Raw genomic sequence first — 57,671 nt, forward strand, 5'->3', positions numbered from 1 at the left:
ATTTCAGATGCTCTGGTAACTTAGTTACCGAGTAGTTCACACGCAGCGGATTTATAACCGGCTGAATGGTATGATTTTTAGCGCCCTTTCTAAAATCGGAAAAGCAAGTGGTGCACTGGAAAAGCCACCGAAGCATAAACTATCAGTAAGTAAGCTTCAGGGTGGCTTTTTCTTTGCATACATTTCCAAAGCCTTTGACACCTGGAGAGGAACGGTCCTGTCTGGAACGCATGAAAGAGGGAGACCATGAGGCACGCAATACTCTGATAGAGCGAAATTTACGGCTGGTGGCGCATGTGACCAGAAAATATCAGGGTACAGATTATGAAATGGAAGATCTCCTGTCGATCGGCACCATCGGGCTCATTAAAGCGGTCAATACGTTTCATCCGGAGCGTGGATCGCGGTTGGCGACATATGCGGCGAAATGTATCGAGAATGAGATTCTGATGACCTTCCGTGCTGGTAAAAAATATGCAAAGGATATCTCGTTATATGACCCGATCGGGGTAGATAAAGACGGAGAAACCGTCAGCCGGATGGATGTGCTGGAGGCAGAAGGAAAAGAAGTTCTGGAAACCATTATTTTAAAGCAGGAAATTGAACAGCTTTACCGCGCCTATGAAGCGTGTTTAAAAGAAACAGAGAAAATCGTCTTACGCAGCCGGTACGGGCTGTTTGGCGGAAAGGAACAGACGCAGCGGGAGATTGCCGCCAGACTTGGGATTTCGCGTTCTTATGTAAGCCGGATCGAGAAGCGGGCGCTGGAAAAAATGCGGCGGGGATTTGCGGAACACAAATAAAGAACAGAAAAAGCGGCTGGCAGATGTTAGGATGGACATCTGTCAGCCGCTTTTGTCATGTAATAGGAAATTTCCTGGAATTCCCTATCACACAAAAAGGCACTAACGTGCCAATGATGCGCACTCGCGCGAAGCAGAAACATGTCGCAAGCGACCGCGCACGGCGCGAGAATGTGCCAAGCACATTCTTTTTCATCTCTTAGTCCTCAGAGTCCCGATATCCGTTCGGGTTCATCGACTGCCATTTCCAGGAGTCAGCGCACATCTCCTCAATGCCGTACTGAGCTTCCCAGCCGAGTTCATTTTTCGCTTTGGTAGCATCGGAGTAGCAGGTTGCGATATCGCCGGCGCGGCGTGGCTTGATTTCATAAGGAATTGTTTTGCCGCAGGCTTTTTCGTAAGCCTTGACAACATCGAGTACGCTGTAGCCTTTGCCGGTGCCGAGGTTGTAGATATATACGTCTGGCTTATCGTTAAATTTTTGGAGTGCTTTTACATGACCGACTGCAAGGTCAACTACGTGGATGTAATCGCGCACACCGGTTCCGTCCGGAGTCGGGTAATCATTGCCGAAGACACCGAGGCATTTCAGCTTGCCGACAGCAACCTGTGCGATATAAGGAACCAGGTTGTTCGGGATTCCCTTCGGATCCTCGCCGATCAGACCGCTCTTGTGTGCACCGATTGGGTTGAAGTAGCGGAGCAGAACGACATTCCATTCCGGATCTGCCACGTGCAGGTCAGTTAAAATCTGCTCAAGCATTCCCTTTGTCTGACCGTAAGGGTTTGTGATTTTGCCTTTCGGGCATTCTTCGGTGATCGGGACGAATGCCGGATCTCCGTATACGGTAGCGGAGGAACTGAAAATGATTTTCTTGACGCCATGATTGCGCATTACGTCGCAGAGAATCAGGGTTCCGGTGATATTGTTGTGGTAATATTCCAGTGGCTTCGCAACAGATTCTCCGACTGCCTTTAAGCCTGCAAAATGAATGACCGAATCGATGGATTCTTTCTCAAAAATCTCATTGACTGCCTCGCGATCCAGCATATCTGCCTTGTAAAAGGTTACATGCTTGCCGGTGATTTTCTCCACGCGGCGCAGCGCTTCCTCACTGGCATTGTAAAGGTTGTCCATGACAACGACCTCATATCCGGCGTTTAAAAGTTCGATGCAGGTATGACTGCCGATGTAACCGGCGCCTCCAGTAACTAAAATAGCCATTGTAAACTCCTCCTTCATCCTACCTATAAGAATAATTTATTCTAAACCTTCAATCTTTCTTTATTATAAACGTGGCTTGCGAGGAAAACAATCGGAAATACTGTCATGTGTTATCGAAATTATATTTTAAGAGGAAGTTTAACAACGCTTTGCGTAGATTGGAAAGACTCGGATACAGTGTGCGTGATGATAGAATGTGCGTTCGAAAAACAGCTTGCATTTAAAAAGAGGGTGTGATATGATAAATACAGAACTGATGTTCGAGAAACGGGAGGAGGCAGAATCTCATGCTGATACAGGAAAATCTTTCAATCGAAGAAAAGTTAAGAATTTTATCGGATGCGGCGAAGTATGACGCCGCCTGCACATCCAGCGGCGTGGGTAGAAAGGGAAAGGAAGGCTTTCTTGGAAATAGCCGGGTGGACGGCATCTGCCACAGTTTTGCCTCGGATGGGCGCTGTATCTCCCTGCTGAAAATTTTATTTACGAACCAGTGCATCTATGACTGTCATTACTGTGTCAACCGTCGGAGCAATGACACGGTCCGTACCTCCTTTACGCCGGAGGAGGTCTGCCGTCTGACGATGGAATTTTACCGGCGCAACTATATAGAAGGATTGTTTTTAAGTTCCGGTGTGCTGGAGACACCGGATCACACGATGGAACTGCTGTATCAGACCTTGTACCGCCTTCGGCGCGTCCATCGATTTAACGGTTACATCCATGTGAAAGCAATTCCGGGGGCAGATCCGGAGCTGATTGAGAGAGTGGGCTTTCTGGCGGACCGGATGAGTGTGAATCTGGAGCTTCCGACGGCTGATGGTCTGGCGCGCCTGGCACCGGGAAAGACGCGGGACAAGATACTGCGCCCGATGCGCCAGATCCAGACTGGGATCGCGAGACAGCTGGAGCAGGAAGGGCGTCTGGAGAGCAGAGGGGCATGGCTTCCGCAGAAAGAGCGCGGAGAAATTCAGATTCCGGGAGACGGGAGAAATGGAATTGGTGGTAAAGCGATAGGAAAAGGGGAAAGGGAATGTCTGCAGGCTGACAAGGGAATTCTGAGTCCGAATCAGACAGAGACAAAGATGGATTGGGGGCGGAATGGAGACAAGGTAAAAGGATTTATGAGGTCGAAAGAGCCGGGGAAAATGGATGAAAGGGTTGGAAGGACACATACACCGGAGATCCCCCGTGTCATCCCAGGACGATCGATCTATGGCAGTTTCGGACTGGGAAATATCTCAAACCGCAAGAATTATTTCGTCCCCGGCGGTCAGAGCACACAGCTCATTGTCGGGGCGACTCCGGAGAGTGATTATCAGATGGTTGCGGTCGCGGAAGCGCTGTATCGGAATTTTGGATTAAAGAGGGTCTTTTATTCGGCGTTTATCAAGGTGAATGAGGACAGCCTGCTTCCGGATCTTCCGGACGGACCGCCGCTTCTGCGGGAACACCGTCTGTACCAGGCGGACTGGCTGATGCGCTACTACGGCTTCCGGGCATCGGAACTTCTGAGTGAAAAGCACCCTAATTTTAATGTGTTTCTGGATCCGAAGTGCGACTGGGCGCTGCAGAATCTGGGTGAGTTTCCGGTGGAGATAAACCGGGCACCGTATGAGACACTTCTGCGTGTTCCGGGCATCGGGGTAAAGTCTGCGATGCGGATTGTCGCAGCGAGAAAACAGGTGGCGCTTCGGTTTGAAGATTTGAAGAAGATGGGAGTTGTGCTGAAGCGGGCAGTATACTTCATTACCTGTTCAGGGCGGATGATGTACCCGGTGCAGATCCATGAGGATGCGATCGCGGCACAGCTAATCAGTGAAGAGAAGCGGAAGCAGTGGCAGTTGTCACAGAGCGGGCTGTACCGCCAGATGTCGCTGTTTGATGATTTTCATATGGCGCAGGCATGAAGCAGACGGAGGAGAGAAAAATGGTTGTATTTGTATGCGAAGACAGTCCAGAAGGTATATTCACAGGAGTATATGATGCCTGGAACAGCCGCTTAGGGCATGAGAACGTGCGGCTGGAAGTACAGGGCGAATATAATTACAGCCTGTTTTCGGAGTACCGAGAGGTGGCGGTGGATCGGCTCAAGGCACAGAAAGTCGTGCGCTCGGTGCGTCGATCCCTGTCAGAACTGGCGTACAGCTGGATTTACCGCACGGCGCTGAGTGAGCGGGAGGATCGGGCAGAGGCGGTCTACCGCTTTCTGGTCTGTGGGTTTAGCGCAGGGGCAGCAGGGAGACGTATCACGGAAAATTTACAGATACCGGCGGTGCAGACAGTCTTTCAGATCAACCGTGCGGTTGCCAATGAAGCGCATTTGCAGACAGAATTTCTGCGGTTTGCAGAATATTCCGATCATGTACTATTTTCTGAGATTGGTCCGAAAAACCGGGTGACGGCATTGCTGATGCCGTATTTTACAGATCGCCTGCCCTCGGAACCATTTATTATCTATGATAAAAATCACCAGGAAGCGGGAGTCTGGACAGGAAAGGGGCGGTGGTATATGATGCGTGGGGCTGAGACAGAACCCCTGCAGGCGCTTTCCGGGAGAACCGATCAGAGCGAATATGCGGCGCTCTGGAGTGCATTTTTTCATCAGATAGGAATTAAGGAGCGGGAAAATCCAGCCTGTCAGCGGATGCATCTGCCGCTTCGCTACCGGAAATATATGACGGAATTTCAGTTCGGTTCCAACCGTTCAAATTTGGCTAAATTGTGAACAAATCGTAAACACAAAATCGAGAACCTTGTTCATAAAGAAACGAAAAAAGAATAAAAATAAGCCGGAAATCGAGAAAAAACAGCATTGAAACGAGAAAACTGCTGCATATATATTAAGATTTAAAGACCTTAAAAAATAATGTAAAGTCAACAGAAACAAGGACTTTTCTTACGAAAACTTTCGATTTTTGTAAGAAATACGGGATTTATTTAGTGAATGTTAATTATCTGTTCATATTTTGGACATAATTTGTTTTTATTATAGGTCACGTACCGATGAGGTACAAGAAAACATAAATCGTATGTTTTAAAGAGGAGAGAATAATTATGAGAAAGAATCTTACAAAAACAGCAGCAATCTTAGTTATGAGTGCAATGGTAGCAGCATCTGCTCTGACCGCTTGCGGCAGCAAAGCAGAGGAGACAACTGCAGCAGCAGAGGAGACTGTAGAGGCAGAAGAGACTGAGGCAGCTGAGGAGACCGAGGCTGAAACAGAAGAGACTGAGGAAGTTTCCGAGGAAGAGACCGAAGAGGCATCTGAGGAAGAGACTGAGGCAGCTGAGGAGACTGAGGCTGAAGCAGAAGAGACTGAGGCAGCTGAGGAGACACAGGCTCAGTAATCAATCTTTGATTGCAGAAGTTTGTTTCTATTCGGATATAACCGAAAAGGTTGTTAAGAAAATCGTAAGAGGGCAGTCGGTTGACAATCGGCTGCCCTTTTTGTATACTATAACTGTATTAAATGAACTAATACACTTATGATTTTTGATACAGGGCAGAATGGAGGAAAGGAGAATGTGAGCGTGATTCTGATTGATTATAAAGATCGACGACCTCTCTATGAGCAGATTGTTGAGAAGCTGTCGGATCTGATGGTCCGGGGGATTTTGGAGCAGGACAGTCAGCTTCCATCCGTGCGGAGTCTGGCAACGGAGCTGTCGATGAATCCGAATACGATCCAGCGGGCGTATGCAGAGCTGGAACGCCAGGGATATATTTATTCGGTTAAGGGCAGGGGCAGTTTTGTGGCGGATAACCGGCAGATTCGGGAGAGGAAGCGGCAGGAGATCTGGGATCAGCTGGAACTTCTGATCCGGGATGCAAAAGGAACCGGCATCACGATGCTGGAGTTCCAGGAGCAGGTCATCCAGAGCTATGGAAGTGAGGAAGGAGGAAACAGGAATGATAAAGGCTGAGAATCTGACGAAGCGTTTTTATGATACAGTGGCAGTCGATCATATCCATGCGGAGATTCACAATGGAAGTGTCTTTGGTCTGATCGGAACTAACGGCGCCGGAAAAAGTACCTTTTTGCGGATGGCAGCCGGTATTTTAAAGCCGGACGAAGGGAGCATTACGGTTGATGATGAGACAGTATTTGAGAATACAAAGGTAAAGGCACGATGCTTTTATATCCCGGATGAGCCGTATTTCTTAAGCAATGGAACGGCGGAAGACATGAAAGTATTTTATCAGGGGATTTATCCGAAGTTTGATGCAGCCCGGTTTGATAAACTGCTAAAGAATTTTGAACTGGAAAGCCGGCGGAAGGTGCAGACCTTTTCGAAGGGTATGAAAAAACAGCTCGCTGTGCTGCTGGGCATCTGCGCGGGAACCGATTATCTGTTCTGCGACGAGACGTTTGACGGGCTGGATCCGGTCATGCGGCAGACGGTCAAGAGTCTTTTTGCCAATGATATCGAGGAGCGGAACCTCACGCCGGTCATCGCCTCCCATAATCTGCGGGAGCTGGAAGATATCTGCGACCATGTAGGTCTGCTTCACAAGGGAGGAATGCTTCTCTCAAAGGATCTGGACGATATGAAGTTAAATATTCACAAGATTCAGTGTGTGCTTCCGGCGGGAGTGGGGAGCAGCGATTTGCAGGGAATCGATATTATAAAGACGGAACAGAGGGGAAGTCTCCTGACGCTTACTGTGCGCGGAAAACGGGAAGAGATTCAGACAATTTTACAGGCGTATCATCCGGTGTTTTTTGAAATGATACCGCTTTCCCTGGAAGAGATCTTTATCAGTGAAACGGAGGTGGCTGGTTATGACATCAAAAGGCTTGTTTTTTAAATATATGAGAGAAAATACGAAGCAGCGTCTCTGGAGCGTGGCGCTTACCGCACTTTTGTGCTTCTTTCTGTTTCCAGTCCTGACAGCGCTGGAAACCAGCATAATGCTGCGTCCGGATAACTTGTCTAAAGATCTGAGCGTCGAAGCGGCGTTAGCAGAAGCAAAATTAAAGCTGACCAATGAGATGCTGCATATGTATTCGATCCAGAATGCAATGCTGGTATTTATCCTGATTGTGGCGGCAGTGGTGTTGGCAGCGTCCGGTTTTTCGTATCTCCATTCGAAAAAGAAAACGGATTTTTTTCACAGCCTTCCGATCAGCCGTGAAATGCTTTATACTGTGACCTGCCTGGACGGTATCCTGTATCTGGCAGTCCCGTATTTGGTATTTCTGCTGGCGGCAGGAGTGATGTTGCAGGTAAAGGGCGCACCATTTTCATGGGGAACCCTACTGATTGGGTATGTACAGCATATGTGCTTTTTTACACTGGTGTACATGACGGTTGTGCTGGCAGTGATTCTGACAGGCAATCTGATCGTGGGTTTACTTGGAACCGGCGTGCTTTTTAGCTGGGGACCGGGTGTGGCTGCAGTGGTATCGACGTATTTTTCCGAATACTTCATGACGTTTTATGACAATGGCAATTTCCTGCTGCGCTGGTGCGAGCGGACCTCACCGGTTTTCTGGTACGGCACGGCAACTGGTTCGGATCATCCCACCCGGATGGCAGTCATTGCATTGGCAGTGGCAGCCCTGCTCTTTGGTCTGGGAATGTTCCTGTACCGGAAACGCCCGTCTGAGGCGGCTGGAAGAGCGATGGCATTTAAGGTAAGTGAGCCGGTGATCCGTTTCCTTCTGGTTGTGCCGATCACGCTGTTTTCCGGAATGATTTTCCGGTCAATCCTGAATGATGATATCTGGACCGTGTTTGGCTTGATCTGCGGATTGCTCATCACCAGCTGCCTGATCGAAATTATCTATCATTTCGATTTTAAGAGCTTGTTTGCGCATAAGAGACAGCTTGCCATCAGTGCGGTGGCAGTGGCAGCCATTTTCTTAGGGTTCCGCCTGGATGTGGCAGGATATGACAGCTATCTGCCGGATGCTGACAAGGTTGCATACGCGGGTATTTACTGTGATGCGCTGGACAACAATGCGGCAGGGGCTTACCATGTGACTCCGAGAATGTATAGGGATGGCTACAGTGTTGGAATGGAATGGGCGTCCCAGGGAGATGTGGCAGATAAAATGCAGATCTCGGATGAGGATGGAATCCGTGTCCTGCGGGAAATTGGCGCGCAGGGCATCGAGACAGCTTCCAGACAGCGGAAGCATTTGAACGGCGGACAGGATTGGATGAGTGAGACGGATCTGGATTCACGCTATGATTCGATCGTGCTGTCCTGGCATCTGAACAATGGAAAAACCGTTTACCGTAATTACCGCACGATCAATGTAACGGAGCTGCGGGAACAGCTAGATTCCATTTATGAAAATCAGAGCTATAAACTGGGAATGTACCCGGTGCTGTCCCTACAGGCAGACGATGCCGCAGGCATCAATTACAAAGAGGAAGATGACTGCAGCCATGTGAAGCTTCCGGATGAGCAGACGAAGGCGGCGCTTCTTGCTGCATACCAGAAAGAGCTGATGGCTCTGACGCCGGATATGCGCCGGGAGGAGATGCCGATCGCGGAGATTCAGTTTAAGACAAATGAGATGCAGGCGATGATTGATGTGATTCGTAAAAATGGCGGCTATTATGACACATTTAACCAGTTTGATTATTACCCGATTTATCCGTCCTTCCAGGAGACGATCGCGATTCTGAAACAGTGTGGTACCGAGGTCGGCAGCAAGGTGACGCCGGAAAATACAGAAAAAATCGTGCTTCAGTATCAAGGCGGCAAGATTCCGGAGGATCAGCTGGCACCGGCAGATACAGAGCTTGGAAAACGCCAGCGGGAGTATCTTCAGAATAACAGCAGACGCGAGGTGACGATTACAGATCCGGAACAGATTGCAGAAATTCTTGCAAACTCCGCTTCGGATGATATGGTGCAGATCAATCAAATGGCGGAGGCATATCAGGGGATCAATATTGCAGTATATGTGTCCGGTACAGAGGACACAGGGGCAGTTTCAGAGGATGATTTGAGGGATTCGGTAAATTCAATGGAGGAAAATGAGATAGGCCAGACATATACGGTGGATGCCGGTCAGAATGCCCTGTATGATGGGGAATATGTGGCGGACTATGAAATGGATGAATCGGGTCAGTATGGCATCTACCAGCGCTCGTTCCGCTATGGCAAGGTTCCGGAGTTTGTGAAATCGACCTTCGGCCTGACACCGGAATTGATGCGGCTGAACCGGGTGTTTGCGTATTAAAAAAGCTGCCTGGAGTTGATTCAGGGATGCAAAAGATTGACTTTCTCCCCCGTAGGGGCTAAAATAAGGAGAAACGTAGCGGTTCAGCCGGTTTATGTATTTGATGCAAAAACCGGCTGAATCGTTATGAGAAAATATCAGATGCCTTGGTTTTGCATGAACCTGCCTTTGGATTTAGAACAGCGATGCGCTGTCCCATCAGGCAGAACAAAATTTGAGGCGTACATATCCCGCAGAGGAGGAAGAAATATGGCATTTTTCGATGAGCTTGGAAAGGTGATCAGCGATAAGAGCAAGGAAGCTGCGAACCGGGTAAAGGACATTACAGGCGTATTACAGCTGAAATCGAAGTTGTCCGCCGAGAAAGATAAGATTAATAAGGCATATATCACACTGGGAAAAGCATACTATGACAGACATGAGGGCGAGCTGGAAGGGAAATTTGCAGATGAGTTCCACACTATCCAGGCAGGGCTTGTGAAGATTGCGTCCCTGGAGGATGAGATTGCCGAGTTAGAGGGCACAAGAGTCTGCGCGGAGTGCGGCGCAAAGGTGGAGAAAAATGCGGCATTCTGCAGCCGGTGCGGTGCGCCGATGGATTCGACTACATCTGCAGATGTGCATGAGCCGGAAGAACCGGAGGAGATGCAGGAGACTATCTTTGAAGAGAAGGATGAAACTGCAGCAGGTAAGGCGGTTGACAACGCAGAAACAGAAGGCACGGCTGGCCCAGACGCGGATTCCGCGGATGCTTCGGACTCTGTTTCGGAGAACACCACCGATACTGCGGCACAGAATGAAAATAACAGCGGGGAGCAGGCATAATTTATGGATTCACTGGTACAATGGTTTACAGCTAATTTATCCGGAGTCATATCGAAGGAGGCAATTATCTTCATTATCTCGATGATTCCGATTCTGGAACTTCGAGGAGGGCTTCTGGCTGCGTCACCGGCACTCTTAAACGTGCCGATCCTGCGGGCGATCCCGATCTGTATCGTGGGAAATATCCTGCCGATCCCGTTTATCCTGCTTCTGATCCGCCATGTGCTGGAGTGGATGAAGAAGGTTCCGTGTTTCCGTGGTATTGCGCTGTGGCTGGAACGCAAAGCGATGAGCAAAAAAGGGCAGATCGAGAAATATGAGTTCTGGGGGCTGATGCTCTTTGTCGGCATCCCGCTTCCGGGAACCGGCGCATGGACAGGCGCGCTGGTGGCATCCCTGCTCCACATGAAATTTGGCAAGGCATTTGGCGCGATTTTAGTCGGTATCGCGCTGGCGACGGTGATTATGTCGATTCTGTCCTACGGCGTGCTGGGCGTGCTGTTTGGATGATGCGCAGATAAAAATGGAATAATGTCTATGCCCGCAAAAGGGCGGCATGGATGCGAATGTATAAAAGACTCTGTAAGGGGAAATTCTCCGGACAGAGTCTTTTTGCGTCCATTATTATTTTGTTGAGAAAAAGAGATCATAAATGAAATTGGGGTTGACATATACCCTATGGGGGTATATTATAAAGGCAGTTAAGAGATAGGAGGAGACCATGAAGCAATATACAGTAACCGGCATGAGCTGCGCGGCATGCAGCAGCCGGGTTGAAAAGGCAGTATCGAAAGTGCCGGGTGTCACGGCATGCTCGGTCAGTCTGCTGACAAATTCGATGGGCGTCGAGGGCGATGTGCCCCCGGAGACCGTGATTCATGCGGTGGAAGATGCCGGATATGGCGCATCCCTGAAAGGACAGGGCACTGCAGCGCAGGCGCAGAGCGCGTCGGAGGCAGAGGACGCCTTAAAAGATCGGGAGACGCCGGTCTTAAAACACCGTCTGATCGCATCGCTGGGATTCTTAGCAGTCCTTATGTATATGTCGATGGGACATATGATGTGGGGCTGGCCGCTGCCGCACTTTATGGATGGCAACCATGTGGCGATGGGACTTTTGCAGCTCCTTTTGGCCGGAATTATCATGGTGATTAACCAGAAATTCTTTATCAGCGGTTTCAAGGGACTTTTACACCGCGCCCCGAACATGGACACGTTGGTAGCACTTGGTTCCGGCGCGTCGTTTATCTACAGCACATATGCGTTGTTTGCGATGACGGACGCCCAGTTAAAGGGCAACGACACGGCAGTCATGTCCTACATGCATGAATTTTACTTTGAGTCGGCGGCAATGATTCTGGCGCTGATCACAGTCGGAAAAATGCTGGAGGCGCGTTCCAAGGGAAAAACGACGGATGCCTTAAAGGGACTGATGAAACTGGCACCGAAGACAGCTGTTATCATCCGGGATGGAGTGGAAACAAAGGTTCCGATTGACGAGGTAAAGAAGGGTAATGTATTTGTTGTACGCTCAGGTGAAAATATCCCGGTGGACGGTGTGGTCCTGGAAGGAACAAGCGCGGTCAACGAGGCAGCACTGACCGGCGAGAGTATTCCGGTGGATAAGGCACAGGGTGACCCGGTTTCGGCGGCAACGGTCAACCAGTCTGGTTATCTGCGCTGTGAGGCGACCAGAGTCGGTGAAGATACCTCCCTGTCGCAGATCATCCGCATGGTCAGCGACGCGGCGGCGACGAAAGCGCCGATCGCCAAGATTGCAGATCGGGTTTCCGGCGTGTTTGTCCCGGCGGTTATCACGATCGCAGTGGTGACAACGATTATCTGGCTGTTGGCAGGACAGACGTTTGGATTCGCACTGGCGCGAGGTATTTCCGTACTGGTTATCAGCTGCCCGTGTGCACTGGGACTGGCTACGCCGGTTGCGATTATGGTCGGCAACGGCATGGGCGCGAAAAACGGAATCTTGTTCAAGACAGCTGTTTCGCTGGAAGAAACCGGAAAAATGGACATTGTAGCGCTTGATAAGACGGGTACGATCACCAGCGGCGAGCCGCGTGTGACCGACGTCATCCCGTCTGGAGGTGTGACTGAGAAGGAGCTGGTAAGTCTGGCGCTTTCCCTGGAAAAGAAGAGTGAGCACCCATTGGCGAAAGCTGTTCTTCTCTATGCAAAAGAACAGCAGATTGATGCGCCGGAGGCGGCTGATTTCCAGGCGCTGCCGGGTAATGGACTTTCCGGTACGTTAGACGGCGCTTCACTGGCAGGCGGAAGTTTTTCCTATATCAGCGGACATACGACGGTGTCCGCACAGGAACAGGCATCCTTTGAGCGTCTGGCATCGGAAGGCAAGACGCCGCTGTGCTTTATGAAAAATGGTCGTCTGGCTGGTATGATTGCCGTGGCAGATGTCATCAAGGAAGACAGCCCGCAGGCGGTCAAGGAACTGCAGAACATGGGAATCCGTGTGGTTATGCTGACCGGAGATAATGAGCGGACCGCCCGTGCGATTGGGGCACAGGCTGGTGTGGATGAAGTCATTGCCGGAGTACTTCCGGATGGGAAAGAGAGTGTCATCCGCAGCCTGAAAGAACAGGGTAAGGTGGCAATGGTCGGTGATGGTATCAATGATGCCCCGGCGCTCACGCGTGCCGATATAGGTATCGCGATCGGAGCTGGTACAGATATCGCGATTGATGCCGCGGATGTGGTGTTGATGAAGAGCCGTTTGAGTGATGTTCCGGCGGCAATCCGTCTAAGCCGTGCGACGCTTCGAAATATTCACGAAAACCTGTTCTGGGCATTCTTTTACAATGTTGTGGGTATTCCACTTGCAGCCGGTTTGTGGTATCCTATCTTTGGATGGAAATTAAATCCGATGTTCGGCGCTGCAGCGATGAGCTTATCCAGCTTCTGCGTAGTGACGAACGCGCTGCGGCTGAATCTGTTTAAGATGCACGATGCATCGAAGGATCATCCGATGCGGAAGAGGGCTGAGAAGGCTGCTAATAAAGGCGGAGAAAAGGCAGAAAACGCAGGTGCAGTTAGGATGGGGGCAGAAGACACCCGGTCAATTGGGCAAACAGCAAATGGAAATGAAACTGTTTCAAAAGAAATGCAAAAAAGTGAGAATCAAAAAAATCATATAAATATGGAGGGAATAACGATGACAAAGACAATGAATATCGAAGGAATGATGTGTGGACACTGTGAGGCACGCGTAAAGAAGGCGTTGGAGGCACTGGCAGGCGTGGAGAGCGCAGAGGTCAGCCATGAGAAAGGAACCGCGGTCGTAAGCATGAGTGCGGATGTGGCGGACGATACGTTGAAAGAGGCGGTTGAGGCACAGGATTATAAGGTGGACTCGATTCAGTAGGATGAAAAAAGCTGCGAAATGGTGGAATTAATATGCCATTTCGCAGCATTTTGATAAAAGATAGGAGAAAAGCATGGGCTGTTGTAAATGTGAATCACAAGCGCAGGTCTGTCAGGGAGGAGAGACGGAACGCCACAAACACAGAAACCTGACCGAAGAAAAAGATCTGCTGAAACGTTTAAACCGGATCGAGGGACAGGTGCGCGGTGTGAAGGCGATGGTGGAAGACGAGCGATACTGCGTCGATATATTAAACCAGGTATCAGCGGTTCAGGCGGCGCTGAACAGTTTTTCCAAAGTCCTGCTGTCCAACCATATCAAAACCTGTGTGGTCGATGATATAGAGGCGGGAAATGGGGAAGAAGCGGTTGAGGAGCTGTGCAAGACGATTCAGAAGCTGATGAAGTAAATATAAATTTATTGAATTGAGCAAACACAAGCAACTATAGCGAAATATTAAACATAATAAATATTTTTAAAAATTCTTCAAAAAAAGTGTTGACATTCTCCTGGATTTATATTATACTACGTCATGTAATCGAGGCGTGGCTCAGTTTGGTAGAGCGCTGCGTTCGGGACGCAGAGGTCGCGTGTTCGAATCACGTCGCCTCGATTCTATTATAAAACATACGGCCTGTTGGTCAAGCGGTCAAGACGACGCCCTCTCACGGCGTAAACCCGGGTTCGATTCCCGGACAGGTCATCGAAAGTTGCTTTGGGTTTTCCAGAGCATTTTTCAAATTAAAATGCTTCCTTGGCTCAGTTGGTAGAGCGACGCATTCGTAATGCGTAGGTCGCCGGTTCAAGTCCGGCAGGGAGCTGATGAGTGGAACCCCTCTTGATTATCAAGAGGGGTTTCTTGCATAATAGGAAATACCTTGGAATTCTCCATTGCCTGTGAACAGTTACTATTACACAAGAAGGTACAGTCTTTATTCCATATAACCACTTGCACGATCTCCGCAAATGATATAAAATAATAACATACAAAAGACAAGGCGGCAGACGGCAGAGTTCGTACTGCCGCTTCCGTTTGCCAGGAAAGGATATTTCATGCCATGAAACAAGAAGAATGGACGGTAGAAGCGGCAGATGCATATCTGAATGAGATACCGAAATTTACCAGTGAAAAACATACGGCGGAGGGGCTTCGCAGGATGCTTTCATACCTGAATGCATTGCCGCAGGAGGAAAGAATCGTACATGTGGCCGGAACGAATGGGAAAGGGTCGGTCTGCTCGTTTCTCGATGCGGTTTTGCAGAAAGCCGGGAAGCGGACGGCGCGGTTTACGTCTCCTCATCTGGTGCGCGTGACGGAGCGTTTTTCTTTTGATGGACAGGAAGCAGACGATGCACTGTTCCTGGAGGCATTTGAGGCGGTTAAGGCATCATATGTTCATTTTGAGCAGGAAGGACTGGGGCGTCCGACGTATTTTGAATATCTGTTTTTGATGTTCATGTGGATGGTGCGCCGGAAAAAGCCGGAGTATGTGATTCTGGAAACGGGGCTCGGCGGACGGCTGGATGCAACGAACTGCATCGAGCATCCAGCGCTTACGGTCATCACTTCAATCAGCCTTGACCATATGGAATACCTGGGCGGCACGGTGACACAGATCGCGGGCGAAAAGGCGGGAATCCTGAAAAAAAATATGCCGGTGGTGTACGATGATACGGATGCGGCGGCTTCGGCAGTTATCAGAAATCGGGCGGCGGAACTTTCCTGTCCGGCATATCCGATCAGCCCGGCAGTGTATACGGATCTTCGGCGGGGACATGGCGGGATGAGCCTGATGATAAAAGAGAAAAGCCAGCGTCTGTTTATTCCCTTCGAAGCGGAATATCAGGCGGTCAACGCCTGCATCGCTTACCAGGCGGCACGGCTTCTTGCAGTGGACGGGGAGACAGCGGCAGCGGGCATCCGGAATGCGGTATGGCACGGACGCATGGAGGAGATCCAGGACGGAGTTTATCTGGATGGCGCTCACAATGAGGGCGGAATCCGTGCGTTTGTGGGCGCGGCGGCAGAGGTGGCAGCGCGCAGAAGAGAAGAGTCCGGGAAAGATGGTCGGATTTTTCTGCTGTTTGCAGCCGTTTCAGATAAAAATTATGAATCGATGCTGGAAACACTGATGCGGAAACTGAAGCCGGATCGATTGGTGCTGACTCATTTATATACATCGCGGGCACTTCCGATGGAGGCGATGGAAAAAGCAGCACACCGGGTGGCAGATGGCTGTGAGGTTCAAAGTATACCAGATGTAAAAACAGCTTATCAGACACTGGTTCAGGAAAAACGTCCGGAGGATACCTGCTTCTGTGTGGGTTCTTTGTATTTAATCGGAGAGCTGGAGAAAAAGATTTCCCGAACTGGATTTGACAGCACCGCCAGAATGGTGTAAGATTAGCGGGAATGTATATCCATGTAATAAAAGGAAGAAACTCTGGAGGAAAAACATGAGTGGCGAAGGAATGACAATCAATTTCGAGGAAGAAATCGAACATTTTAAACCGAGTCTGGAGGTCGAGGAGGTCGGCGAGGCGATCGTGAAGAGTGACCTGACAGATATGTCGGATATTATGATGGAACTTTTAAAACATATGAAGGAATAGGCGGACATGATGGATCGAACAAGAAAAATTCGCCTGATTTCCAACAGCTTTTACAATGCCGGGCTGGAACGGGCAAAGAGACGGGATTTAACAGGGGCGGTCGAGTATCTGAAAAAATGCCTGAACCTGAACAAGTATCATATTGATGCCAGAAATCTTCTCGGACTTATCTATTATGAGATGGGTGAGGTGTCGGAGGCGCTGGTGCAGTGGGTTATCAGCATGAACTTTAGGGAGCAGGATAACCGGGCTGATTATTATTTAGACCAGATTCAGCGCAAGCAGGATCGTTTGGATCAGGCGAGCGCGACGATTCAGAAATATAATCAGGCGCTTCTGCAGGCGCAGACCGGAAGCGACGATCTGGCGACCTTACAGCTTACAAGAGTTGTAGAAGCTAATCCGAGATTTGTAAAAGCACATCTTCTGTTGGCTCTTTTGCATATTAGTCATGAGGATTATACGAAAGCGGGCAAATCCCTGTATAAGGTACTCAAGATTGATAAAAACAATCCCAAGGCGAACTGGTATATGGAGATTGTTAAGGAACATACCGGCAAGGCGGATATCGAGCGGAGAAAGTTGAAAAACGCATTTTCCCACCGCCAGATGCAGGATGATGATGTCATTATGCCGCCGACGTACAAGGAGAATACGGGACTGCAGTCGGTACTCAATATCGGCGCTGGACTGCTTTTGGGCGCGGCAGTTATCTTTTTCCTGGTGATGCCAGCCAAGATTAAGCAGGCAAATAATGCACATACGCAGGAAATGCTCCAGTACAACGAGCAGCTCAATCAGAAAAATGAAGAGATTGACAGTTTAAATGAGAGCATTGAGACCTCGAAAAAGGACAAAGAAGAGGCGGAGAACAAGCTGGATACGATGCTCAACAGCAATGACAGCGTTCTGAACCAGTATGCGAAGCTCGTCAAAATGCTGCAGGCATACCGCAACAATAACCTGGCAGAGGCGGTTACCTATTATGAGGGCTTTGATCCGTCGTTATTTACGGACGAGACGGTCGTTTCCATTGCCAACGGGGTAAAGCAGGACATCGAGACAAACGGCTACCAGACGCTGGAGGATCTGGCATACACGATGTGGTCGGCAGGCCGTATGGCGGAAGCACTGGCAGATTACCAGACCTGTCTGGCGATCCGTCCGGCAAACCCGAAGGTTATCTTCAGCATGGGTATGATTTACCGGGCACAGGGCGAGACAGACAAGGCGGTCGAAATGTTTACGCAGATTGTGACCCAGTATGCGGATTCCGAGCAGGCGGACAAGGCAAGACAGCAGCTCGCCGAGCTTGCGCCGGATAACCAGCAGGCTGCAGTTCCAGGTCAGTCCATCATCAGTCAGGGAGAGACTGCGGCGGATGAAACGGCAGCAGGCAGCGGAGCGGAGACGCAGGCGGCGCAGTAAGTACAAATATAATACGACAGATAATTAAGAAGAAAAGCACTGTAAAGATAAAAACTTTACGGTGCTTTTTGCTTTCCTAGGAAATCATGTCCTATGAAACAAAAAACGCTCCGCGAGGATGCGCACTCGCGCGAAGCAGAAACATGTCGCAAGCGACCGCGCGAGACGCCCGAATGTGCCAAAGCACATTCTTTTTAGGTATATAGGAAAAGGCTGCATAAAAAATCGAAAAAGGGGGAATCCTGATATGGAACGAAATATGTTTACATACGAAGCAATCGATTCGGCGCTGGTGATTCATCTGCCGAAGGAGGTAGATCATCATAACTGCCTGACACTCAAATATGAAACAGACCTGCTTCTGGCGGAAAATTATATTAACCGGATTATTTTTGATTTTTCAGGGACGGAATTTATGGATAGTTCCGGGATCGGTGTAATTCTCAACCGGTATAAGCAGATGGAGGGTAGCAGCGGCACGGTGGCGGTGTACGGGGCAGGCGAGCGGATGCGCCGGATTTTGCGGATCGGCGGCGTGTATCGTTTGGTGCAGTCGTACCGGACGAGAGAGGAGGCACTGGATGGGAGACATTAAAGGAGAGATGAATATGTATGCGGATGATATATCTGTATCAGAAACGGAAGTGAAAGGAAAACTTAAAAAAATAAAAGATTCAGAAGAATACAGAAAATTTAAACAGAATGAACAGAGACAAGCAGAGAAGAATGGCACGTGGATGCACCTGGAGATAGACAGCCATTCATCGAACGAGGAGTTTGCCCGTGTCACAGCGGCAGTCTTTATGAGCCGGATGAATCCGACGATGGAAGAGCTGGAGGATGTGAAAACGGCGGTCTCGGAGGCGGTGACAAATGCGGTGATTCATGGGTATAGCGATGAAATCGGAATTATTTACATAGAAGCGCGGATTGAGGGAGAAGAACTGATAATTTCGGTCCGGGATGAGGGAAAAGGAATCCTAGATGTGGAAAAGGCGATGGAGCCGATGTATACGACAGACACGACCGGCGAGCGCTCAGGGATGGGCTTTTCGTTTATGGAAGCGTTTATGGATGAGGTCGAGGTGGAGTCCAAGGTGGGCTGCGGAACGTGTGTGACGATGAAAAAGCGAATTGGAAGGGAATATATGAATAAAGAACAGGAAGAAAAAGAAACGGCGGAGTTCTATGGATAAAACCATCGAGCAGATCAAACGGGCACACCAGGGCGATAAGACGGCGCGGGAGGCGCTGGTAAAAGACAATCTGGGGCTTGTATGGAGCATCGTCCGCCGCTTTGCGGGGCGGGGGTGTGAGACGGAGGACTTATTTCAGATCGGAAGTATCGGGCTGTTGAAGGCGATTGATAAGTTTGACCTATCATATGAGGTGCGTTTTTCGACGTATGCGGTGCCGATGATTGCGGGGGAGATCAAACGTTTTCTCCGGGATGACGGGATCATCAAGGTCAGCCGTTCCATCAAAGAGCAAAACCAGCGGCTCCGGGCAGCGCGGGAAGCGCTCTGCACGGCGCTTGGGCGGGAGCCGACGCTGGAAGAGCTGGCGGCGCAGATTGGAGTGAGCTGTGAGGAAGCTGCCGCATCGATGGCGGCGGACAGTCCGGTTGAATCGCTCTCTGCACCAGCCAGCGCCGGGGAAGAAACTGGTCTTCTGCTTCAGGACCGGATTGCTGGGGAGACAGCGGAGAATGAGGTTCTGCTTGACCGGATGCTTTTGGGAGATTTGCTGAAAATGCTCAATGGACGGCAGCGGGAGATCATTGTGCGGCACTATTTTTATGATCAGACACAGACTCAGATCGCGGCGCAGCTCGGCATTTCACAAGTACAGGTGTCGCGGATCGAACGGAAAATATTAGGGCAGATGCGCGCAAAGTTGGAAGAAACATGAGAAAAAGACAGGCTCATAATTCAGAATATATGAATGTGCATACTTCATTGAAAGACAGCCATACTACTGGATGCAGGAACTTTTAGAGTTTTCAGAATACACAGGAAGGATGGAAAAAAATGACGGGAAATGTGAAAGTGACAATGAAAAAAAAGATGGGAATCTGTGTCTGGGTCGGATGCATGATTCTGATTGTGGCAGCGCTCTGTCTCTGTCTGATGGCAGTGGGGCGGGACAGCGTCTACATTGATGGAACCTTCGTACAGCATTCTGGGGACAGCGCGGAGGCATTTTTGAGACCGGAGGCACAGACGGAGAAGGCAGCATTATGACACAGACGGTCTATCTGAAACTCAGCCAGATCACGCAGGTACATGAGAAAAATGTACCGCTTGCAAGCCTGGGAGAAGTTTATTGCAGTGAAAAAAGCGTGGAAAGCCGCTGCCGTGCGATGATCGTGAAGAGGATCCGCGGCGGCGGGAAACAGCGCGAAAGCCGTCTGGTTGGAAACGTCATGGAGATTATCCAGCAGATTGAACGGGAAATTCCGGGGACATCGGTGCAGAATCTGGGGGAGACGGACTATGTCATTCATTATCAGCCGCCGCGCCGTCAGGCGCTTGTCTGGCAGTGGTGCAAGACGCTGTTCGTCTGCCTGATTTGCTTTTTCGGGGCGGCATTTGCGATCATGACATTCAACAACGATGCAAACGTGCTGGATGTATTCAGGAAAATATATGAGATCACGACGGGGCAGGCGTCGGACGGAACAACGGCGTTGGAGGTCGGTTATTCGATCGGGCTTCCGGTGGGGATTTTGCTGTTTTTTAACCATTTTACTTCGTGGAAATTCAGTCTCGATCCGACGCCGCTGGAGGTAGAAATGCGCCTGTATGAGGAAAATGTCAATAAAACGCTGATTCAGAACGAGGAGCGGAAGGAGGATGACATCGATGTTTCTTAAAGAAGCGATGCTTTTGCTGGCGGGGCTGGCGGCGGGAAGCACGGTGGCAGCAGGAGTCTACGCCTTTCTGGTGGTCATCGGCGTTTATCCGCGCCTGATTGGAAAGACGGCGACGGCGTCGAAGGGGAAAATCTTCTTGTATGAGACGATTATCGCGCTGGGGGGATTGTTTGGAAATGTGGTGGATTTATTTACAGAGAAAGTGAAACAGCTGACCGGGAGTTTTCTGAGAATAGCGTGGCCAGCGGCAATGCCGGAGGCAGAGTTGTGGCAGAGGGCAGCAGAAGGCGGTGGCAGAACGGGAGCTGGTGCTGGATTTCTGGTGATGTTTGGAAATGTCTCCGGACAGCTGCTTCTAGCGGTTGCGGGACTTTCCTGTGGTATTTTTGTAGGCTGCCTCGTCATGTCGCTGGCAGAGACATTGAAAGCCCTGCCGGTGCTGAGCCGCCGCCTGCGTCTGGCAGTGGGGCTGCCATATCTGCTTCTCGCGATTGCGGCGGGGAAATGTGCGGGTTCGCTGTATTATTTCTTACATGGAATTGGAAGACAGTAGAAGAGAGGAGAAACCATGGAAGCCAGAAAAGATCAATATGAAGCATATGTCAAATCGGTTACGCCCGTCCACAGTACATGGAAAAATGTGTTGATGGCGGGCATTTCCGGCGGGCTGATCTGCCTGGCGGCGCAGATCAGCACAAATTGTCTGGTTCAGACAGGCATGGAGGAGAAAACGGCGGCGCTCTGGACGATGCTGGGACTGATTCTGCTCAGCGTTATCCTGACAGGGGCAAATGTATTCCAGAAGCTGGCGCGTGTTTTTGGGGCTGGTGTGCTGGTTCCGATCACCGGATTCGCCAATTCAGTTGCATCCCCGGCGCTGGAATACAAGGCGGAAGGGCAGGTATTTGGTGTTGGATGCAAAATATTTACAATCGCGGGTCCGGTGATCCTGTATGGGATTCTGAGTTCGTGGGGATTAGGGGTTGTGTATTGGGGGTGGATGATGCTGACTCAATAATAAACGAGAAAAAGTCTCAATAATATAATAAGAATCTTTCTTGTTTTGTGAAAAATGAGGGTTTACAATCCGGAAATAAATACCTATAATAGCCATAGGGTAATCTGACCGTCTGAACAGCCAGATTCATTATAGAAAAAAGGAACCAGAGAGATGGACGTTTGCTAAGAGGGATAACCGCTTTCGTGACGAGGCGGCTGTCACAGATCAGACAGACCGAGCATGAATGTCTCAGCCGGTCCCGGAAATGGAGTGCTTTATGGCAGAAAAAGTGTTAGAAGTAAATCAGATAAAAGCAAATATAGAAGAAAAAGAGATCCTGCACGGCGTTGATTTGAGCGTCGGCGCAGGAGAGGTACATGTCCTGATGGGACCAAACGGCGCGGGCAAATCGACGCTCGGAAACGTCCTGATGGGAAACCCGAGATACCAGATCACGGGTGGTCAGATCTTATTTAAGGGTGAGGATATCACACATGAGTCCACGGACAAGCGTTCCAAAGCCGGTATGTTCCTGTCCTTCCAGGAGCCGCTGGAGGTACCGGGACTTTCGCTGGAAAGTTTCCTGCGTAGCGCGATGCGCCAGCAGACTGGCAAGAACTTAAAGATCTGGGAATTTCATAAACAGCTCAAAAAGGCGATGGACATTCTCCAGATGGATGAATCGTATGCACAGAGAAGCTTAAACGTGGGCTTTTCCGGCGGTGAGAAGAAAAAATCTGAGATTTTACAGCTGATGCTCTTAAATCCGAGCCTGGCAATCCTCGATGAGACAGACTCTGGTCTGGATGTTGATGCAGTCCGTCTGGTTTCTAAGGGTGTGGAAGAGTACCAGAAGAACCAGAACGGCGCGCTTCTTATTATCACGCACAGCACCCGGATTCTCGATGCACTGCATGTTGACTATACGCACATCATGGTAGATGGAAAGATCGTGGCAACCGGTGACGGCTCCCTAGTTGATAAGATCAACCAGGAAGGCTACGAATCCTTTATCCGTGAGGCGGGTGTGGCAGACACCCGGAACTAATCGTTACTGTTCGCAGGCAGGCATTTTTGGAATCGAAGGTGCTGCAGGATAACGCGACAGTAATAACGAATCAGCACGGGTAATATGGAGGCATCAAACATGAAAGAAAAAACGTATGTAGATGACATTGATCGCAGCGTCTACGATATAAAAGACAAAGAAAATGACGCATATAAAGTAAAAGCGGGTCTGACCCCGGAGATCGTTGAGAAGATTTCTAAGGAGAAAAATGACCCGGCATGGATGCAGCAGTTCCGTCTGCAGTCCTTACAGATTTACAATTCCCTGCAGGTTCCGAACTGGGGACCGGATATCGAGGATCTGGACATGGATAACATCGTAACCTATGTCCGTCCGAAATCCAAGATGAGTGCCAAATGGTCAGAGGTTCCGAAGGACATCAAAGATACCTTTGAACGTCTGGGAATCCCGCAGGCGGAGCAGAAATCGCTGGCAGGCGTGGGCGCCCAGTATGACTCGGAGTTAGTATATCATAACGTGCGCGCAGAGGTAGCGGCGCAGGGCGTTGTCTACACCGATCTGGAGAGTGCGATGCACGGCGAATATGCGGAAATGATCCGGACGCATTTTATGCATCTGGTCAAACCGCAGGAACATAAGTTTGCAGCGCTGCACGGGGCGGTCTGGTCCGGCGGATCTTTTGTGTACGTGCCAAAGGGCGTGTCGGTTACGATCCCGCTTCAGTCCTATTTTCGACTCAATGCACCGGGAGCCGGACAGTTTGAACATACTCTGATCATCGTTGATGAGGGGGCATATCTGCATTTCATCGAGGGCTGTTCTGCGCCGAAATATAACGTAGCAAACCTGCATGCGGGCTGTGTTGAGCTGTACGTCGGCAAAAATGCGAAACTCCGCTATTCGACGATCGAGAACTGGTCGAAAAATATGTACAATTTGAACACCAAGCGCGCGATTGTGGAAGAGGGGGGCACGATCGAGTGGGTATCGGGTTCCTTTGGTTCCCATGTATCGTATCTGTACCCGATGAGTATTTTAAAGGGTGACGATTCAAAGATGGAATTTACCGGCATTACTTTTGCCGGAGAAGGTCAGAACCTCGATACCGGTGCGAAGGTAGTCCACACGGGCAAACGGACTTCTTCCTATATTAATACGAAATCTATTTCCAAGGACGGCGGTATCAGTACGTTCCGAAGCAGCGTGCAGATTGGAAAACAGGCATCTGGTTCTAAGGCATCGGTTTCCTGCCAGTCCCTGATGCTGGATGATATTTCACGTTCCGATACGGTCCCGGCGATGGATATCCGGACCCGCGATGCGAACGTCGGCCATGAGGCAAAGATTGGACGGATCAGCGACGAGGCTGTTTTCTATCTGATGTCACGCGGCATCAGCGAGGAGGACGCGCGCGCAATGATCGTCAGCGGATTTGCGGATGATGTATCGAAGGAGCTGCCGCTTGAGTACGCGGTTGAGATGAATAACCTGATTCAGCTTGAGATGAAAGGCAGTATCGGATAATAGATGGTTACTGTTTGCAGCGGGGATTTTGAAATAACAGATTCTGCTGCGGGGCATGCAAGTGCATGAATGGTAACGACAGGAGGAAACAATGGGACAGAAAGAAATGATAGTAAACATTCTTCCAACCCGAACCTGGAACCGGCTGGGAATGAACGAAAGCCAGATACAGATTGAGTGGCCGGAGGAAAGTGTTTTGATAAAACCGGAGCGCCTGGCAGCAGGTGTGACCTGGGAAAAAGAAATCTCCGGAAAAGAGTGGGACGAGATCCAGACCGGCATGGGACGCGAGTACGATGCAATGGCGGCGGAATGCGGAACGGCTGGCGCAAATAGAACGGACACTGTAAATGGAACGGCTGTTGCAGAAGAAAATGCCGGTGCGGGAAGTATCTACCGGCTGACAGCGGAAGCGGCAGCTGTGCTGCAGAATGAAAATACAGAATGGACGGTTCTCTGCGTCGATTATAAAAACGGCAGTTACCAGAACCGCCTCTTTCTGGATGCAAAGGAAAACAGCCGCTTAAAGGTGCTGATCGTATTCCGCTCCGGGGAGGACGCACAGGGAACATCCTCGTTCCAGGTAAAGGTCCATGCGGAAAAGAATGCAAAGGTACAGCTTCAGGAAGTGCAGCTTCTCGGCGCCGGATATACCTGCCTGAGTGATATCGGTGCGTCCTGCGGAGAAAATGCCACATTTGAGCTTTTGAAACTGGAGCTGGGCGCAGGCAAGGTCTACGCGGGCTGCCTGACCGAGCTGGAAGGAAAAAAGAGCGCATTTGACGCGAAGATCGGCTATTACACCAGTGTAAACCAGAAGCTGGATATGAACTATACAGTACGCCACCGCGGCAAAAAGACAGAGAGTATGATGGAAGTCTCTGGCGTTTTGCAGGACGGTTCCTCCAAGCTGTTCCGCGGAACGATCGATTTCGTGCCGGGATGCGCCGGGGCAAAGGGAACTGAGCGCGAGGATGTGCTGCTGCTCGGCGATGACATCGTAAACCAGACGATTCCGCTGATTCTGTGTGCGGAAGAAGATGTCGAAGGAAATCACGGCGCTTCGATGGGCGATCTGGACGATGCAACGCTGTTTTATCTGTGCTCCCGCGGACTGTCGAGAGAGGAAGCTGAGCGCATGGTAGCGCGGGCGAGAATCGACGCGCTGAATGAGCTGGTAGCTGACGAGGCAGTACAGAAGCAGGCTCAGGAGTTCATGAACCAGAAGCGATAATAAAATGAAAAAACTGTAAGTTGGCTGCGGTTTGTTTTTGCAGCAAGTATACAAACAAATATATAAGAAGGAACAGAACATGACAGATTACAAGAAAGATTTTCCCCTGCTTGCGGGTTCGGATATCGCATATCTGGACAATGCGGCAACGGCACAGCGCCCGGAGGCGGTATTAAAGGCAGTGGAAGATTTCTATACAAAGAAAAATGCCAATCCGCTCCGCGGGCTCTATGAGCTGGGAATCGAGGCGACGGAGGCATATGAAGCGGCAAGAGAGCGCGTGCGGGAATTTATCAATGCTGGAAAGACGAGCGAGGTCGTGTTTACACGCAACAGCACCGAAAGTCTGAATTTGATCGCGTACAGCTATGGTTTAACTAGTCTGAAAGCAGGCGATGAGATCTTAATCAGCATTGATAACCACCACAGCAATATCCTGCCATGGCAGATGGTATCCAGACAGACAGGCGCGAAGCTCGTTTATCTGGAATGTCAGCCGGATGGTTCCTACCGGGATGAAGATATGGAAGCCCTGGTGACAGAAAAGACAAAGATCGCAGCGATGCCGCAGATTTCCAATGTCCTTGGCCGCAGAAATCCGGTAGAGAAGCTGACGAAACTGGTGCATGAAAAAGGCGGTGTCATCGTCATCGATGCGGCACAGAGCGCCCCTCATATTCCGGTGGATGTGCAGGCACTGGATGCAGATTTCCTTGTATTTTCCGGTCACAAGCTGATGGCACCGATGGGAATCGGCGTCCTGTACGGAAAAGAAGCTCTTCTGGATGCGATGCCGCCGTTCCTGACGGGCGGCGAGATGATCGATTCGGTCAGCCGGGAATCGGCAGTCTTTGCCGAACTGCCGCACAAATTCGAAGCCGGTACCGTCAATGGCGGCGGTGCGGTCGGCTTACAGGCGGCGATCGATTATCTGATGAACATCGGATTTGACGAGGTGCAGAAGCGCGAGGAGCTGCTGACAACACGGGCAATGACGGCGATGCGGCAGATTCCGGGCGTTCATATCCAGGGAAGCGATAAGCCGAAAGAGCACAACGGAATTATCAGCTTTACCGTGGACGGCGTACATCCGCACGATATCGCGTCGATTCTGGATGCCGCAAATGTCAATGTGCGCGCAGGCCACCATTGCGCCCAGCCGCTTTTAAAACATCTGGGTGTATTTGCAACAGCGCGTGCCAGCTTTGCGTTCTACAATACGGAGGAGGACATCGACCGTTTTGTCCAGAACCTGAAAGAAATCCGGAGGAAAATGGGATATGGAGAATAGAACCTTTTACAATGAAATACTGACGGATCACAATCTGCATCCGTTACATAAAGAAAAGCTGCCGGATGCCAATCTGGTATTAGAGGGCGTCAATCCGAGCTGTGGAGATGACATCATTCTTCAGCTGAAGGTCGAAGATGGACAGGTGGTAGACGGTGCTTTTGAGGGAAGCGGCTGCGCAATCTCCCAGGCATCCGCTGATATCATGCTGGATCTGATCATCGGAAAATCCGAAGAGGAAGCACGCCATCTGGCGGATCTGTTCCTGCGGATGATCAAGGGCGAGGCAGGCGAGAACGAGATCGAAGAACTTGAGGAAGCCGGTGCCCTGGTCGATGTTTCCCATATGCCGGCGCGTGTCAAATGCGCGGTGCTGGGATGGCATACGATGGAAGAGATGCTGGATAAGGAAAACGAGAAATAAGAGAGAAGATAAAAAGAAACGGGAGCTATTCTTTTGGGAGTGTCAGGGCGGGACGTACCATTTCCGCTCTGATGATCTATATACCTGAAATAGTCTGGAAAAGAAAAGTCAGATGTGTTGACGAAAATATATACAAAAATAGATTGGCAAAAACAAAGCACGTATAGAGAAAATAGCAAAAAAAAGCCGATCTAGATGCGTGTTTCGTATAAAATATCCAAAAGATTGACGGCATATTTACAAAAACAAACAAAGATGTTAAAATAATGATAAAAAGGATGCAGATGGCGATGTACATACGGATGGCGTACAGCTGAATCCTGTGGCTGGAGGTATGAGAGATGCCAAATTTTTCATATAAAGCGCTGGGACGGGATGGAAAAGAAGTCCGGGGAGTGCTCCAGGCTGAGAGTGAAGCGGCAGCCGCTTCCAGAATCCGGGAAAACTATCCGATTCTTCTGAGCATCAGTCAGAAGAAAGAGAAGAAAAGACCTGATGACGGCAGTCTCCTGGAGATGGAGATCGGAAGCAGGCGGATCAAGACGAAGAAGCTGGCGATCCTGTGTTCACAGTTTGCGATCACGCTTCATTCGGGCATGACAGTGGCACGCGCGATGCGTATGCTGGCAGATCAGAATGAGGACAAGCGGATCCGGAAGATCATGGGGGCTGCGGCAGAGGAAGTAGCTGCCGGAAGTACCGTTGCGTCGGCGCTGGAAAAGTATAGCGACCGTTTTCCGCTCACGTTTATCGAGACGATCCGGGCAGGCGAGCAGTCTGGTACGCTGGAACGATCCTTTGACCGGCTTCAGAAGTTTTATGAGAAATCCTACAAGACGACGGAGAAGATCAAGGGAGCGATGACCTATCCTTTGTTTGTCGTTGCGGTTGCGGTGGTTGTCCTGATTATCGTCATGGCGAAGGTTATCCCGACACTGGCAGATGTATTTACTGATCTGGGCGGTACGCTGCCGCTGATGACGCGGATGCTGATCGCGACTTCCCATTTCTTCGCGAAGTGGTGGCTGCTGATGCTGGCGGTGCTGGCGTTTTTGAAGATTGGTTCGCAGGTCTACGGCAATACGCCGCAGGGGCGGATTCAGAAAGCAAAGATCGCGTTATCCCTTCCACTTGTGGGCGCGATCAACCAGATGAACGGCGCAGCGCAGTTTGCCAATACAATGTCGGTGCTTCTGGCAGCGGGTATCACGATCAATCAGGCGGTTGACACGACGGCGAAGGTCATGGACAATGCACTTCTGAGCGAGGATGTTCGCTCCATGCGCGAAGGAATCGAGCGGGGACGCAGTCTGGTGGAATGTCTGCAGGGAAAGAAATATTTCCCGCCGACGATGGTCGATATGTGTTCCGTCGGAGAAGAAACCGGTGAGCTCGAGGAGACACTGGACAATGTTGCCGATTATTATGCTAACGAGGCGGATTATCGAATTCAGCGGCTTCTGGCACTGCTGGAACCGACGATGCTGGTGGTGCTTGCGATTTTTGCGGGTATCATCGTAGTGTCGATTTATCTGCCTATCTTTACGATGTACGATCTGATGTAAGCGTAATTGACTGCACACATGTGAAATGTGATACAGCAGAGGATGGATGGCGCAGAGATAATTCTCTGTTCATTAATATAATACTATACAATAAGGAGATTGATTTTATGAAAGGCTTAATCAAGAAAGTTCGTGAGAACAAAAAAGGTTTCACACTGGCTGAGCTGTTGGTGGTTGTTGCAATCGTGGGCATCCTGGTTGCAATCTCGATTCCGGTATTTACGGCACAGCTGACCAAGGCTAGAATCGCTACGAATCAGGCCAATATGAGAGCGGCGAAAGCAGCAGCGGTAGCTCAGTATATGACGGATGAGATAGATAAGAATAGTGACGCCGCAATGATTTATGATTATGACTTAAAAACTGGTACAGCTACCTCAATCAAGGATGATGCGTCTATAGTAGCTGATGCGAATAAACAGGGTGATATTGAAGAAGAAAAGGGTAGCAAGCAGTATAAACAGATTAATGTAAAAATCGAACCGACGAAGACGAAAGACACTGACGTTATTAATGGTGCAAAAATTACAATATATGCAAAATAAAACCACATACGTGGAAAAAGGTTGCTGAGCATGTATGCGAGAACAGTAACGAAAAATGGATGGGGTTTCCCATCCATTTTTGCTAAATGCGCCTGCCAGAGCTTTCATTTGTGGTGGTACACCTGACTGCCAGGCACATGAAGGTTTAGAAGTAACTGTTCACAGGTAGGAATTTTCTGAACTGAAAATTCCGTACGATACAGTTCTGGCAGCAGATTTTGCCGATTTGGAATGCGCAGCATCGGCAAAATCCCGTTGCTGGGCACACGTGTGTGAACAGTAACGTTTAGAATGAAAGTGATGTTCACATCAGAAATTTTTCAGGATTTAAAAATCCATTCATTGTCAGATACATAAGCGTGACCTGCAACGCACGAATCAAAACAAAGTCAGCAGGTCATTTTGATAAAAAGTGGGTGAGCAAATGAAAAAGAACCAACACGGTTTTACACTGGCAGAGCTGCTGGTGGTGATAGCGATCGTAGGGATCCTGGCGGCGATCAGTATTCCGATTTTTACGGCACAGCGGAAAAAAGCGGTCATCGCAGCCAATCAGGCGAATGTCCGTGCGGCGAAGGCGGCGGCCGTGGCAATGCTGTATGGAAGCAAGGAAAGCCTGGAACGCTACGAGAACCAGCCGCAGAAGCAATACCGCTATTACCGATACAATGTAAAAGAGGGAAAGATTGTCTGTCAGGCAGAGGGAGAGAACGCGCACATTGAGTACGCACAGGGAAGTGGAACAAAGAAGGTAAATGACCTGGGGCAGGAATACCGGAAGACGGCGATGGAAGCCAAGACACCGTGTACAGATATTCTGGTTTACATCGGAAATCCGGCGGCTAATCCATATGCGAATACGTCTCCGCTTCAGACCGCTCCTTTCTATGAGGGAAATGAAGTTGGGGGAACCAGCCAGAATCCATTTGGTCCAAAGCCGGGATTTGGCGCCAAATAAAAGAAATGAAATTGGGCGTTTTAAGATAAAGATAGCGTTTTACATATCTTGGAAGATATAAAATATTGGGGATTTACAAACAGACAGAACATGGGTACGGACAGGAGATATTCCATTGATGCTGCATCAAACCACATTTTTAACAATTTACATTTTGATGATTACTTTTATTCTGGGCTGTGCACTCGGAAGTTTTACAGACTGTCTGGCAGGGCGGATGTTAAACGGAACGTCCGTTTTGAAAGGGAGATCCCACTGTGATGCCTGCGGTCATGTGCTGGGAGTACTGGATTTGGTACCGCTTTTTTCACGGCTGTGCCTGCGGGGCAGGTGCCGTTATTGCGGAGCGAAGATCCCGGCGGAGGCATTCTGGACGGAACTTGTTTCAGGAATTGCATGCTGCCTGATTATGTACCGGTACGATGTCTCGGTGCTGGCACTGCGGGGAATTCTGCTCTGGATGGTGCTTTTATGTCTGACACTCACAGATCTGCATGCGTGGATCATACCGGACCGGCTTCAGATAGCCGGAATCCTGATCTTTTTCGGCACAGCGCTGGGCTTACCGGAACCGGGAAGACAGATGCTGCGGGGAGTTCTGACCGGTGCCGGACTGGCTGTCAGTATGCTGGCACTTTCCTTGCTGTTTGACCGCCTGACCGGAAAAGAAAGCTTGGGGGGCGGCGATGTAAAACTTTTTTTTGTGACGGGACTGTATATGCGTTCCGCCTGGGAGGTATTATTTTTCCTGATTCTCAGCTGTGTGCTGGGAATTGCAGGTTCTGTCATCGGTCGGAGGGAGAAAATTCCGTTTGGACCGGCGATTGCGGCGGCATGTTTTTGTATGCTGCTGTATGGAGATATATGGACACAATGGTATACAGGGCTCTTTTAAAGGGAGTGCAGAGATGAAGAATTGTTTAGGAATTGAGATTGGACATTACCGTATCAAGATTGCATATGCGGAAAATGGCGAGCTTCGCGAATTTATCAGCGAGCGGGTCGAGGGGATCGACCGGAACGATATGCGTCAATATGCGGATTTAATAAAGGATTTGTTGAAGGAGTATGCGATCCGCTGCCGGAACGTCGTGTTTGTCATCCGGCAGGAGGATGCGTATGTGCGGCGCTTTGAGCTGCCGCTGATGACGGAGGAACAGCTCCGGCTGAATCTTCCATATGAGTTCCATGATTATATCGGAAACGAGATGGATAAGTACGTCTTTGATTATGCGATGATCTATGCGGATCAGGAAAAAATGGATTTGATTGGTGCGGCGTGTACGAAAGAGCTGTCGCAGCAATTTGAAAAACTGGCCAAGATGGCACACTTGAAATTGGTCGGTCTGGTTCCGGCCGTGCTGGGAATGGAATGGATTCTGGAATATGCAGAAGAGAGAATGGCGGATGAGAAGAAGGCTTTGGAGACAAAGCTGAATGCAGAACCTCATAAAAAGGAAGAAAAAGAGAACGCAGAGGGGGCAGAAAAATCGGAAACTGTGAAAGACTATGCGATTCTCGATCTGGGAACCCAAGCATTGCGGATCCATTTCTTTCGCCAGGGGATCTATGATATTACCCGTACCATGGAGCCGGGCTGTGAGGAGATCGAGCAGATCCGTTTGGGAGATAAGAACAAGATGCAGGAACTGGGAATTGAGGTGGAGGAAGAAAACCGCGAGGAGACCGACAAAGAAAAGATGGCGGCTGTGCTGGAGGAGCAGTACCGGACCCGCGCCGTCCAGGTCATGCGAGTTTTGAACTTTTATAGCTTCAACAATGTGAATAATACGATCGACAGCCTCTATTATTGCGGCGGAGGCGCACGATACGGGGAATTGATTGATGCGCTGAAAGAAACGCTGGATCTGCCGGTGCGGAGTGTGGCGGAGCTTCTGCCGGAGGTCTCTTTGGATGAGGAAGACGAGTGGATCGACAGCCCACAGGCATACGGTGTATTACTTGCATAAGGAGGAAGAGCGGTGGCTGATTTAAAATCAATCGCGAATATGCAGATTGGCGGTCCGAAGTATCCGAAAAAACGGCGCATCAATCTGTATCAGAAGCAGACTAAAAAAGGGAAAATAGCGGCGGAGCTGGGCGCGTTTGCCGTTTTTATGGTTTTTGTCTACGGATTTTCGAGATTTGGCGTAATGCTTCCCCTGCAGGAGGCAGACCGGGCAGAGGCGGTTTATGCGGCGACAGAGAAGGAGCTTCGTACATTGGAGAAATCCAACGAGGTGTACGGTGAGGTCCTGGCAGAGTACGCGCATTATGGAAATGGGTATCTGAATGAGGAAGAGAGTAAGCTTCCGGACCGCCGGATGATGCTGGATTCCCTGAAATCACAGATTTTCCCGCTGACGGCAGTTTCGAGTGTTTCGATCACCTCGGATCAGATGTCATTGGAAGGAACCATTCCCAATGGTACACTCTTTTCGCAGCCGGTCCGTGATGCACAGGCGGATCCGAATGCGCGCTATGTGACCGCTTCGCTGGAGGAAACAGTGAAGAAAGATGGCGAAGAGAGAGCTCTGGCATCCTTGAAGCAGGTGGGAGTGTCAATGGCTGTATTTTTTAACGAACCAGAAGAGGGCAAAGAAAAATGAATTCGTTAGGGAAATATGTATTAACAAAAACACAGAAAATAGTGCTGCTGGTTGTAGTCTTTGCCCTGATCGCGGGCGGCTACTATGCCGGATTTTACCTGCCGGTGCAGAGGCGGATTGAGGCGGCGGACACGGCGGAGCTGGATGCCCAGATTCAGCTGGAGCAGATGAAAGCGATGCAGATCCGGCAGATGGAGGAAGAGATCGAGGAAAACAAGACATCGAATGCGCCGATGGTTCCGACCTACAATCATTTCAAGACGGAGACGGAGGAGCTGAACCGTATTTTTGCGAATGCGTATGATTTTACTTTCCAGTATTCAGAGCCGCAGGTGGACGGAATGGAGATCCGCCGCGCGATGAATATTTCTTTTACGGCGGATTCGTTTGATCACGCTGTTTCGATGCTTCATGAGGTAGTGGAAGGACCATACCGCTGCCTGATCGAGGATCTGAGCATTCAAGATGATGAAGATCTGGAAGATGAAGAGTTAAAGGATATCCGCATCCACCCGGTAGCAGTGACGTTCCAGCTGACTTATTTTGAGACCCGATACGATGCGGAATCAGAAGAAGGTCTGGATCTGGAACCGGAAGAGGCGCAGGCACCGTCGGGACTGGCGAATGCGGATGTGTCGAACCTGCAGCGTTCGGACCTTGAGACAGCGGCAGAGGCGGCGCTGGGAGAATAAAGCATGAAAAAAGCAGAGAACAGTGAAAAACGCCCGGAAATCTGGAGGCAGGTTTTCAGGCGTATGAAAAATCAGGATGGCGCCAGCTTGATGGCGGCGCTCCTGTTTTTTGTGTTTTGCGGGGTGGGCGCGTCGATCATTCTGGCGTCCGCTTCCGCGTCGGCTGGAAAGAACCGCCACCTCCCGAGGGAGGACCAGAAGAGGTATGCGGTGGACTCGGCGGCGGCATTTCTGCGGGATGAGCTGCAGAAGACGGAGAATATAGTCAAGATCAAGGAAGTGATCGTGCATGACAGCCGGGATGACGAGGAAGACGATAAGGATGATTTTTACTGCTACTACGTCGGCAGCCGGAAAAACAAGGATAATGAGGCGACGTGGCAAAAGTTCTATGGAACGGATTCGGGTTTGTCAAGCGCAGAGAGTGCGAATAGCGCGGTTCTCGATTCACTGATCGTGGATATTTATAGAAATAATGAGTATCGGAAGCTGGCAGACGGGGAGAATGCATCGGAGGAAGAAATGGCGTACAAAGATTTTACCCTGTCAGTGAAGAAAGCCGGAACGAGCGGGAACACGATTGGTCCGTTAAAGACCAGTGTACGCCTGTGGATGACGGATCATTATAAAATCAAGGCGGTTATCTCAGATACAGTAACGGCGGATGACAAGAAGGAAGAGCGGTGCGAGAAACGGCTGGAGCTGGAAGCAGCACATAGCTCCGAGAGTGAGATGGTCACAGTAGAGGTCAAAGTAAAGGGCGATGACGGAGATTCGGATGACGATGATTCCTACACGATCACGACGACGACCATCATCACGACGATCCGCTGGCAGAACGGAACAATAGAGAAGGAGCTGCTGCAGGATGATAAGTAGAATGGAATGGGCAGCTGGAAGAAAGCTGCGTGCCAATGCGGGAGAGACGCTGACAGAGGTACTGATATCGGTTCTTGTGATTGCACTGGGAATGACGATGTTTCTGAGTGCATTTCTGGCGTCCGGCAGGATGCTGCATCAGGGCGAAGAGCAGATGGCGGGCTATTATGACAGCCGCAATCAGCTGGAGAACAACCGGACAGCGGAACAGGCGTCGGGCAGATATGTTCTGGAGCTGGAGGTATCTGGAACCGGCGGCATGAAGAAAAGCCTGGCGTCAAATGCCTACCAGACAGGCATACAGACGAATTACCGGACGGGACAGTATCCCATCGTACTGTATGTGAGCCAGGCTGATTCGGATGCAGAAGAGGAAGAGGTAAACTTACAAGATCTGCTTTACAGATACCGATAGAGGAGACAGAGATGGGACAGGAGAGAAGTGAATGCCGCAGATGCAGAAATAGGCATTGCAGGCAGCAGAAACAGACGGCATCCAAGGGTCACTGCAAGCTCTTTTCAGTATGTCAGAAAAAACTTCGGTCAAAGAACGGTATGACGCTGACGGAGCTGCTGGCGGCGATTGTGATTCTCGGCACGATCGGCACGGTGCTTGGAGGCGGCGTGATGATGGTAAAAAATGTTTACCAGAGGACGCAGGATCAGGCAGATGCAGAGCAGGCGCTGTCGCTCACGGCGCAACTGATGACCGATGAATTTGCCAATGCGCTGGAAGTGAAAAATTCTGCTGGGACTTCCGAAACAGGAGAAATGGTAACACCTCTTTTGCGGAGTGGAAACAGCCACCTGTGGCTGCACTTTAGTGCGACAGACTGGTCTGGCACGGGCATTGAAAAATGGTATGGGGATTATACTTACGATGATGCGTATAATAAGATACCTCTGCTGACGCAGGCGGCGATCTCGGATGAATATTATACGGCATTTGACGGCTATACCTATTCGGAGGAGACGGCGTGTTTTACGGTTCAAAATCTGGCGATCTACCGGAAAAAAGATACGATGGGAACTTCCCGGAAAGCGGTGGTAAAGCCGATTAACCTGACCGTGCGTGCAGTCAACCTGGATCAGAAATAAAATAAAAACTAACTGTTCAGCAGGTCTGCGCGTGACTGTGAAGGTACTGAACAGTTACAATAAAAAGAGGAACGAGGACAGATGGAGCAGAAGAGACAGAACAAACAGAAGAGAAGGGCGGCGTTTACGCTGGCGGAATTTTTGACGGTGATTGCGATTGTCGGTATTCTTGCCAGTCTTTCTTTTGTTGCGGTGATTCATTACCAAAGAAAGCTCCGCCGTCTGGAGATGGATCAGACGGCGAAGGAGATCTTTCTGGCGGCGCAGAATCATCTGACACTGGAGGTCTCCAGTGGAACGATTCCGCGTCTGCTCCATATGGAGGCACAGGGGGAATTTTCAGACGATCAAAAGCAGGCAAAGCTGGGAATTTCGGTAGAAAATACAGTGCTGGCGGAGGAGAAAGAGGGAAATATCTACGCGGTTCTCTATGTGCCGGAAAAACAGGCAGGGCAGCCTGAATCGGAACAAGAAGAGTCTGGCGGTGAGGCAGCGCTGGTGTCTGCGAATGTGACCGAGGAGATCCGGCAGCGCCTTCTTCCGTTTGGATCGATTGATGAGACCGTCCGTGCAGACGGGAGCTATCTTATTTTCTATGATCCGGAGGCAGGACTGGTCCGCGAGGTGTGGTATTCGGATCATTATCAGTTTGTGCAGACAGATATCGGAAGCGAGGCACTTCTGGCGGCGGCATCTGATGCCGGAAAACGGGAGCGGTTTACGGGTGCTAACTCCAATTATAAGGATCAGAAGCTGCCGATCGGATATTACGCATCAGGAAATCTGGAAGTCCCGGAACTGCCGGTGGAGGAATTCGAGGCGCCGACAGTGAAACTGGTGAATGATGATATTTTATATGCAAAAATCGAGGATCCGAATAAAAATGAACATTCACTGAGTCTGTTTGTAAAGGGAGAAAAGAGCGGTACAACCGGATACATCGAGATCAATCCCCAGGGAACCAGCCCTTCGGCGCGTGTGGCGAAGGTGTCCGGAACTTCGGGCGATTCGGATGGAACGTATCAGGTCATTCTGGATGACATAGCGGCGCCAGCCGGCATGGGCGGAAGTACAGGATTCAAATTTATGGACTTCAACCAGCCGGCACAGACGGATATGACATTTCAGCAGGATGAAAGAGGTTTTGCCTCCTTTATTCCGGGCGAAAATATCTTTGTGTACGCGCAGGTTTTCAACAATGAAGCGCTTTCGCAGGTTAAGACGAGCAATACAGATTCAGGCAGCAGCCTCTTTGCATCGATCGGTACGGACCGAAGCGCTGGGATCGGCAGCTTCCGCCATCTGGAAAATCTGGATGAGCGGGTTTCAGGCTGGGATCCGGATCAGCTGTACACGGGAGCGGTGACTACATCCAAAACGGTTACGGCGATGCAGAATAGCGATTTGACCTGGAAAGCGGGAGAAAACACTGCGGACGAGAGCGGTTACTGCGGACATGTGGCGAAGCTGCATACGGCATTTGGCTCGAATTTTTTGAATCAGAATGCGGAAACCATCTCGATTGCCTACCGGGTGACGGATCAAACGAATGCAGATCGGACGAACCCGACGGCACAGACATATACCACGGAGGCGGGAAGCTATCTTCCGCTTAGCCTGCCGTATCCACTGGACTATCAGGGAAATACATACCGGATCGATGGTCTGCAGGTGGGAAAAACGACGGCAAGTTCAATCACAGCAGTAGATGGGACGGGCGGACTGTTTGGAACGGTAACGCAGGATATGAGTGTTAAAAACCTGCTGATCTGCCAGCCGGTGGTCCGGACGAAGGCGAGTGCAGGCGCTTTGATTGGTGCGGTGACGCCGGGAACGGATTCCCGGGGAACTACGAATCTGGCAACGGTGAAAATTAAAAATGTGCAGATTGAATATCCGCAGGTACAGGCAGAGCAGACCGGCGCTTCTGCCGGTGCGTTGGTGGGCACATTTGAGGGCGTCACTCTGACCGTCCAGGATGCGCTGGCGGAGAACCATTTCCGTGATAAGCTGGGAAGCAGCACAGAAAAAGCGTCAGATCTGAAGCAGGAGGAAGAAAGCAAATACCGGATCCGCGCTTTAAAGGGAACGGCGGGCAGCCTGATCGGCACGGCAAAGGGGGAAATTTCTCTGACCGACAGCGCAGCGGCACTCTATGTGGAAGGCATGTACGCCGGCGGTCTGGTCGGAACTGTTGAGAAAGCATCAACTGCAGCCGCCGCAAGCGGTCCCACGGTGCAGATTCAGAGCTGTTATGTCGGCGGTCATACAGCAAACAAGAAGTTTGACACATCCCAGAAACCGGGGAATGGGGCAAATGCCAATGCAGCCTTTGAGAATCTTACCGGACGTTATAATGTAGCGGCATATACCGGCGGATTCGCAGGAGGTCTCGCCGCACAGCTTCCGGCAGACAGTCAGATAGCGAATACATATGTGTCGGCGTCGGTGTATTCGCCGACGGCTGAGGAAAAATCGGATGAAACGGAGGATGGAAGCGGAACGGCAGCGAATGAAACAGAGAATCCGGCGCTGAAAGCACCTGCGTTTGTTGCGTTCTATGATTATGCAAATAGAACGGATGGAAGGCTGCCGTCGGAGACGAGCGGTACGGGAACAAACAAAAAATCAGTTTATCCGGGCTGTTATGTGTGCAGTAAGGTGAATGAGAAATATGTGCTCGCATACGCAGAAGAACTTTCAGAACTGTTTGGTGCTGAGGGAACGGGTGCAGACAGCGAGAATACATATCCCTATGATCCAGAATTAAAGAAAGCAGAGATACCGATTTATCCCATGCCGACGATCCAGAAAGTAGCGGAAAAACTTGCTGCGCAGAACGCTTCAAAGGGATTTTCCTGGTTTCTGAATAACCATGTCGGGGACTGGGACAAGGAAGAGAACGAAGAGGCGCTGCATACTGGAAACAGGCTGTATATCGATTATGTCTCTCCGTCTCCGCTTGAAGAAAATCAGAGAATACATCTGATATTTTCGATTACCGGCGAATTGAGCGGTAAAACGATGTGGTATGTTCTCCAAGTCAATACTGGTGATTTGCAGGAAAATACTCTGAGAACGGGATCGAAATTTTGCTTTGTAGATACGAAAGAGAAAGCTGCCAGCTGTGCAGAAAATGAGGCAAATGGCAGTTGGACGAGCTTTGCTGCAGAAAACAGGGTAAATCGTTTTGAAATAGGCATAACGGAAGAGAAAAAGTTGAAATTGCGTTTCTATCTGGATGATTTATCACGTGAGGGTGGAAATTTCTGTAGTCTGGGTACCTGGGGAGGTTATCAGCCGGGCGGTTACATAAATGGAGAAAATGTTATCGTAAAATTGAGCGAGGATGGCTATCCGCCGACAGAAAATACAAAGCTCTCATACAAGTTCAACAGCTGCTTTGCCGATGTAATTGAACGAAATGGTGATGGAACGGATACCTATACGGTTAAGGTCGCCAATGGGCGTCATCTGCAGAATCTGAATTTCTGCGGAGAAGGCTATGGTGGTTTAAAGATCACACGGGTCATTCAGACCGATAATATTCTCTGGCAGGAGGATGATTCGATTACCTCACAGACGGAAGCGTATTGTAAAGAGGTGAAAGATGCATACGGAAAGATGACGATCTACAGTCCGGGAAATTCCAAGTATGAAGGTGGAAGTTTCTGGCCGATTAACAACCCGGATATTATCTCTTATGATGCGGAGGTGGATGAGAAAGAAAAAGCAAAACTGGGTGAATGTTATACGATTGCAGGCTTAAAGATAACTCCTGTTGCCTGGAATGGTGCGGCTTTATTTCAGAAGACGGATCATCTGACGATATCAAACTTGAATCTGAAGGATCCGGACATTTCCTGTCAGGGGCAGAATACAGCAGGGCTGGTGGCGCAGGCAGGCACTTCGGCGGACAGCTATCTAACGATTAAAAATATCCATATATATGGAGAAGAATCCCGGATTTCTGGAACGCTGGCAACAGGCGCGGTGGTTGGAAGCACGAATAGTGGCAGTCTGACACTCGACCATGTAGTTGTAGATGCACCGACGCTGCAAATAAGTGGAGGAAAAACCGGAGGCTTGATCGGGGAAGCAAAAGTAAGTGATTTAGTGATGAATCACGTATATGTTTCAGGAAAAAATGCACGGATACAGGGAACCGATGCTAGCGGAGGTCTGGTCGGCTTTGCCGAGAGCTCTGGTCAGATGAAGTTGGAAAACAGCTTCTTCTCTGGGTATGTGGATACAACTGGAACCGCCGGAGGTTTGTATGGATACCTGAAAAACAACCAGAATGGCGGAACTGCCGGGAAAGAATTCAGCATTGAAAACAGTTATGTCGGCGGACGGAACCGCTCTTACGGTTATACGGAAAGTGGTGCGGAAGTGCTGTCAGATAGAAAGAATGTGTCAGGCGGCAGGTGTGCCGGAGGCCTCGTGGGGTGGATGGATGGTCCGATTTCGGTAATACAGAGTTTCAGTGCAGCGGATGCGTGTGGAACGAATACATATAATGCCATCGCAGGCGGTTTATTTGGAAAATATGATTCTGCAAAACTGGTTCTTTCGAACTGCTACACAACAGGAAGTGTGAAAGCGGCTGGAACCTCAATGTTCCTTGGACACTATATTGGTCAGTTGAACAATACCTGGTGGTGGGGGCCAGGAGCCCAGCTGGAAGCTGGCATTCTTTCGGTCCCGGAAGAATGCTGGTATCTGCCAAAGCTAAGCGACGCAATCATTGGCGCACCTTATGTGGACAGCAGCTCTGTAAAGGACAGCTATTCCAGTATTACCAGGACAGGTGCCGCTGACCTGTCGTCCAAAACAGGCACCAATGGCGTTGATCAGACGATCGCAATAGATGATTCTCTGCAAGGAAAAGCATATCCATATCCAATTTGGACGATCTATGAACCAACAGTTTGGCAGACTGGCACACGCCTGTATGTGGGCGACTGGGATTAGGAAATTAAGAAAAATTAGAAAACGATTGAAAACTGGAAACAGGCGCTATTTTACATACCGGGCGGAACCATCAAATTTTTGCCCGGCAGGCAGGATAGCGCTTGTTTTTATCTCAGTCGAGAAGACTCCCACCTCTTCAGGTGGTGAGTAATAGCAAATTTGTCTCAGTGGGAGTTGGGTCTCCGACTGAGATAAACGCTCCGCGAGGATGCGCAGTGATTCTGCACAGAATAAGTGTTTTACTTGCATATAGGAATTTTCTGAACTGAAAATTCCGTACGATACAGCTCTGGCAGCAGATTTTGCCGATTTGGAATGCGAAGCATCGGCAAAATCCCGTTGCTGAGAACAGTATAAGTGAACAGCAACGAATATGTCAGCTTCGCTGACCAGAATCACGCGCCAAGTCTCACGGACGTTCGACTTGAAAAAATGCCGGATGGGCAATCAGCGAAATTCTCCAATTCCCTGATGTAAATGCAGACAAAATATGGTATGATATAAGGTACGAGATTTCGAACCGACGGAACTGTGGGAAGACGAAGCAGTTACCGGGACAGGATAATGAAACGGCAGGTGATAGGAATGAAAGAGAGAATTAACCGGCTGGCGAAGGGAATCATCGATTCGGAACAGCCGAAGATGACCTGGTCGCCTGAAAAGATAGACGAGACGCTGCGGATGAATACCCTGATGCAGAGAAATTTATGGATCGGGAGCGAAAATGGATTAAGTGTGAAGGGATTTGTGTATTCCTCAAACCTGCGGGTGCGGATTCCGGGGGATAACAATTCGTTTGGCGGACTCCGGTGCCGGATCGTATATGAAGTGGACACTTCGTTCCTGACGGCAGGCGACACGATCACAGGTTCTTTTTATCTGGTGACAAACTGCGGGGAAGAGGAGATTCCGTATGAGTTTCACGTCGAGGTGGCAGACGCCGGGAAGACTTTAGGTGATCTGAAAACGGCGGAAGATTTTCTGCACATCGCGGAAAATGATATGGAGACGGCGCTCCGGCTTTTGGAGTACCCGGATTTTGTGGAAGTGCCGTTTATGCAGGATATGCATGTGCGCGCACTCTATGACGGCCTGAAGGGGCACGGCAGCCGGGCAAATTTTATGGAAGAATTTCTGGTTGGACTGGGCGTGAAAAAGCCGGTCGGTCTGACGATTCCGGGCAGGGCGCGCGTATATGCCGAGCTGGCTGAGAATGCCGAGGACACGATCGAGATCCGGATGGATAACTGGGGCAGTGTGTACCTGGAGGTGACGGCAGACGGCGAGTTCCTCCATCTGCCGAAGAAGAGTGCGACGCAGGCGGATTTTGAAGATGGTCTGCTCCGTCTTCCGGTACGGATTCTGGCGGAACGGCTGCATGCCGGAAAGAATTTCGGTGCCGTCCTGATTCACACTGCCAGAGAAACCGTGCGGATCCCGATCGAGGCATCGGCTGCCGATGCGGGCGGATGCGACCGGGCACATATGTCATTCCAGAAAGAGCTTGGAAATTATCTGACTGCCCGTCTGGCGTATGAAAATGGGATCGGCGGCCCGGAGGCGGTTCACCAGATGCAGCGGGAGCTGGATCTGATGAAAATGACGCACTATGACGCGGGACTGCGGCTTTTGCAGGCGGAATTATACCTTTTGACTGATCGGCGTGAGAAAGCGCAGACGATTTTAAAGGAGCTGCAGGATTCAGCGGCGCTTAAAATATCGGGCGACCGGAAGCTTAACTGCCTGTACCGCTATCTGTACGTGACGCTGACCGGCAATGCCGAGCAGAAGGACACTTTGATCCGCCTGCTGCAGCAGTATGCGTCGGAGGAGACGGGCAGCAGCCTGTTTTATTATCTGATGCTTCTGCGTCTGGATGAGGAACTGCAGAAAAATCCGGTTACGGTGCTGATCAGCATGGAGCAGGAGTTTAAGGATGGCTGTCACAGCCCATTCCTCTATGCGGCGGGACTGAAACTTCTGGAGAGTGATCCGATCCTTTTAGACAATGCGGGCAATTTTGAGCTTCATGCCTTGTACTATGGGGCACGCCGGAAAATTATCAGCCGCGAGCTGGCACTGGCGGCGGTCCGGGTGATGCGTGCGTCCCGTTCGTACCGGGAGTTTTACAGACGCCTTTTGACGGAACTTTACGGGCTGTATCCGGAGACGGAGATTCTGGAGGCGCTCTGTGCAATGCTGATCCGGGGAGACTGCCGGGAGACAGCCTGTTTTGAATGGTATAGCCGGGCGCTGGAGGCAGATTTGAGTCTGACGCGCCTGTATGAATATTATTTATATGCGATGCCGGAGAATTATGACCGCCTGATGTCGCGTGAGGTATTTTTATACTTTTCGTATTCGGCAAATTTGGATGCGGGGTCACTGGCGAAGCTTTATGCGAACCTTCTTACATATGGAACGCCGGATTCGGATATTTACCGGATGTACGAGCGGGCGATGGAAGAGTTTGCGGTGGATCAGCTTTTCAAGGAACGGATAGACGGTGCCCTGGCGGTCCTGTACCGGAAATTGATCTATCCGGAACTGATCGATACGCAGATGGCGCGTGTCCTGCCGGGGATTTTGAAATCCTGCCGGGTAGAATGCCGGGAACCGGCGATGAAATACGTGGTGGTGCGCCATGAGGAGCAGATGACGGAGGACGCGTATGTGCTGAACGAGGGCACGGCGTATGTGCCGCTGTTTTCGGAGCGCGATCTGGTTCTATTCCAGGATGAAAATGAGACGCGGTATGCGCGGGTAAATTGCGCCATCCAGCCGGTATTTACGGATATGGAGGAACTTTTACAGACCTGTTTTGAAATGAATCCAATGCATCCGTTCCTCTTTATGAATGCGTGTGCAAAAGCCTGCCGCAAGGAGGTGCTGACCGGGGACGATGCGATCCTTTTGGAGCACGCGGATCAGAAGATGGAGCTGCACCCGCTGTTTAGGGCAAAGGTGCTGTCAGCGATCGTGCGGTATTATAAGAGGATGGCGGATGGGATTGAGGATGCGAAAAAGGATGGAAGTGTTTCCTACCTTCTGAGTCTTGACAAGGACCAGCTGACGCGGGATGAGAGAAACGGCGTCTGCGGGACGCTGATCCGGTGCGGGCATTTCAGCGAGGCGTATGAGATGGTGTGCCGGTATGGTCTGGAAGGTCTGCCGGTCAATCTGCTGCTACGGCTTTGCGGGAGAATGCTGCTTCAAAATCTCTTTGACCGGGATGACCACCTGCTTTATCTGACCTGGTATGTCTTTGAACACGAGAAGCCGGACAGTGTGATTCTCGATTATCTCTGCGAACATTTCAACGGTACGGTGGATCAGATGTACCGCGTCCTGATGCAGGGGCTGCGGCTCCGGGTGGAGACGTACGATCTGGAGGAACGGCTGGTGGCGCAGATGCTCTTTACCGGCAATACAGCAAAGTTAGACCGGGTGTTCGAGCTTTATGCGTCACGCAAGAAAACAGGGGAAAATATCGTGCGCGCGTATTTCACGGTCAAGAGCGTGGAATATTTTCTGGAAAACCGTCCGACGGACGACAAGGTGTTCGCATTTTTGGAGGGTGCTGTGCAGGGAAGCTCTGATCGGGAGCGGATCCCGGATATTTATCTGCTGGCGCTGACAAAGTATTATGCGACGCTGCCGGAGCTTTCGGAGGAACAGCGGCGCCTGTGCCAGTCGGTGGTGGATGTGCTTTTAGATGCGGGTATGATTTTTGCCTATTTTAAGGATCTGGCGCGGTTTATCCATATCCCGGGCAATATTTTAGATAAAGAAATCATCGAGTATCACGGAAACCGGGCGGTGCGCCCGTATCTGCGGCTGCGGATTCTGCCGCAGGAGGAAGAGTTCCACTATGAGGAAATGCGTCTCGTTTACCGGGATATTTACATTCGTGAAAAGGTGATTTTTGAGGGCGAGACGCTGGAATATCAGATCGAAGAGGAAGAGGACGGCGTCCGGAAGACGAAAGAAAAGGGAGAGATTTCCTGCCGGGAGATTCCGGGGCGCAGCCGGGAAAGCCGGTTTGCGGCGCTCAATGAGATGAGTCTTTCTTTAAAAGTAAATAATGAGACGGCGCTTCGGGAAAAGATGCGGGAGTACCAGAAGAGAGATGCGGCGGTAAGCGCACTTTTCCCGATCGCCTGAGGAAAGGGATAGACGGACAAACGATAGATGAATGGACTTATAATTGGCATGGATCTGTGTGATTCATGCACACATATATCCTGTCAGGGTCAGGAGACGATCTGGTCGGTTCCGACCCGGATCGGAAAAGAACCGGATTCGGACGTCTGGCGGGTGGCAGAGGAGAGTGCCGGGGGCGCGTTAGAGGGCATGGTAGTGGAAGATAAGCTGCTTTCCCTGGCGATGAAGGACGGCACCGCCACGATCGATGGTGTTCGCTACGAGGGCTTATATCTGCTGAAAATGTTCCTGAAGCAGGTGCTTGCGATTCCCAGACAGGCGTCCGGAAAAGAAGAGATAGAAAACCTGGTGATCACGGTGCCAAAGCTTGAGGTAAAGCTGGTGGACTGCCTGATGTACTGTGCCGATTTTCTGGAAATCGACCGGAGCCGGGTGCATGTGATCAGTCACGCGGAGAGCTTTGTATATTACGTGATGAGCCAGAAACGGGAAGTCTGGAGCAACCAGGTGGGAATGTTTGAGCTTTCGGAGAATGGTCTTCATTATTATGAATTGAGAGTGCAGCGCGGGCTGCGCCAGATGCAGGTGGTCGCGGATCAGGAGGAACTGGAGGAGTCATTCCACTTAAATGTGCTGGACAGCGACGCGGGCATCCAGATGGCAGACCGGATTCTTTCCTCCTGTGCGGAACGGCTGCTGCAGAAGCGCCTGTTTTCAGCGATCATCCTGACCGGCAGGGGATTTGCACAGACGGACTGGGCGGCAGATTTTATGCAGCAGATCTGCAAACGGCGCCGGGTGTTTGCGGAGATGGATGTATTTACCCGAGGGGCGCTGATCCGCTCGGAAGATCTCTGTGAAGCGCAGAGTGCGTACCATTTTACCTGTATCTGTGAGGGGCGGCTGAAAACAACGGTTTCCCTAAAGATTCAGGAGCGTGAAAAAGAGGGACAGCTGGTGCTGGCATCCGCCGGGGACAGCTGGTATGAGACGAAAATGACGGCGGAATTTATCGTGTCGGGCACGCCGGAGGTAGAATTTTCACTCCAGCCGCTGGAACCGCGCAAAAAGAAGACGGTGAAGATTCCGCTCGAGGGATTCCCGAAACGCCCGGACCGGACGACCCGGATCGAGATGGCATTTGGATTTACCGGGGAAGACAGGATGATCGTCATGATACGTGATTTGGGATTTGGAGAATTGTTTCCGGCGACAAACCGGATGATTAAACAAGAGGTTTCATTATGAGTCTGATACTTTGCCGGCAGGAGCCGGTTCGACATCCTTTTTACATAGAACGGCTGGGCGTCCATATCGCATCGTCGCAGGAGCTGTGTTATGTCATTTATCAGAATCCGCTTCTGGCGCTGGATGGATTTGTGGATGACCGCCTGATTGAGTTTATCCGTTCGGAGCTGGGACTTTCGTTTCTGGCCGGCAAACTGGAGGCATGGCAGCGGAGCGGCGAGAGCCAGGACGAGCTGCCGATCGTGATTCTGCAGGAGTGCTGTTATTATACGGCAAAGGAGATTGCGGCATACCGCCAGAAATTGGCGGCATTTCGCAAAATGAATGCGGCGGAGTTCCGGAAGGAGACGGCGGATTACTATTTCCGCCTGCGGCAGTTTGGGACGGCGATCTATTACTACAACCGGATTCTGGAGGACTGGCGGGTCAAATCGCTGACTGACGAATTTACCGCGAAGATCTGGAACAATATCGGGGCAGCGTATGCCGGGATTTTCTGGTTTGAGAAAGCGTTTACCGCTTATGAAATGGCGTACAATTTCGACAAGAGCCCGGAGATGCTGAAGCACCTGTACCAGCTTGCCTTGATTGACCCGAAGCTGGAGCTTAAGGAGCGCCATGCGGCTGCGATGACGCCGGAACAGAAGGAGATCTGGAAACGGGAACTCGACGAGGCGAACCAGACCGCAGAGAAGTGCGGGAATGTCCGCATGGTCGAAACGATGTTTGACCGCAATCCGGTCCGGCGGATGGAGAGTGCGGGAGAACTTTTAAATGGGTGGAAGCAGGAGTATCGGAAGATGCTCTAATTTTGCTCGCGCCAGTGTCCTTTCCAGGTATACCCGGTCATCAAGATCATTCCTAGTTACCATTTCTTTACGAAAGGAGTTTTCCTATGCGCCTTCTGATTGTCCGCCATGCGGATCCTGATTACTCAATTGATTCCCTGACCCCGGCTGGCTGGGAGGAAGCAAAGCTTCTGGCAGACCGTCTGGCGCCGATTCCGGTGGCGGCTTATTATGTATCGCCGCTGGGGCGTGCGAAGGACACGGCGTCCCTGACCTTAAAAAAAGCCTGCCGCACGGCAGAAATCTGCAGCTGGCTGCGTGAATTTGCCCCGCAGGCGGTACATCCGGGAAAGGATTCCGGGCACTGTGTCTGGGACTGGCTGCCGGATGCGTGGATGGCGGAGCCGAAGTATTTTGATAAGGATCACTGGCATGAAACAGAAGTCTTTCAGAACGCCCATGTAAAAGAAGAGTACGACTGGGTGACTGGAGAGCTTGACCGGCTGCTCAGACGGCACGGATATGTGAGAAATGGATTGTTTTACCGGGCCGTGGCACCGAATGAGGACACGATTGTTTTATTCTGTCATTTTGGCGTCGAGTGCGTCCTGCTTTCCCATCTTTTAAATATCTCTCCGATGCAGCTCTGGCACGGAACCTGTGCGGCACCGTCGTCGGTGACGGTGCTCTATACAGAAGAGCGCCGCTCCGGCGTTGCATCCTTCCGCATGAGCCGTTTTGGGGATGTTTCTCATCTGTATGCGGGTGGACGCGAGCCGTCGTTTGCGGCGCGGTTCTGTGAGGTGTATACACGGTTTGATCAACGGCATGACTGATGGATGTTTCTGTTATTATGTATCGCAATCGTTTGAATCAGCCGATAAATAAATTTTGTGTGAGAGGCTATTTACTGCTCAGCATCCCAATATTTTTAATCAACACCGAGATTGTCCCGTCCATGTTGGTGATAAACTCCACATGGTCGGGATTTCTGTATTCTTCCATCGGGATCGTGATCTCGATGCCGGTGTCAGTGTACAGCTTCTGTTTCTGGAATTTCTTGATCGTCTGTTCATTTTTCGGCGCGACCGTCTCGTAGGAGAGGTTGTAGCGGTCGAGTTTTTCATCCAGCTCCTCGAGCATCTCCGGGCTGCCGGGAAATACTTTTTCGCGCAGTTCGGACACCTTGATTTCGCCCTGTTCCTCTAATTCATTACAGATAATGTCTTTGATTTCCATCTTTTTCTGTGCATCCTCGTCGCCGTAATATTTTTTGGCAACCTGATCGACGGCGCGGGTGACGATGTCGAGCTTGGATTTCTGGGAGAGCGGAGCGCGGCATTCGAGGAAGAGCTCGGAGAAATAGAAGCATTTTTCGCCGTTGACCTCATATTTTTTCTCAGCCAGAATCAGGGAGCCGTCGGAGAGATCGAGGACAAATGCCTCGGAGAGGCGCTGTCCCTGTCCCGGAAGCAGTGCGCGCTGTAAAATGATCTCGTTGCTGTTGCCGCCGTCCGTTTCCCTGGTCTGATGCGTGTAGGAGGTCTTGTAGTTCATCTTTAAGAATGCCAGATAATCCTTGCCCTTGCAGCCGAACACGGTCATCGCCACATCGGCGGCTGGAATGTCAATATTCGCATTCATGATGTCGTAGAGGCGCTCGGCGAGCTGTTTGCTCGTCTCGACGAAATTGTCCGGGGTGCAGTTTTGCAGCAGCTCTTTGACCTCGGATCCTTCTGCAAATGTACAGTGCTTGACATCGTCACTTTCCGTTATTTTCTCGATATGCGCTTTCAGGAAGTCGGAAAAATCGGGTCCGACCTCCATGCTCTGGTCGGAGAGAACCGGGATTCCCACCGAAGAATCGAGGATGTGTACGATGGCTGCCTTTAAAATCATATCTTCACTTTTCAATGTTATCTTACCTCCAGGTTATAACTTCTTTTGTAGAACCATTCTCGACGCACTCAAAGGAAACGGAGTCGCCCGCCTGCACGAACGGAAGCCGCTCGGAAACGGTGATCGCAGCGGTGTAGACGCTGTCGGTGCGGTCATCGGTCAGCGTGAAATAGTAGTAGGTGTTACCGGAAACGACGACATTCTCGATCGCCTCGACCGTGCCGGAGACAGTTTCGCTTGCCGCCGGTTCCTTGGCAGTCGGATCTTCAATTTCCTCCTGTCCCAGCGTCTCACGGTAATTGCGCTTCGCCTCATCGATCGTCTGTCCGGTGCCGACGATCTGGTACTGCGCGACATCGACGAACGCATACATTTTCACAAGCCCTGCAGCATCTTTCAGGGAAATGAAATATGCCGGTCGTCCGGAAATATTTAAGAGAAGCGGGAAGGTCGCACTGTAATTTAAGTGCTGCACCTGTCCGCGCGCGGAATCCATTGCGGCGAGCTCGGTGGCGCCCGGAACGGTGTAAAATTTCGTTTCTTTCGTCCGCAGGTTGACGAGGACGAAGCCAATGTTCGACTCATCTGAGGTTACAGAGCTCATGCCGGTGTACAGCCACACATCGTCGTCGATGGCGAGATAGTTGTAGCCGTAGGTCGTCCGACGCACGCCGCGCTGACCGAAGATAGAGTTTAAATAACCATTCTGGAATCTGCCGTTGTCGTCGAGCTGTTCCATGATGAGGTTCGAATCATAGAGCTGGTCGATCCACTGCGGGACATTCGCCTTGGCGTACCACTTAGATTCGCCGGTCTCAGCATTGACGAGGATCGCGCCGTCGATGTCCTTGCCGTTCCACCAGCCGATCCGGTAGGCGATGGTCGGCGCCACCCAGTATGGGTTTCCATCGTCGTCGATCTCGAAGGAGACCGTCTCAAACATCCGTGTCGGGTAGCAGAAACGGATGTAGCGGTTGATATTGCGGAAGAAATATTCACTGGTGGAATACTTCATGCCGGAGGACAGCCAGACGAGATCGGTATTCTGATCGACCATATTGACAGCAATGTATGCCGGAAGTCCCTTCTTCTGGTTGTAAAGCCATTTGATCGGGTCGGCATAGCGCAAAGGCGTCACGCGGTACGGTGTCCCCTTGTAGTTGATCTGTGTGTAATTTTCCTGAATCTCAAACTGGGAGACCAGGTCGGTCATCTCACCGAGCTTTTTGCTTCCGAGCCGGGAGGCGGTATCCTTATCAACGACCGGGATCTGCGACATGCCAAGCTCTGCGACATCTGAGGCAAAATCGCCCTCGGTAACGGTGATCAGATCGCGGTAGCGGGACGCATTAAAAAGCTGGATGCCCGCCGCCGAGGCGATCAGGGAAAAGAAGATCAGGACAGCGATCGCGATCATGCCATATTTGCACGGGCGTCCCATCGCCTTAAAACCGGCAAACGGACTGCCGGAGACGTTGGAGTACTTGCGCCGCAGAACCATCCGTCCGGTCACAGGATCGCGCACGACCTCGACGCCGCGGTTTTGCTGCACTGTTTTCAGGAATATGAGAATGCTTTCCATAAAGTTGACTGCCAGTACAATCAGAATGCAGATAATCAGGAATACGATGAAATCCTGATCGTGCAGATTGATGGCGGGCATCATGGTGTAGAACACCAGAAAAATAAGGACGGCAGAGAGAAACAGACGCCCAAACGCCGAAGTGAATTTTTTCAAAATAGAACCCTCCTGACTCGTTTTATGATAAAAAATAGCTGTTCCCATGAAAAAAAGGATTTCGCTGATTGTAAATGTGATAGAACTCTATTGTATCGCACGACGGGAGATAAAATCAAGCCCGGTAACGGAATTTGCCGTGGCTTCGCATTTAAATACGGCAAATTCCCGGGTTGAAGTCGGGAAAAAAACAGTTGTCCTTCCGCCGAAAATATGCTATGATTACTATGTTTATTCAGGAGGTGCGAAGATGATCAAGACGATCCTTACGATCATATTTATTATTATCTGTGTATTCCTGTCGGCGGTAATCCTACTGCAGGAGGGCAAATCGGCAGGTCTGTCCGGTTCCATCGGCGGTATGGCTGACAGCTACTGGGGCAGAAATAAAAGCCGTTCTATGGAAGGAAAGCTGGAGAAGCTGACCAAATATGCTGCAATTCTGTGGCTGATCCTTGCATTAGTTTTGAATTTGAAATTCCTGTAAGGAACCTTTAAGAGGCTGTCGCGTGGCAGCGGGATCTGTTTCCTGAATCTGATATTTGCCGGTGGTTTCCGAGCAGATGCAGGGGTGAGAGGCAGAGAGCGCTGGACGTGGCAGCTTTTTTTCATAGGAAATGGCGCGAGAATGTGAATTAAGAAAGAGAAGTGAGATAGATTTGAACATATTTGATAAAATCATGGGAAAAATAAAGAGAAGCGAGGCTCAGAAATACGCAAAACAGCAGAAGCGCCAGGCGCAGATGCAGAGTGCGGCAGCTTCACAGAAAGAGGAAGGACAGAAAATGCCGGAAAATCGCAGGAGAGAAAGAGAGGCGTTTGAAAAACGTCAGCAGACGGAGATGAAGCTCTCGGACGAGATGCTGGAGAGGATCCGGAAGAATGCAGAACAGCGGTTTGCGATGCGGAAAGAAGAAGCGCGGGAAGAGAAAATGTCCGGAGAAAGCCGGGAGAGCAGCGTACAGCGCCAGATTGACGGGGATGGGTTGATCGGCGAGTGGGAAGAGAGGTACGGAAAAAAGAAGAAAAAGCCGGAGCGTGCGAAAGGTCCGAAAGAGGAATCGGTGCGCCGGAAAAAGGATAAAGCGGGAAAGAAAGACCGTGATCGGAAGTTTGAGCGTGAGATGGATAAGAAGCGCGAAAAGCGCGGCGAGAAGAAGTGTGAGGATATTGGCGCTTCCGAGGAGGAGTTTACCCGCCGCTGCAAGATGATTCAGGATGTCATGAATGAACCGGCATACGTGCCGATGAAGCTGAAGGAGCTGGCACTTCTTTTAAATATTCCGAAGGAACAGCGCCGGGAGCTGCAGCGGGTTATCGATCATCTGCTGGAGGAGGGAAAAATCAGCATGTCCCGCAAGGGCAAGCTGGGACGTCCGGAGACATTTTCAGAGGCAGGTATTTATTCGGGACACCCGAAGGGCTTCGGTTTTGTGACAATCGAGGGACGTGAGCAGGATGTGTTCGTTCCGCGTGAAAAAACAAAGGGCGCGATGCACGGCGATAAGGTGCTGGTTGTGATTGAGCAGGAGAGCGACGGCGGACGCAGAGCCGAGGGAAGTATCGTGCGGATCCTGGAGCACGCCAATCAGGAGCTGGTTGGTCTGTATGAGAAAAACGGCGGTTTCGGCTTTGTGATCCCGGACAATCCACGGATTTCACGCGACATTTTCATCCCGCAGGGGTGTGACGCGGGCGCAGTGACCGGTCATAAGGTCATCGTGAAGATCAAGGATTACGGAAACAGCCCGGATAAGAAGCCGGAGGGCGTGATCACCAGCATTCTCGGACATATGAACGATCCGGGAGTCGATATTTTATCGATCGTGAAAGCATACGGTCTGCCGGAAGAATTTCCGCCGGAGGTCATGGCGCAGCTTGAAGAGATCCCGGATGCCGTCCGCGAGGAGGACAAGGCGGGACGCAAGGATTTGCGCGATCTGCCGACAGTCACGATTGATGGTGAGGAAGCGAAGGATCTCGACGATGCGATCACGCTGGAGAAGACGGAGCAGGGTTACCGGCTCGGTGTACACATCGCGGATGTGACCCATTATGTCCGCGAGGGCAGCCCGCTTGACCGCGAGGCATTAAAGCGCGGAACGAGCGTGTATCTGACAGACCGCGTCATTCCGATGCTGCCGCATAAACTCTCAAACGGTATCTGTTCCCTGAATCAGGGAGAGGATCGTCTGGCGCTGAGCTGTATCATGGAGATCAATGACAAAGGCGTCGTGATCGGACATGAGATAGCAGAGACATTGATCCGCGTCGATCGCCGGATGACGTATACGGCGGTCAATGCGATCATCACGGATGATGATGCAGAGACGAAGGAGAAATATAAGGAATTTGTGGATTTATTCCTGCAAATGAAAGAACTTTCGCAGCTTCTCCGCAAGAGGCGCCAGGAGCGCGGTGCGATTGACTTCGACTTTCCAGAGAGCAAGATTTTACTCGACGCCAAAGGACGCCCGATCGAGATCAAGCCGTATGAGCGCAACGCGGCGACGAAGCTTATCGAGGATTTCATGCTGATGGCAAATGAGACGGTAGCTGAGGACTATTATTGGCAGGAAATGCCGTTCCTCTACCGAATCCATGAGAAACCGGATGAGGAGAAGATGGCGAAACTCGGAACGTTCATCAACAACTTTGGATATACATTGCGGATGCCAGGCGGCGAAGTCCACCCGAAAGAGCTGCAAAAGCTGCTTGAAAAGATCGAGGGCACGCCGGAGGAGGCATTGCTCAGCCGTTTGACGCTGCGCTCCATGAAACAGGCGAAATATTCGACCTTGAACTCCGGTCATTTCGGATTGGCGGCGAAATATTATACCCATTTCACCTCCCCGATCCGCCGTTACCCGGATCTGCAGATCCACCGGATCATCAAAGAGTGCCTGCACGGCAATATGGATGCGCGAAAAACCGCCCATTTTGAAAAAATCCTGCCGGAAGTGGCAGTCCAGACCTCGGCACTGGAGCGCCGCGCTGACGAAGCCGAGCGCGAAACCGATAAGATGAAGAAAGTCCAGTACATGGAACATTACATCGGAGAAGAATTCGAGGGAGTCATTTCCGGTGTCACCAACTGGGGCTTCTATGTCGAGCTGCCGAACACGGTTGAAGGATTAGTTCATGTCAATGAACTGCGCGGCGACTATTTCGTATTTGACGAAGCACACTATGAGTTGGTCGGAGAGATGACGAGAAAGACGTACAAGCTCGGTCAGACTATCCGCGTTCGCGTGGCTGCGTGCGACCGGTATGCGAGGACGATTGATTTTATGCCGGCGGTGTACTGGAAGTAGAAGATTGTAAAATAAGATGTAAAAAGTAGAGAGGGAAAGAGGAATTAAAATGGGAGCTGGAATCAAGATGGTGGCGAACAATAAGAAAGCCTACCATGATTATTTTATCGATGATAAATTCGAAGCCGGGATCGAGTTATTCGGTACCGAGGTTAAATCGATCCGCATGGGTAAATGCAGCATCAAGGAAGCATTTATCAAGATCGAGAGCGACGGTCAGGTGTATGTATTCGGCATGCATATCAGTCCATATGAGAAGGGAAATATCTTTAATAAAGATCCGCTGCGTGTGCGGAAACTCCTTCTTCACAAACTGGAGATCCGCCGCCTGATGTCGAAGATCAAAGAAAAAGGATACACGCTGGTACCGCTGCAGGTGTATTTTAAAGGAAGTCTCGTAAAAGTGGAGATTGGACTGGCACGTGGTAAGAAGTTGTATGATAAGAGAGACGATCTGGCGAAAAAGGATGCGAAGCGGGAGATTGACCGGGCGTTTAAGGCGAGACAAAAATAAAAGAAAAGATTCCATCTATGTACCGACTTCCAAATGTTAGACCCAAAAATCTAACGATTGGAGGTCGGTATTTTTACGGCTAAATATTCTTTTGAACTTAAATTTCTGTTTCGTTGTAAAAACAACTGAATTTCTGCCGGTGTTTTTTTATAATACGCTTGTAAAGCTAAGAAAGACAAAAAGCCGGCAGCCTGGAAGTGCGCGAATGTGTTCTTGAACGTGAGGGTGCCGCAGGTTAGAAATAATGGCAGTTGATTGCAGAACAACGAAAAGGAGTTATAAAGTATGGAGCGGAAAATGTTTTGTTACCAGTGTGAGCAGACGGCAGGCTGTACGGCCTGTACCGGCAGTGCCGGTGTGTGCGGCAAGAGAGCGGACACCGCCAGGCTGCAGGATAAGCTGACGGGTGCGCTGATTGGCCTTGCAAGAGCGACGGAAGGCAATGAATACCTGATTACCGGGGATACCAGCAGACTTGTATTGGAAGGATTGTTTACCACGGTAACAAATGTGAATTTTAACAATGACACCATCACTGAATTGATCCGGCGGGTTGAAAAAGAGAGAGAACGCCTGGTGCCTGATTGTTTCGTGTGCACGGTCTCCTGCGGCAAAAATAACAATTATGATATGAATAATCTCTGGGAGGCAGACGAGGATGTCCGTTCTCTGAAATCGCTGATTTTGTTCGGAATCCGCGGCGTTGCGGCGTATGCTTACCACGCGGCCGTTCTGGGATATACCGATGACACGATCAATCGCTTCTTTTTTAAGGCGCTCTTTGCGATCGGCATGGATGACTGGGGCATGGACGAGCTGCTTCCGATTGTCCTGGAAGTGGGTGAAATCAACCTCAAGTGCATGGCGCTTCTGGATCGGGCCAACACCGAAACTTATGGAAATCCTGTTCCGACGCAGGTGTCTCTGACCGTGGAGAAAGGCCCGTTTATCGTTATCAGCGGCCATGATTTATACGATTTAAAACAGCTCCTTGAGCAGACGAAAGATAAGGGCATCAACATCTACACTCACGGAGAAATGCTTCCGGCGCACGCTTATCCGGAACTGAAAAAGTATCCTCACCTGAAGGGCAATTTCGGCACGGCATGGCAGAACCAGCAGAAGGAATTTGCAGATATTCCGGCTCCGGCTCTCTTTACGACGAACTGCCTGATGCCTCCGAAAAAGAGCTATGCCGACCGGGTGTTTACGACGGAAGTCGTATCTTATCCGGAAATGGTACACATCGGCAAAGAGAGAGATTTTACGCCGGTTATTGAAAAGGCACTTTCACTGGGCGGTTATCCTGAGGATATGCATTTTACAGGCATAAACGGCGGCAAAACAGTCATGACTGGATTTTCCCACCATGCGGTTCTTTCAGTGGCGGATACGGTCATCGATGCCGTTAAATCGGGAGCCATCAAACATTTCTTTCTGGTCGGCGGATGTGACGGTGCCAAGCCGGGACGCAATTATTATACCGAATTTGTAAAGCAGACACCGGCAGACAGCATTGTTCTGACCCTTGCCTGCGGCAAATACCGGTTCAATGATCTGGATCTGGGTACGATTGGCGGTCTTCCGAGAATAATGGATATGGGACAGTGCAACGACGCTTACAGCGCCATCAAGGTTGCGGTGGCACTGGCAGAAGCATTTGACTGCGGTGTCAACGATCTGCCGCTTTCCATGGTGCTCTCCTGGTATGAGCAGAAAGCAGTGTGTATCCTGCTGACACTGCTTCATCTGGGGATCAAAAATATTCTCCTCGGACCGTCCCTTCCGGCATTTATCTCTCCGAATGTGCTGCAGTATCTGGTGGAAAATTATAACATTGCACCGATCAGCACACCGGAGGAGGATCTGCACAGATGATATTGGGCGCGAGTGCAAAAGCCCCGATCGAGGGGGACAATTGTACGTCTCTATTCTTTTGTAACGTGCAGCTATGAATTTGACAATGCTCGGACGATTCTGTATGCGTATGAGACAACGGAATAATTAAGCGGATATTCGATGAAAAAGGAAATAGATAAAAAGAAGTCGTGATAATATAATAAGGACGCAGAACCGCCGCAAAAAAGTATAAATAAAAAGGCAGCTATAAAACAGATAAAGAAATTCAAAGAAATATCTGTTTTACAGCTGCTTTTTATTTACAGGCTTGTGCGATATATTTTAAACTGCTTCCTGTTTCTGCAGTTTCGTCAATTTCCGCCAGATGGTAAAAAGCATCGTTCCAAAGCAGGCAATTCCGCCGATAAAGTTGGAAATTGGTTCGGCGGCAAATACGCCGTTGGTGCCCATTCCGAACATACTTGGCAGCAGGATTGTCAGCGGAACGACGATGATTACTTTTCGGAAAATAGAGAAAAAGATCGCTTTTTTGGATTCGCCCAGACCGACGAAAATCGACTGTCCGGAGAATTGGAGCGACATCATAAAGAATCCGAAAAAGTATAAGCGGATCGCCGGAATACCTGCTGCAATGAGTTCTGCATCCTGATTAAAAATGCGGATAAAGAATGCTGGGAAACCATCGACGATCAGCCAGATACCGGTCGTATATAAAATTGCAATAAAAGAGGTAAAGACGATTGCCTTTTTAACGCGGCCGTATTCTTTCGCCCCATAATTGAAACCGAGCACCGGCTGGGCGCTGTGGGTAACGCCGGTTACCGGAAGAGTTGCAATTTCACGGATGGAGTTGATAACGGTCATAACACCGACGTAGAGATCGCCGCCGTATACCTGTAAGGTTGCGTTGCACATGATCTGGACGGTGCAGTTGGTGATCGCCATCGTGAAACCGGACAGACCGAGTCCGACGATTTTCCGGATCCTCCGTGCGGAAAGGTGCATCGAAGAACGTCTCAGTTTCAGGATTGTTTTGTCACTGGTTAAAAACCGCAGAATCCAGATGGCAGAGAGAAGCTGCGACAGGATGGTGGCGAGCGCCGCGCCGCGGATTCCCATGTGAAGCATAAAGATAAAAATCGGGTCGAGCAGGATATTGGCGGCAGCGCCCAAAAGGACGGTCATCATGCCGATGCGCCCGAATCCCTGTGAATTGATGAACGAGTTCATGCCGAGTCCGACCATCACGAACAGGCTGCCGAGCAGATAGATTGTAATGTAGGCGTCCGCATATGGATAAGTAGCGTCGCTGGCTCCGAACAGATACAGCATTGGTTTGCGGAATATCAGGCAGAGCACGGTCAGAAGCACACCGGAAATAACCATCATGGAGAAGGAATTTCCCATGATCGCCTCGGCTTCTTTGATATCCCCGCGTCCGCGCTCAATTGAGCAGAGCGGCGCGCCGCCCATGCCAAACAGGTTGGCAAATGCGATGACGAGCGTGATGATCGGCAGCGAAAGCCCGATGCCGGTCAAAGATAGGGTGGCATGATCGGGTATGCGTCCGATGTAGATGCGGTCAACGATGTTGTACAGGACATTGATAAGCTGCGCCAACGTCATCGGGATCGCGAGATTCATGATATTTTTAACGATACTTCCTTTGGAAAAATCGTTCTGTGTATTGGAAGCACTCATACAAACTCCTTTTTTCTTGCGTTTGGATACAATCTGATATTATAATAAGGAAAAAGAAATTTGTCCAGAGAGAAAGTCATTCAAAAGAGATTCAAAAAGGAAGTATATTATCAAAAAATGCGTTTTATTGAAATGGAGATTACTCTGATTGATGAAAAACTTGGTTTTTAAACGAATCGATATTGCACAAATAAGAGATTTGTGCTATTCTCAAAGAAAACGAAAGGGGTATGTATTATGCCGAGAGGACCGAA

At 50.3% G+C, this 57,671-nt stretch carries 50 protein-coding genes and 3 tRNA genes (1 of these 53 running past the window's edge); 49 read left to right on the forward strand and 4 right to left on the reverse strand.

Annotated elements, in window-relative coordinates:
• Window positions 1-173 precede the first annotated feature (173 nt).
• Window positions 174-803: an RNA polymerase sporulation sigma factor SigK gene (gene sigK, locus PG862_RS12725; protein WP_022358454.1), complete on the forward strand. Its 630-nt coding sequence runs from the start codon at window positions 174-176 to the stop codon at window positions 801-803.
• A gap of 199 nt (window positions 804-1,002) precedes the next feature.
• On the opposite strand, the gene galE is transcribed toward sigK, so the two are convergent.
• The gene (galE, locus tag PG862_RS12730; protein WP_118570440.1) at window positions 1,003-2,028 is read right to left on the reverse strand and encodes a UDP-glucose 4-epimerase GalE; all 1,026 of its coding nucleotides are present in this window, start codon (window positions 2,026-2,028) and stop codon (window positions 1,003-1,005) included.
• Window positions 2,029-2,315: 287 nt separating this feature from the next.
• On the opposite strand from galE, the gene PG862_RS12735 reads away from it, so the two are divergent.
• The 43 genes from PG862_RS12735 to PG862_RS12945 all read left to right on the forward strand — a co-directional run bounded on the left by PG862_RS12735 (window position 2,316) and on the right by PG862_RS12945 (window position 47,227).
• Window positions 2,316-3,938, forward strand: a complete 1,623-nt coding sequence (locus PG862_RS12735) for a putative DNA modification/repair radical SAM protein (protein ID WP_118742610.1) — start codon at window positions 2,316-2,318, stop codon at window positions 3,936-3,938.
• 20 nt (window positions 3,939-3,958) lie between these two features.
• Complete coding sequence (locus PG862_RS12740) at window positions 3,959-4,756, forward strand: TIGR03915 family putative DNA repair protein (protein ID WP_107000433.1); 798 nt, start codon at window positions 3,959-3,961, stop codon at window positions 4,754-4,756.
• Between the two features lie 329 nt (window positions 4,757-5,085).
• Window positions 5,086-5,379 (forward strand): hypothetical protein, encoded by a 294-nt coding sequence (locus PG862_RS12745; RefSeq protein ID WP_107000077.1) that lies wholly within the window; start codon window positions 5,086-5,088, stop codon window positions 5,377-5,379.
• A 183-nt stretch (window positions 5,380-5,562) separates the two neighbouring features.
• Window positions 5,563-5,955 carry a GntR family transcriptional regulator gene (locus tag PG862_RS12750; RefSeq protein ID WP_107000076.1) on the forward strand — a complete coding sequence of 131 codons (393 nt, stop codon included), beginning with the start codon at window positions 5,563-5,565 and terminating at the stop codon, window positions 5,953-5,955.
• Window positions 5,942-6,841: an ABC transporter ATP-binding protein gene (locus tag PG862_RS12755; RefSeq protein ID WP_117795722.1), complete on the forward strand. Its 900-nt coding sequence runs from the start codon at window positions 5,942-5,944 to the stop codon at window positions 6,839-6,841. The genes PG862_RS12750 and PG862_RS12755 overlap by 14 nt, the downstream gene beginning before the upstream one ends.
• Window positions 6,816-9,233, forward strand: a complete 2,418-nt coding sequence (locus PG862_RS12760; RefSeq protein ID WP_270707637.1) for a DUF6449 domain-containing protein — start codon at window positions 6,816-6,818, stop codon at window positions 9,231-9,233. Before PG862_RS12755 ends, PG862_RS12760 begins: the two co-directional genes overlap by 26 nt.
• 249 nt (window positions 9,234-9,482) lie before the next feature.
• Entirely contained in the window at window positions 9,483-10,058 is a 576-nt protein-coding gene (locus tag PG862_RS12765; protein ID WP_243031952.1) for a zinc ribbon domain-containing protein, read from the forward strand.
• Window positions 10,059-10,061: 3 nt separating this feature from the next.
• On the forward strand, window positions 10,062-10,568 hold the full coding sequence (locus PG862_RS12770) for a COG2426 family protein (RefSeq protein ID WP_022358562.1): 507 nt from the start codon (window positions 10,062-10,064) through the stop codon (window positions 10,566-10,568).
• Window positions 10,569-10,779: 211 nt separating this feature from the next.
• The gene (locus tag PG862_RS12775; protein WP_270707638.1) at window positions 10,780-13,452 is read left to right on the forward strand and encodes a heavy metal translocating P-type ATPase; all 2,673 of its coding nucleotides are present in this window, start codon (window positions 10,780-10,782) and stop codon (window positions 13,450-13,452) included.
• 73 nt (window positions 13,453-13,525) lie between these two features.
• Window positions 13,526-13,861 carry a metal-sensing transcriptional repressor gene (locus PG862_RS12780; protein WP_022358560.1) on the forward strand — a complete coding sequence of 112 codons (336 nt, stop codon included), beginning with the start codon at window positions 13,526-13,528 and terminating at the stop codon, window positions 13,859-13,861.
• Window positions 13,862-13,991: 130 nt separating this feature from the next.
• A tRNA-Pro gene (locus tag PG862_RS12785) sits at window positions 13,992-14,065 on the forward strand.
• Window positions 14,066-14,083: 18 nt separating this feature from the next.
• Window positions 14,084-14,155, forward strand: a tRNA-Glu gene (locus tag PG862_RS12790).
• Window positions 14,156-14,200: 45 nt separating this feature from the next.
• A tRNA-Thr gene (locus PG862_RS12795) sits at window positions 14,201-14,273 on the forward strand.
• A 237-nt stretch (window positions 14,274-14,510) separates the two neighbouring features.
• Window positions 14,511-15,854, forward strand: a complete 1,344-nt coding sequence (locus PG862_RS12800) for a bifunctional folylpolyglutamate synthase/dihydrofolate synthase (RefSeq protein WP_270707639.1) — start codon at window positions 14,511-14,513, stop codon at window positions 15,852-15,854.
• 55 nt (window positions 15,855-15,909) lie between these two features.
• Window positions 15,910-16,065 carry a hypothetical protein gene (locus PG862_RS12805; protein ID WP_022358683.1) on the forward strand — a complete coding sequence of 52 codons (156 nt, stop codon included), beginning with the start codon at window positions 15,910-15,912 and terminating at the stop codon, window positions 16,063-16,065.
• A gap of 6 nt (window positions 16,066-16,071) precedes the next feature.
• Window positions 16,072-17,493 carry a tetratricopeptide repeat protein gene (locus PG862_RS12810; RefSeq protein ID WP_243021992.1) on the forward strand — a complete coding sequence of 474 codons (1,422 nt, stop codon included), beginning with the start codon at window positions 16,072-16,074 and terminating at the stop codon, window positions 17,491-17,493.
• Between the two features lie 247 nt (window positions 17,494-17,740).
• Window positions 17,741-18,088 (forward strand): anti-sigma factor antagonist, encoded by a 348-nt coding sequence (locus PG862_RS12815; RefSeq protein WP_022358681.1) that lies wholly within the window; start codon window positions 17,741-17,743, stop codon window positions 18,086-18,088.
• A 142-nt stretch (window positions 18,089-18,230) separates the two neighbouring features.
• Entirely contained in the window at window positions 18,231-18,689 is a 459-nt protein-coding gene (gene spoIIAB, locus PG862_RS12820) for an anti-sigma F factor (RefSeq protein ID WP_118637498.1), read from the forward strand.
• Window positions 18,682-19,404: a SigB/SigF/SigG family RNA polymerase sigma factor gene (locus PG862_RS12825; protein ID WP_118468787.1), complete on the forward strand. Its 723-nt coding sequence runs from the start codon at window positions 18,682-18,684 to the stop codon at window positions 19,402-19,404. Before spoIIAB ends, PG862_RS12825 begins: the two co-directional genes overlap by 8 nt.
• Window positions 19,405-19,523: 119 nt before the next feature.
• Entirely contained in the window at window positions 19,524-19,736 is a 213-nt protein-coding gene (locus PG862_RS12830; protein WP_107000057.1) for a hypothetical protein, read from the forward strand.
• A complete protein-coding gene (locus tag PG862_RS12835; RefSeq protein WP_117795710.1) occupies window positions 19,733-20,368 on the forward strand; it encodes a stage V sporulation protein AA in 636 nt (211 codons plus the stop codon). Before PG862_RS12830 ends, PG862_RS12835 begins: the two co-directional genes overlap by 4 nt.
• Window positions 20,358-20,921 carry a stage V sporulation protein AB gene (locus PG862_RS12840; protein ID WP_333563219.1) on the forward strand — a complete coding sequence of 188 codons (564 nt, stop codon included), beginning with the start codon at window positions 20,358-20,360 and terminating at the stop codon, window positions 20,919-20,921. Before PG862_RS12835 ends, PG862_RS12840 begins: the two co-directional genes overlap by 11 nt.
• A 15-nt stretch (window positions 20,922-20,936) precedes the next feature.
• Window positions 20,937-21,386 (forward strand): SpoVA/SpoVAEb family sporulation membrane protein, encoded by a 450-nt coding sequence (locus PG862_RS12845; RefSeq protein ID WP_117795708.1) that lies wholly within the window; start codon window positions 20,937-20,939, stop codon window positions 21,384-21,386.
• A 259-nt stretch (window positions 21,387-21,645) separates the two neighbouring features.
• Window positions 21,646-22,416: a Fe-S cluster assembly ATPase SufC gene (gene sufC / locus PG862_RS12850; RefSeq protein WP_270707640.1), complete on the forward strand. Its 771-nt coding sequence runs from the start codon at window positions 21,646-21,648 to the stop codon at window positions 22,414-22,416.
• Between the two features lie 99 nt (window positions 22,417-22,515).
• Window positions 22,516-23,922: a Fe-S cluster assembly protein SufB gene (gene sufB / locus PG862_RS12855; protein WP_118490616.1), complete on the forward strand. Its 1,407-nt coding sequence runs from the start codon at window positions 22,516-22,518 to the stop codon at window positions 23,920-23,922.
• A 91-nt stretch (window positions 23,923-24,013) separates the two neighbouring features.
• A complete protein-coding gene (locus PG862_RS12860; protein WP_270707641.1) occupies window positions 24,014-25,156 on the forward strand; it encodes a SufB/SufD family protein in 1,143 nt (380 codons plus the stop codon).
• 79 nt (window positions 25,157-25,235) lie between these two features.
• On the forward strand, window positions 25,236-26,447 hold the full coding sequence (locus PG862_RS12865; RefSeq protein WP_270707642.1) for an aminotransferase class V-fold PLP-dependent enzyme: 1,212 nt from the start codon (window positions 25,236-25,238) through the stop codon (window positions 26,445-26,447).
• Entirely contained in the window at window positions 26,437-26,871 is a 435-nt protein-coding gene (gene sufU, locus PG862_RS12870; protein WP_107000051.1) for a Fe-S cluster assembly sulfur transfer protein SufU, read from the forward strand. The genes PG862_RS12865 and sufU overlap by 11 nt, the downstream gene beginning before the upstream one ends.
• Window positions 26,872-27,212: 341 nt before the next feature.
• Window positions 27,213-28,436 carry a type II secretion system F family protein gene (locus tag PG862_RS12875; RefSeq protein WP_118490620.1) on the forward strand — a complete coding sequence of 408 codons (1,224 nt, stop codon included), beginning with the start codon at window positions 27,213-27,215 and terminating at the stop codon, window positions 28,434-28,436.
• 107 nt (window positions 28,437-28,543) lie between these two features.
• The gene (locus PG862_RS12880) at window positions 28,544-28,981 is read left to right on the forward strand and encodes a prepilin-type N-terminal cleavage/methylation domain-containing protein (protein WP_118522707.1); all 438 of its coding nucleotides are present in this window, start codon (window positions 28,544-28,546) and stop codon (window positions 28,979-28,981) included.
• Between the two features lie 424 nt (window positions 28,982-29,405).
• The gene (locus PG862_RS12885; RefSeq protein ID WP_107000048.1) at window positions 29,406-29,939 is read left to right on the forward strand and encodes a pilin; all 534 of its coding nucleotides are present in this window, start codon (window positions 29,406-29,408) and stop codon (window positions 29,937-29,939) included.
• A gap of 118 nt (window positions 29,940-30,057) precedes the next feature.
• Window positions 30,058-30,834 (forward strand): prepilin peptidase, encoded by a 777-nt coding sequence (locus PG862_RS12890; RefSeq protein WP_107000047.1) that lies wholly within the window; start codon window positions 30,058-30,060, stop codon window positions 30,832-30,834.
• Window positions 30,835-30,847: 13 nt separating this feature from the next.
• Window positions 30,848-31,909, forward strand: a complete 1,062-nt coding sequence (locus tag PG862_RS12895) for a hypothetical protein (RefSeq protein ID WP_270707645.1) — start codon at window positions 30,848-30,850, stop codon at window positions 31,907-31,909.
• A 12-nt stretch (window positions 31,910-31,921) separates the two neighbouring features.
• Entirely contained in the window at window positions 31,922-32,548 is a 627-nt protein-coding gene (locus PG862_RS12900; protein ID WP_270707647.1) for a hypothetical protein, read from the forward strand.
• Window positions 32,545-33,240, forward strand: a complete 696-nt coding sequence (locus PG862_RS12905) for a hypothetical protein (RefSeq protein WP_270707648.1) — start codon at window positions 32,545-32,547, stop codon at window positions 33,238-33,240. The genes PG862_RS12900 and PG862_RS12905 overlap by 4 nt, the downstream gene beginning before the upstream one ends.
• Before the next feature lie 3 nt (window positions 33,241-33,243).
• Window positions 33,244-34,119: a hypothetical protein gene (locus tag PG862_RS12910; protein WP_270707649.1), complete on the forward strand. Its 876-nt coding sequence runs from the start codon at window positions 33,244-33,246 to the stop codon at window positions 34,117-34,119.
• Window positions 34,109-34,534, forward strand: a complete 426-nt coding sequence (locus tag PG862_RS12915) for a hypothetical protein (protein ID WP_147352088.1) — start codon at window positions 34,109-34,111, stop codon at window positions 34,532-34,534. The genes PG862_RS12910 and PG862_RS12915 overlap by 11 nt, the downstream gene beginning before the upstream one ends.
• Before the next feature lie 11 nt (window positions 34,535-34,545).
• Window positions 34,546-35,217, forward strand: coding sequence for a PulJ/GspJ family protein (locus tag PG862_RS12920; protein WP_118628570.1), 672 nt, complete (start codon window positions 34,546-34,548; stop codon window positions 35,215-35,217).
• 81 nt (window positions 35,218-35,298) lie between these two features.
• Window positions 35,299-40,191, forward strand: a complete 4,893-nt coding sequence (locus PG862_RS12925) for a type II secretion system protein (RefSeq protein WP_270707653.1) — start codon at window positions 35,299-35,301, stop codon at window positions 40,189-40,191.
• 585 nt (window positions 40,192-40,776) lie between these two features.
• Window positions 40,777-44,355 carry a DUF5717 family protein gene (locus tag PG862_RS12930; RefSeq protein WP_118570421.1) on the forward strand — a complete coding sequence of 1,193 codons (3,579 nt, stop codon included), beginning with the start codon at window positions 40,777-40,779 and terminating at the stop codon, window positions 44,353-44,355.
• Between the two features lie 27 nt (window positions 44,356-44,382).
• Window positions 44,383-45,603 (forward strand): DUF5716 family protein, encoded by a 1,221-nt coding sequence (locus PG862_RS12935; RefSeq protein ID WP_118570420.1) that lies wholly within the window; start codon window positions 44,383-44,385, stop codon window positions 45,601-45,603.
• A complete protein-coding gene (locus PG862_RS12940) occupies window positions 45,600-46,412 on the forward strand; it encodes a hypothetical protein (protein ID WP_118293230.1) in 813 nt (270 codons plus the stop codon). Before PG862_RS12935 ends, PG862_RS12940 begins: the two co-directional genes overlap by 4 nt.
• A gap of 86 nt (window positions 46,413-46,498) precedes the next feature.
• A complete protein-coding gene (locus PG862_RS12945; protein WP_118570419.1) occupies window positions 46,499-47,227 on the forward strand; it encodes a histidine phosphatase family protein in 729 nt (242 codons plus the stop codon).
• Between the two features lie 67 nt (window positions 47,228-47,294).
• Here the strand turns inward: PG862_RS12945 and PG862_RS12950 are convergent, their stop codons facing one another.
• Window positions 47,295-48,305, reverse strand: a complete 1,011-nt coding sequence (locus PG862_RS12950; protein ID WP_117795671.1) for a nucleoid-associated protein — start codon at window positions 48,303-48,305, stop codon at window positions 47,295-47,297.
• Window positions 48,306-48,312: 7 nt separating this feature from the next.
• Window positions 48,313-50,028 carry a CvpA family protein gene (locus PG862_RS12955; RefSeq protein ID WP_243023720.1) on the reverse strand — a complete coding sequence of 572 codons (1,716 nt, stop codon included), beginning with the start codon at window positions 50,026-50,028 and terminating at the stop codon, window positions 48,313-48,315.
• A gap of 250 nt (window positions 50,029-50,278) precedes the next feature.
• Here PG862_RS12955 and secG point away from each other — a divergent pair, with 250 nt between their 5' ends.
• From secG to hcp, 4 genes are all read left to right on the forward strand, one after another.
• Complete coding sequence (secG, locus tag PG862_RS12960; protein WP_107000428.1) at window positions 50,279-50,515, forward strand: preprotein translocase subunit SecG; 237 nt, start codon at window positions 50,279-50,281, stop codon at window positions 50,513-50,515.
• A 721-nt stretch (window positions 50,516-51,236) separates the two neighbouring features.
• The gene (gene rnr / locus PG862_RS12965; RefSeq protein WP_118742713.1) at window positions 51,237-53,342 is read left to right on the forward strand and encodes a ribonuclease R; all 2,106 of its coding nucleotides are present in this window, start codon (window positions 51,237-51,239) and stop codon (window positions 53,340-53,342) included.
• A 49-nt stretch (window positions 53,343-53,391) separates the two neighbouring features.
• Window positions 53,392-53,856 (forward strand): SsrA-binding protein SmpB, encoded by a 465-nt coding sequence (smpB, locus tag PG862_RS12970; RefSeq protein ID WP_022358767.1) that lies wholly within the window; start codon window positions 53,392-53,394, stop codon window positions 53,854-53,856.
• Window positions 53,857-54,141: 285 nt separating this feature from the next.
• Window positions 54,142-55,734, forward strand: a complete 1,593-nt coding sequence (gene hcp / locus PG862_RS12975) for a hydroxylamine reductase (protein ID WP_270707654.1) — start codon at window positions 54,142-54,144, stop codon at window positions 55,732-55,734.
• A 303-nt stretch (window positions 55,735-56,037) separates the two neighbouring features.
• On the opposite strand, the gene PG862_RS12980 is transcribed toward hcp, so the two are convergent.
• Window positions 56,038-57,417, reverse strand: a complete 1,380-nt coding sequence (locus PG862_RS12980; protein WP_270707655.1) for an MATE family efflux transporter — start codon at window positions 57,415-57,417, stop codon at window positions 56,038-56,040.
• 237 nt (window positions 57,418-57,654) lie between these two features.
• Here PG862_RS12980 and PG862_RS12985 point away from each other — a divergent pair, with 237 nt between their 5' ends.
• Window positions 57,655-57,671, forward strand: partial view of a hypothetical protein gene (locus tag PG862_RS12985; RefSeq protein WP_022360338.1) — the start only. The gene runs 220 nt beyond the window's last position; 17 of the gene's 237 nt are visible here — the first part of the coding sequence; the start codon lies at window positions 57,655-57,657; its stop codon lies beyond the right edge, outside the window.

The sequence above is a fragment of the Clostridium fessum genome (assembly GCF_027698965.1).
GTDB classification, from domain to species: domain Bacteria; phylum Bacillota; class Clostridia; order Lachnospirales; family Lachnospiraceae; genus Otoolea; species Otoolea fessa.

What these genes read in the sequence shown, in the direction of transcription:
- PG862_RS12895 (WP_270707645.1), top strand. Translation starts at nt 30,848, where the DNA reads ATGAAGAATTGTTTAGGAATTGAGATTGGACATTACCGTATCAAGATT.
- PG862_RS12805 (WP_022358683.1), top strand. Translation starts at nt 15,910, where the DNA reads ATGAGTGGCGAAGGAATGACAATCAATTTCGAGGAAGAAATCGAACAT.
- PG862_RS12780 (WP_022358560.1), top strand. Translation starts at nt 13,526, where the DNA reads ATGGGCTGTTGTAAATGTGAATCACAAGCGCAGGTCTGTCAGGGAGGA.
- PG862_RS12920 (WP_118628570.1), top strand. Translation starts at nt 34,546, where the DNA reads ATGGGACAGGAGAGAAGTGAATGCCGCAGATGCAGAAATAGGCATTGC.
- PG862_RS12825 (WP_118468787.1), top strand. Translation starts at nt 18,682, where the DNA reads ATGGATAAAACCATCGAGCAGATCAAACGGGCACACCAGGGCGATAAG.
- PG862_RS12925 (WP_270707653.1), top strand. Translation starts at nt 35,299, where the DNA reads ATGGAGCAGAAGAGACAGAACAAACAGAAGAGAAGGGCGGCGTTTACG.
- PG862_RS12740 (WP_107000433.1), top strand. Translation starts at nt 3,959, where the DNA reads ATGGTTGTATTTGTATGCGAAGACAGTCCAGAAGGTATATTCACAGGA.
- PG862_RS12745 (WP_107000077.1), top strand. Translation starts at nt 5,086, where the DNA reads ATGAGAAAGAATCTTACAAAAACAGCAGCAATCTTAGTTATGAGTGCA.
- PG862_RS12910 (WP_270707649.1), top strand. Translation starts at nt 33,244, where the DNA reads ATGAAAAAAGCAGAGAACAGTGAAAAACGCCCGGAAATCTGGAGGCAG.
- smpB (WP_022358767.1), top strand. Translation starts at nt 53,392, where the DNA reads ATGGGAGCTGGAATCAAGATGGTGGCGAACAATAAGAAAGCCTACCAT.
- galE (WP_118570440.1), bottom strand. Translation starts at nt 2,028, where the DNA reads ATGGCTATTTTAGTTACTGGAGGCGCCGGTTACATCGGCAGTCATACC.
- PG862_RS12915 (WP_147352088.1), top strand. Translation starts at nt 34,109, where the DNA reads ATGATAAGTAGAATGGAATGGGCAGCTGGAAGAAAGCTGCGTGCCAAT.
- PG862_RS12800 (WP_270707639.1), top strand. Translation starts at nt 14,511, where the DNA reads ATGAAACAAGAAGAATGGACGGTAGAAGCGGCAGATGCATATCTGAAT.
- rnr (WP_118742713.1), top strand. Translation starts at nt 51,237, where the DNA reads ATGATTCAGGATGTCATGAATGAACCGGCATACGTGCCGATGAAGCTG.
- PG862_RS12865 (WP_270707642.1), top strand. Translation starts at nt 25,236, where the DNA reads ATGACAGATTACAAGAAAGATTTTCCCCTGCTTGCGGGTTCGGATATC.
- PG862_RS12840 (WP_333563219.1), top strand. Translation starts at nt 20,358, where the DNA reads ATGTTTCTTAAAGAAGCGATGCTTTTGCTGGCGGGGCTGGCGGCGGGA.
- sufC (WP_270707640.1), top strand. Translation starts at nt 21,646, where the DNA reads ATGGCAGAAAAAGTGTTAGAAGTAAATCAGATAAAAGCAAATATAGAA.
- sufU (WP_107000051.1), top strand. Translation starts at nt 26,437, where the DNA reads ATGGAGAATAGAACCTTTTACAATGAAATACTGACGGATCACAATCTG.
- PG862_RS12770 (WP_022358562.1), top strand. Translation starts at nt 10,062, where the DNA reads ATGGATTCACTGGTACAATGGTTTACAGCTAATTTATCCGGAGTCATA.
- PG862_RS12930 (WP_118570421.1), top strand. Translation starts at nt 40,777, where the DNA reads ATGAAAGAGAGAATTAACCGGCTGGCGAAGGGAATCATCGATTCGGAA.
- PG862_RS12875 (WP_118490620.1), top strand. Translation starts at nt 27,213, where the DNA reads ATGCCAAATTTTTCATATAAAGCGCTGGGACGGGATGGAAAAGAAGTC.
- PG862_RS12775 (WP_270707638.1), top strand. Translation starts at nt 10,780, where the DNA reads ATGAAGCAATATACAGTAACCGGCATGAGCTGCGCGGCATGCAGCAGC.
- PG862_RS12735 (WP_118742610.1), top strand. Translation starts at nt 2,316, where the DNA reads ATGCTGATACAGGAAAATCTTTCAATCGAAGAAAAGTTAAGAATTTTA.
- PG862_RS12935 (WP_118570420.1), top strand. Translation starts at nt 44,383, where the DNA reads ATGAATGGACTTATAATTGGCATGGATCTGTGTGATTCATGCACACAT.
- PG862_RS12945 (WP_118570419.1), top strand. Translation starts at nt 46,499, where the DNA reads ATGCGCCTTCTGATTGTCCGCCATGCGGATCCTGATTACTCAATTGAT.
- secG (WP_107000428.1), top strand. Translation starts at nt 50,279, where the DNA reads ATGATCAAGACGATCCTTACGATCATATTTATTATTATCTGTGTATTC.
- PG862_RS12980 (WP_270707655.1), bottom strand. Translation starts at nt 57,417, where the DNA reads ATGAGTGCTTCCAATACACAGAACGATTTTTCCAAAGGAAGTATCGTT.
- PG862_RS12760 (WP_270707637.1), top strand. Translation starts at nt 6,816, where the DNA reads ATGACATCAAAAGGCTTGTTTTTTAAATATATGAGAGAAAATACGAAG.
- sufB (WP_118490616.1), top strand. Translation starts at nt 22,516, where the DNA reads ATGAAAGAAAAAACGTATGTAGATGACATTGATCGCAGCGTCTACGAT.
- PG862_RS12890 (WP_107000047.1), top strand. Translation starts at nt 30,058, where the DNA reads ATGCTGCATCAAACCACATTTTTAACAATTTACATTTTGATGATTACT.
- PG862_RS12860 (WP_270707641.1), top strand. Translation starts at nt 24,014, where the DNA reads ATGGGACAGAAAGAAATGATAGTAAACATTCTTCCAACCCGAACCTGG.
- PG862_RS12905 (WP_270707648.1), top strand. Translation starts at nt 32,545, where the DNA reads ATGAATTCGTTAGGGAAATATGTATTAACAAAAACACAGAAAATAGTG.
- PG862_RS12815 (WP_022358681.1), top strand. Translation starts at nt 17,741, where the DNA reads ATGGAACGAAATATGTTTACATACGAAGCAATCGATTCGGCGCTGGTG.
- PG862_RS12880 (WP_118522707.1), top strand. Translation starts at nt 28,544, where the DNA reads ATGAAAGGCTTAATCAAGAAAGTTCGTGAGAACAAAAAAGGTTTCACA.
- PG862_RS12845 (WP_117795708.1), top strand. Translation starts at nt 20,937, where the DNA reads ATGGAAGCCAGAAAAGATCAATATGAAGCATATGTCAAATCGGTTACG.
- PG862_RS12885 (WP_107000048.1), top strand. Translation starts at nt 29,406, where the DNA reads ATGAAAAAGAACCAACACGGTTTTACACTGGCAGAGCTGCTGGTGGTG.
- PG862_RS12830 (WP_107000057.1), top strand. Translation starts at nt 19,524, where the DNA reads ATGACGGGAAATGTGAAAGTGACAATGAAAAAAAAGATGGGAATCTGT.
- PG862_RS12835 (WP_117795710.1), top strand. Translation starts at nt 19,733, where the DNA reads ATGACACAGACGGTCTATCTGAAACTCAGCCAGATCACGCAGGTACAT.
- spoIIAB (WP_118637498.1), top strand. Translation starts at nt 18,231, where the DNA reads ATGCACCTGGAGATAGACAGCCATTCATCGAACGAGGAGTTTGCCCGT.
- PG862_RS12765 (WP_243031952.1), top strand. Translation starts at nt 9,483, where the DNA reads ATGGCATTTTTCGATGAGCTTGGAAAGGTGATCAGCGATAAGAGCAAG.
- PG862_RS12810 (WP_243021992.1), top strand. Translation starts at nt 16,072, where the DNA reads ATGATGGATCGAACAAGAAAAATTCGCCTGATTTCCAACAGCTTTTAC.
- PG862_RS12940 (WP_118293230.1), top strand. Translation starts at nt 45,600, where the DNA reads ATGAGTCTGATACTTTGCCGGCAGGAGCCGGTTCGACATCCTTTTTAC.
- hcp (WP_270707654.1), top strand. Translation starts at nt 54,142, where the DNA reads ATGGAGCGGAAAATGTTTTGTTACCAGTGTGAGCAGACGGCAGGCTGT.
- PG862_RS12755 (WP_117795722.1), top strand. Translation starts at nt 5,942, where the DNA reads ATGATAAAGGCTGAGAATCTGACGAAGCGTTTTTATGATACAGTGGCA.